The organism is Thermodesulfovibrio aggregans (genome assembly GCF_001514535.1).
In the GTDB taxonomy this organism is placed as follows: domain Bacteria; phylum Nitrospirota; class Thermodesulfovibrionia; order Thermodesulfovibrionales; family Thermodesulfovibrionaceae; genus Thermodesulfovibrio; species Thermodesulfovibrio aggregans.
The window spans coordinates 691,141-748,811 of record NZ_BCNO01000001.1 but is presented as its reverse complement, the minus strand read 5'-3'; the positions used below and the strand labels follow the sequence as shown (position 1 = coordinate 748,811).

61 protein-coding genes and 1 pseudogene (2 of these 62 only partly in view) are annotated in these 57,671 nt (G+C 33.2%); 13 read left to right on the top strand and 49 right to left on the bottom strand.

The genetic code is table 11. The features are described 5' to 3' along the window. Both TAGGR_RS03770 and TAGGR_RS03765 read left to right on the top strand, forming a co-directional pair. A protein-coding gene (locus TAGGR_RS03770) for a 2-oxoacid:acceptor oxidoreductase family protein (protein ID WP_059176016.1) crosses the window boundary here: on the top strand, window positions 1–346 show its 3' portion. The gene continues 128 nt to the left of window position 1, outside the view; 346 of the gene's 474 nt are visible here — the last part of the coding sequence; the start codon falls outside the window, past its left edge; it ends in the stop codon at window positions 344–346. Next, window positions 303–1,580, top strand: coding sequence for a phenylacetate--CoA ligase (locus TAGGR_RS03765; protein WP_059176015.1), 1,278 nt, complete (start codon window positions 303–305; stop codon window positions 1,578–1,580). Before TAGGR_RS03770 ends, TAGGR_RS03765 begins: the two co-directional genes overlap by 44 nt. An 80-nt stretch (window positions 1,581–1,660) precedes the next feature. On the opposite strand, the gene TAGGR_RS03760 is transcribed toward TAGGR_RS03765, so the two are convergent. Together TAGGR_RS03760 and TAGGR_RS03755 are read right to left on the bottom strand one after the other, a co-directional pair. Then, a complete protein-coding gene (locus TAGGR_RS03760) occupies window positions 1,661–3,031 on the bottom strand; it encodes a sigma-54-dependent transcriptional regulator (protein ID WP_059176014.1) in 1,371 nt (456 codons plus the stop codon). Continuing rightward, the gene (locus tag TAGGR_RS03755) at window positions 3,028–4,962 is read right to left on the bottom strand and encodes a c-type heme family protein (protein ID WP_059176013.1); all 1,935 of its coding nucleotides are present in this window, start codon (window positions 4,960–4,962) and stop codon (window positions 3,028–3,030) included. The genes TAGGR_RS03760 and TAGGR_RS03755 overlap by 4 nt, the downstream gene beginning before the upstream one ends. A gap of 104 nt (window positions 4,963–5,066) precedes the next feature. On the opposite strand from TAGGR_RS03755, the gene TAGGR_RS03750 reads away from it, so the two are divergent. Next, the gene (locus TAGGR_RS03750) at window positions 5,067–6,935 is read left to right on the top strand and encodes a sensor histidine kinase (protein ID WP_059176012.1); all 1,869 of its coding nucleotides are present in this window, start codon (window positions 5,067–5,069) and stop codon (window positions 6,933–6,935) included. A gap of 78 nt (window positions 6,936–7,013) precedes the next feature. On the opposite strand, the gene TAGGR_RS03745 is transcribed toward TAGGR_RS03750, so the two are convergent. From TAGGR_RS03745 to TAGGR_RS03720, 6 genes are all read right to left on the bottom strand, one after another. Next, window positions 7,014–7,586, bottom strand: a complete 573-nt coding sequence (locus TAGGR_RS03745) for a hypothetical protein (RefSeq protein WP_059176011.1) — start codon at window positions 7,584–7,586, stop codon at window positions 7,014–7,016. A 10-nt stretch (window positions 7,587–7,596) separates the two neighbouring features. After that, entirely contained in the window at window positions 7,597–8,013 is a 417-nt protein-coding gene (locus TAGGR_RS03740; RefSeq protein ID WP_059176010.1) for a hypothetical protein, read from the bottom strand. A gap of 21 nt (window positions 8,014–8,034) precedes the next feature. Next, window positions 8,035–8,535, bottom strand: a complete 501-nt coding sequence (locus TAGGR_RS03735) for a hypothetical protein (protein WP_059176009.1) — start codon at window positions 8,533–8,535, stop codon at window positions 8,035–8,037. Between the two features lie 172 nt (window positions 8,536–8,707). Continuing rightward, window positions 8,708–9,160: a TIGR00725 family protein gene (locus TAGGR_RS03730; protein ID WP_059176008.1), complete on the bottom strand. Its 453-nt coding sequence runs from the start codon at window positions 9,158–9,160 to the stop codon at window positions 8,708–8,710. Next, window positions 9,157–11,499 (bottom strand): endonuclease MutS2, encoded by a 2,343-nt coding sequence (locus tag TAGGR_RS03725; protein WP_059176007.1) that lies wholly within the window; start codon window positions 11,497–11,499, stop codon window positions 9,157–9,159. Before TAGGR_RS03725 ends, TAGGR_RS03730 begins: the two co-directional genes overlap by 4 nt. Then, window positions 11,496–11,831, bottom strand: coding sequence for a YtxH domain-containing protein (locus TAGGR_RS03720; protein ID WP_059176006.1), 336 nt, complete (start codon window positions 11,829–11,831; stop codon window positions 11,496–11,498). Before TAGGR_RS03720 ends, TAGGR_RS03725 begins: the two co-directional genes overlap by 4 nt. Before the next feature lie 97 nt (window positions 11,832–11,928). Between TAGGR_RS03720 and TAGGR_RS03715 the strand changes: the two genes are divergently transcribed. Continuing rightward, window positions 11,929–12,222, top strand: a complete 294-nt coding sequence (locus tag TAGGR_RS03715; RefSeq protein WP_059176005.1) for a ferritin family protein — start codon at window positions 11,929–11,931, stop codon at window positions 12,220–12,222. Here the strand turns inward: TAGGR_RS03715 and TAGGR_RS03710 are convergent, their stop codons facing one another. Next, the gene (locus tag TAGGR_RS03710; protein WP_059176004.1) at window positions 12,223–13,230 is read right to left on the bottom strand and encodes a sodium:calcium antiporter; all 1,008 of its coding nucleotides are present in this window, start codon (window positions 13,228–13,230) and stop codon (window positions 12,223–12,225) included. A gap of 59 nt (window positions 13,231–13,289) precedes the next feature. Between TAGGR_RS03710 and TAGGR_RS03705 the strand changes: the two genes are divergently transcribed. The 4 genes from TAGGR_RS03705 to rlmN are packed head-to-tail and all read left to right on the top strand — an operon-like array spanning window position 13,290 to window position 17,606. Next, a complete protein-coding gene (locus TAGGR_RS03705) occupies window positions 13,290–15,521 on the top strand; it encodes a vitamin B12-dependent ribonucleotide reductase (protein WP_059176003.1) in 2,232 nt (743 codons plus the stop codon). Window positions 15,522–15,540: 19 nt separating this feature from the next. Beyond that, window positions 15,541–15,930: a co-chaperone GroES gene (locus TAGGR_RS03700; protein WP_059176002.1), complete on the top strand. Its 390-nt coding sequence runs from the start codon at window positions 15,541–15,543 to the stop codon at window positions 15,928–15,930. Then, window positions 15,914–16,591: an LOG family protein gene (locus TAGGR_RS03695; RefSeq protein WP_082673542.1), complete on the top strand. Its 678-nt coding sequence runs from the start codon at window positions 15,914–15,916 to the stop codon at window positions 16,589–16,591. Before TAGGR_RS03700 ends, TAGGR_RS03695 begins: the two co-directional genes overlap by 17 nt. Further along, window positions 16,584–17,606 (top strand): dual-specificity RNA methyltransferase RlmN, encoded by a 1,023-nt coding sequence (gene rlmN, locus TAGGR_RS03690; protein WP_059176000.1) that lies wholly within the window; start codon window positions 16,584–16,586, stop codon window positions 17,604–17,606. The genes TAGGR_RS03695 and rlmN overlap by 8 nt, the downstream gene beginning before the upstream one ends. A 35-nt stretch (window positions 17,607–17,641) precedes the next feature. On the opposite strand, the gene TAGGR_RS03685 is transcribed toward rlmN, so the two are convergent. The 10 genes and pseudogenes from TAGGR_RS03685 to rpsL form a co-directional block, all read right to left on the bottom strand. Next, window positions 17,642–18,406 carry a YkgJ family cysteine cluster protein gene (locus TAGGR_RS03685; protein ID WP_059175999.1) on the bottom strand — a complete coding sequence of 255 codons (765 nt, stop codon included), beginning with the start codon at window positions 18,404–18,406 and terminating at the stop codon, window positions 17,642–17,644. Further along, complete coding sequence (locus TAGGR_RS03680) at window positions 18,407–18,808, bottom strand: secondary thiamine-phosphate synthase enzyme YjbQ (protein WP_059175998.1); 402 nt, start codon at window positions 18,806–18,808, stop codon at window positions 18,407–18,409. Continuing rightward, the gene (locus TAGGR_RS03675; RefSeq protein ID WP_059175997.1) at window positions 18,805–19,968 is read right to left on the bottom strand and encodes an LL-diaminopimelate aminotransferase; all 1,164 of its coding nucleotides are present in this window, start codon (window positions 19,966–19,968) and stop codon (window positions 18,805–18,807) included. The genes TAGGR_RS03680 and TAGGR_RS03675 overlap by 4 nt, the downstream gene beginning before the upstream one ends. An 85-nt stretch (window positions 19,969–20,053) precedes the next feature. Further along, on the bottom strand, window positions 20,054–20,659 hold the full coding sequence (locus tag TAGGR_RS03670) for an energy transducer TonB (protein WP_161936168.1): 606 nt from the start codon (window positions 20,657–20,659) through the stop codon (window positions 20,054–20,056). 230 nt (window positions 20,660–20,889) lie between these two features. Continuing rightward, window positions 20,890–21,057: a hypothetical protein gene (locus tag TAGGR_RS10250; protein WP_082673541.1), complete on the bottom strand. Its 168-nt coding sequence runs from the start codon at window positions 21,055–21,057 to the stop codon at window positions 20,890–20,892. Between the two features lie 96 nt (window positions 21,058–21,153). Continuing rightward, a complete protein-coding gene (locus tag TAGGR_RS03665; protein WP_439950934.1) occupies window positions 21,154–22,695 on the bottom strand; it encodes an IS1634 family transposase in 1,542 nt (513 codons plus the stop codon). Between the two features lie 155 nt (window positions 22,696–22,850). Beyond that, window positions 22,851–22,967: pseudogene (locus tag TAGGR_RS10245) on the bottom strand (GTP-binding protein); the annotation flags it as partial. 28 nt (window positions 22,968–22,995) lie between these two features. Continuing rightward, entirely contained in the window at window positions 22,996–25,080 is a 2,085-nt protein-coding gene (gene fusA, locus TAGGR_RS03660) for an elongation factor G (RefSeq protein ID WP_059175994.1), read from the bottom strand. Window positions 25,081–25,097: 17 nt separating this feature from the next. Further along, window positions 25,098–25,568, bottom strand: a complete 471-nt coding sequence (rpsG, locus tag TAGGR_RS03655; RefSeq protein ID WP_059175993.1) for a 30S ribosomal protein S7 — start codon at window positions 25,566–25,568, stop codon at window positions 25,098–25,100. 13 nt (window positions 25,569–25,581) lie between these two features. Next, window positions 25,582–25,953 (bottom strand): 30S ribosomal protein S12, encoded by a 372-nt coding sequence (rpsL, locus tag TAGGR_RS03650; protein ID WP_012545079.1) that lies wholly within the window; start codon window positions 25,951–25,953, stop codon window positions 25,582–25,584. 50 nt (window positions 25,954–26,003) lie between these two features. Between rpsL and TAGGR_RS10425 the strand changes: the two genes are divergently transcribed. Further along, the gene (locus TAGGR_RS10425) at window positions 26,004–26,213 is read left to right on the top strand and encodes a hypothetical protein (RefSeq protein ID WP_153000435.1); all 210 of its coding nucleotides are present in this window, start codon (window positions 26,004–26,006) and stop codon (window positions 26,211–26,213) included. Between the two features lie 156 nt (window positions 26,214–26,369). Here TAGGR_RS10425 and acs read toward each other — a convergent pair whose 3' ends face one another. From acs to rfbA, 13 genes are all read right to left on the bottom strand, one after another. Next, window positions 26,370–28,352, bottom strand: coding sequence for an acetate--CoA ligase (gene acs, locus TAGGR_RS03645; protein ID WP_059175992.1), 1,983 nt, complete (start codon window positions 28,350–28,352; stop codon window positions 26,370–26,372). A 298-nt stretch (window positions 28,353–28,650) separates the two neighbouring features. Then, the gene (locus TAGGR_RS10610) at window positions 28,651–28,788 is read right to left on the bottom strand and encodes a hypothetical protein (RefSeq protein WP_161936167.1); all 138 of its coding nucleotides are present in this window, start codon (window positions 28,786–28,788) and stop codon (window positions 28,651–28,653) included. A 597-nt stretch (window positions 28,789–29,385) separates the two neighbouring features. Then, on the bottom strand, window positions 29,386–29,628 hold the full coding sequence (locus TAGGR_RS03640) for a sugar nucleotide-binding protein (RefSeq protein WP_059175991.1): 243 nt from the start codon (window positions 29,626–29,628) through the stop codon (window positions 29,386–29,388). 101 nt (window positions 29,629–29,729) lie between these two features. Continuing rightward, on the bottom strand, window positions 29,730–29,897 hold the full coding sequence (locus TAGGR_RS10605) for a nucleotidyltransferase domain-containing protein (protein ID WP_161936166.1): 168 nt from the start codon (window positions 29,895–29,897) through the stop codon (window positions 29,730–29,732). An 87-nt stretch (window positions 29,898–29,984) separates the two neighbouring features. After that, entirely contained in the window at window positions 29,985–30,413 is a 429-nt protein-coding gene (locus TAGGR_RS03635) for a coiled-coil domain-containing protein (protein WP_059175990.1), read from the bottom strand. Between the two features lie 133 nt (window positions 30,414–30,546). Further along, the gene (gene rfbD / locus TAGGR_RS03630; RefSeq protein ID WP_059175989.1) at window positions 30,547–31,392 is read right to left on the bottom strand and encodes a dTDP-4-dehydrorhamnose reductase; all 846 of its coding nucleotides are present in this window, start codon (window positions 31,390–31,392) and stop codon (window positions 30,547–30,549) included. A 101-nt stretch (window positions 31,393–31,493) separates the two neighbouring features. Continuing rightward, window positions 31,494–31,661 (bottom strand): nucleotidyltransferase domain-containing protein, encoded by a 168-nt coding sequence (locus tag TAGGR_RS10600; RefSeq protein ID WP_161936166.1) that lies wholly within the window; start codon window positions 31,659–31,661, stop codon window positions 31,494–31,496. A gap of 416 nt (window positions 31,662–32,077) precedes the next feature. Further along, complete coding sequence (locus TAGGR_RS03625) at window positions 32,078–32,458, bottom strand: nucleotidyltransferase domain-containing protein (protein WP_059175988.1); 381 nt, start codon at window positions 32,456–32,458, stop codon at window positions 32,078–32,080. Between the two features lie 19 nt (window positions 32,459–32,477). Further along, complete coding sequence (rfbB, locus tag TAGGR_RS03620; protein WP_059175987.1) at window positions 32,478–33,470, bottom strand: dTDP-glucose 4,6-dehydratase; 993 nt, start codon at window positions 33,468–33,470, stop codon at window positions 32,478–32,480. After that, window positions 33,467–34,039 (bottom strand): dTDP-4-dehydrorhamnose 3,5-epimerase, encoded by a 573-nt coding sequence (gene rfbC, locus TAGGR_RS03615; RefSeq protein ID WP_059175986.1) that lies wholly within the window; start codon window positions 34,037–34,039, stop codon window positions 33,467–33,469. The genes rfbB and rfbC overlap by 4 nt, the downstream gene beginning before the upstream one ends. Before the next feature lie 5 nt (window positions 34,040–34,044). Continuing rightward, complete coding sequence (locus TAGGR_RS03610; protein WP_201783812.1) at window positions 34,045–34,452, bottom strand: type II toxin-antitoxin system VapC family toxin; 408 nt, start codon at window positions 34,450–34,452, stop codon at window positions 34,045–34,047. Next, window positions 34,449–34,670, bottom strand: a complete 222-nt coding sequence (locus tag TAGGR_RS03605) for a DUF2281 domain-containing protein (protein WP_059175985.1) — start codon at window positions 34,668–34,670, stop codon at window positions 34,449–34,451. The genes TAGGR_RS03610 and TAGGR_RS03605 overlap by 4 nt, the downstream gene beginning before the upstream one ends. Before the next feature lie 61 nt (window positions 34,671–34,731). Beyond that, window positions 34,732–35,607, bottom strand: a complete 876-nt coding sequence (rfbA, locus tag TAGGR_RS03600; protein WP_059176550.1) for a glucose-1-phosphate thymidylyltransferase RfbA — start codon at window positions 35,605–35,607, stop codon at window positions 34,732–34,734. 51 nt (window positions 35,608–35,658) lie between these two features. Here rfbA and TAGGR_RS03595 point away from each other — a divergent pair, with 51 nt between their 5' ends. Continuing rightward, window positions 35,659–36,780 carry an MraY family glycosyltransferase gene (locus TAGGR_RS03595; RefSeq protein ID WP_236698894.1) on the top strand — a complete coding sequence of 374 codons (1,122 nt, stop codon included), beginning with the start codon at window positions 35,659–35,661 and terminating at the stop codon, window positions 36,778–36,780. Between the two features lie 50 nt (window positions 36,781–36,830). Here the strand turns inward: TAGGR_RS03595 and TAGGR_RS03590 are convergent, their stop codons facing one another. The 17 genes from TAGGR_RS03590 to TAGGR_RS03515 all read right to left on the bottom strand — a co-directional run bounded on the left by TAGGR_RS03590 (window position 36,831) and on the right by TAGGR_RS03515 (window position 55,107). Continuing rightward, window positions 36,831–37,040, bottom strand: a complete 210-nt coding sequence (locus TAGGR_RS03590; protein ID WP_153000434.1) for a hypothetical protein — start codon at window positions 37,038–37,040, stop codon at window positions 36,831–36,833. Between the two features lie 43 nt (window positions 37,041–37,083). Continuing rightward, on the bottom strand, window positions 37,084–38,136 hold the full coding sequence (locus TAGGR_RS03585) for a glycosyltransferase family 4 protein (RefSeq protein WP_236698893.1): 1,053 nt from the start codon (window positions 38,134–38,136) through the stop codon (window positions 37,084–37,086). Window positions 38,137–38,279: 143 nt separating this feature from the next. Next, window positions 38,280–40,208 carry an asparagine synthase (glutamine-hydrolyzing) gene (gene asnB, locus TAGGR_RS03580; protein ID WP_059175981.1) on the bottom strand — a complete coding sequence of 643 codons (1,929 nt, stop codon included), beginning with the start codon at window positions 40,206–40,208 and terminating at the stop codon, window positions 38,280–38,282. Continuing rightward, window positions 40,201–41,394 carry an O-antigen ligase family protein gene (locus tag TAGGR_RS03575; RefSeq protein WP_059175980.1) on the bottom strand — a complete coding sequence of 398 codons (1,194 nt, stop codon included), beginning with the start codon at window positions 41,392–41,394 and terminating at the stop codon, window positions 40,201–40,203. The genes asnB (TAGGR_RS03580) and TAGGR_RS03575 overlap by 8 nt, the downstream gene beginning before the upstream one ends. Continuing rightward, window positions 41,384–42,706, bottom strand: a complete 1,323-nt coding sequence (locus tag TAGGR_RS03570; RefSeq protein WP_059175979.1) for a glycosyltransferase family protein — start codon at window positions 42,704–42,706, stop codon at window positions 41,384–41,386. The genes TAGGR_RS03575 and TAGGR_RS03570 overlap by 11 nt, the downstream gene beginning before the upstream one ends. Before the next feature lie 15 nt (window positions 42,707–42,721). Continuing rightward, a complete protein-coding gene (gene wecB / locus TAGGR_RS03565) occupies window positions 42,722–43,813 on the bottom strand; it encodes a non-hydrolyzing UDP-N-acetylglucosamine 2-epimerase (RefSeq protein WP_059175978.1) in 1,092 nt (363 codons plus the stop codon). Window positions 43,814–43,998: 185 nt separating this feature from the next. Next, window positions 43,999–45,819 carry an asparagine synthase (glutamine-hydrolyzing) gene (gene asnB, locus TAGGR_RS03560; RefSeq protein ID WP_059175977.1) on the bottom strand — a complete coding sequence of 607 codons (1,821 nt, stop codon included), beginning with the start codon at window positions 45,817–45,819 and terminating at the stop codon, window positions 43,999–44,001. A gap of 21 nt (window positions 45,820–45,840) precedes the next feature. Next, on the bottom strand, window positions 45,841–47,109 hold the full coding sequence (locus TAGGR_RS03555; protein ID WP_059175976.1) for an oligosaccharide flippase family protein: 1,269 nt from the start codon (window positions 47,107–47,109) through the stop codon (window positions 45,841–45,843). A gap of 22 nt (window positions 47,110–47,131) precedes the next feature. Continuing rightward, a complete protein-coding gene (locus TAGGR_RS03550) occupies window positions 47,132–48,328 on the bottom strand; it encodes a glycosyltransferase (RefSeq protein WP_059175975.1) in 1,197 nt (398 codons plus the stop codon). A 6-nt stretch (window positions 48,329–48,334) separates the two neighbouring features. Beyond that, entirely contained in the window at window positions 48,335–49,912 is a 1,578-nt protein-coding gene (locus TAGGR_RS03545) for a DegT/DnrJ/EryC1/StrS family aminotransferase (protein ID WP_059175974.1), read from the bottom strand. Continuing rightward, entirely contained in the window at window positions 49,909–50,169 is a 261-nt protein-coding gene (locus tag TAGGR_RS03540) for a hypothetical protein (RefSeq protein WP_059175973.1), read from the bottom strand. Before TAGGR_RS03540 ends, TAGGR_RS03545 begins: the two co-directional genes overlap by 4 nt. After that, a complete protein-coding gene (locus TAGGR_RS11070; RefSeq protein WP_059175972.1) occupies window positions 50,153–51,739 on the bottom strand; it encodes a Gfo/Idh/MocA family oxidoreductase in 1,587 nt (528 codons plus the stop codon). The genes TAGGR_RS03540 and TAGGR_RS11070 overlap by 17 nt, the downstream gene beginning before the upstream one ends. Before the next feature lie 14 nt (window positions 51,740–51,753). Beyond that, window positions 51,754–53,052, bottom strand: a complete 1,299-nt coding sequence (locus TAGGR_RS03530) for a nucleotide sugar dehydrogenase (RefSeq protein ID WP_059176549.1) — start codon at window positions 53,050–53,052, stop codon at window positions 51,754–51,756. After that, window positions 53,036–53,176: a hypothetical protein gene (locus tag TAGGR_RS10595; RefSeq protein WP_161936165.1), complete on the bottom strand. Its 141-nt coding sequence runs from the start codon at window positions 53,174–53,176 to the stop codon at window positions 53,036–53,038. The genes TAGGR_RS03530 and TAGGR_RS10595 overlap by 17 nt, the downstream gene beginning before the upstream one ends. A 240-nt stretch (window positions 53,177–53,416) precedes the next feature. Beyond that, entirely contained in the window at window positions 53,417–53,926 is a 510-nt protein-coding gene (locus TAGGR_RS03525) for a UpxY family transcription antiterminator (RefSeq protein WP_059175971.1), read from the bottom strand. Next, a complete protein-coding gene (locus TAGGR_RS03520) occupies window positions 53,914–54,495 on the bottom strand; it encodes a winged helix-turn-helix transcriptional regulator (protein WP_059175970.1) in 582 nt (193 codons plus the stop codon). The genes TAGGR_RS03525 and TAGGR_RS03520 overlap by 13 nt, the downstream gene beginning before the upstream one ends. Before the next feature lie 240 nt (window positions 54,496–54,735). Next, window positions 54,736–55,107, bottom strand: coding sequence for a hypothetical protein (locus TAGGR_RS03515; RefSeq protein ID WP_059175969.1), 372 nt, complete (start codon window positions 55,105–55,107; stop codon window positions 54,736–54,738). Window positions 55,108–55,478: 371 nt separating this feature from the next. Here TAGGR_RS03515 and TAGGR_RS03510 point away from each other — a divergent pair, with 371 nt between their 5' ends. The 3 genes from TAGGR_RS03510 to TAGGR_RS03500 all read left to right on the top strand — a co-directional run. Continuing rightward, window positions 55,479–55,667, top strand: a complete 189-nt coding sequence (locus TAGGR_RS03510; RefSeq protein WP_059175968.1) for a hypothetical protein — start codon at window positions 55,479–55,481, stop codon at window positions 55,665–55,667. Between the two features lie 242 nt (window positions 55,668–55,909). Beyond that, window positions 55,910–56,158 (top strand): hypothetical protein, encoded by a 249-nt coding sequence (locus tag TAGGR_RS03505; protein WP_059175967.1) that lies wholly within the window; start codon window positions 55,910–55,912, stop codon window positions 56,156–56,158. A 482-nt stretch (window positions 56,159–56,640) separates the two neighbouring features. Further along, window positions 56,641–57,671: the 5' portion of a ParM/StbA family protein gene (locus TAGGR_RS03500; protein ID WP_059175966.1), read on the top strand. It continues 211 nt past the right edge of the window; 1,031 of the gene's 1,242 nt are visible here — the first part of the coding sequence; its start codon is at window positions 56,641–56,643; its stop codon lies off the right edge, out of view.

The following is a 57,671-nucleotide window of genomic DNA, read 5'->3' as shown; positions in this document are numbered from 1 at the left end:
TGGAACAGTAGAGATTCAGATGAAGATTGGAGAAGGTCTCAGTGGTCTTGTTCGCAGAGGCACTGCTGACATGGTTATTCTTCTAAGTGAAGATTTGATAGATTATGCAAAAACCTTTGGTAGCAATATTTTTATGTTTACAAAAGAAGAAATAGAAAAAGCACTTTCTTCTGTGCCAATGCGTTATGTGAATACTTTTTTACTCGGAATTTTCGTAAAAAAAACAAAGATATTTGATTGTGATGATGTTTCAAAAATCCTCGATGAAGAAAATAAAAAATCTTTTTTAATGGGGTGTAATTATGTTCAATTCAGTCCAGGAAACTCTTCCGAGAGAGGAAATTGAAAAAATTCAGATTGCAGGGCTGAGAAAAACATTAAAGTATTTAAAAAATTCAAATTCATGCCTTAAAGAAAAATATAAACACATTGAACCTGAAGACATAAAGAGCCTTGATGACCTGAAACTTCTTCCATTTACAACAAAAGATGAATTAAGAGATTGTTATCCCTTCAAACATATAGCCTGTGATATTTCAGATTGTGCAAGGATGCATATGAGTTCTGGCACAACTGGTGTTCCTGTAATAAATGCAATGACAAGAGGCGATATAGCTCAATGGGGAGAGATAATGGCAAGATGCCTTTCCTGTGCAGGTCTTACAGAAAAAGATAGAATTCAGATAATGCCTTCTTTTGGACTTTTTAATGGCGGCTTTGGTTTTCACTATGGTGCAGAACGCCTCGGTTGCTTTATTGTCCCAGCAGGTGCAGGAAGGTCTCTGATGCAACTTAAACTTATCAAAGAACTTGAAGTCACAGCAATTGGAGCAATTGCTTCATATCCTGCAAGACTGATAGAGGTTGCCCGTGAAAGCGGATTTGATTTCAGAGAAACCAAACTTAGAGTTGCCATACTCGGAGCTGAAACATGGTCAGATGAATACAGAAAAAGAATTGAAGAGGAGATGAATGTTAAAACCTTTGACATAATCGGACTTACTGAAACAGGTGGTGTAGGACTTGGGATTGACTGTCCTGCAAGAGCAGGTATCCATATCTGGGAAGACCACTATATTGTTGAAATCATTGATTCTGAGACAGGACAACCTTTGCCAGAAGGCAAGGAAGGTGAAATGGTTATTACTACTCTTACCCGCGAAGGTTTACCGCTTATACGATATAGAACAAGGGACATATCAAGCATTCTGTCATATGAAAAATGCGAATGTGGAAGAACCCATGTTCGCGTAAGCAGAATCCGTGGAAGAACAGATGACATGCTCAAAGTTAAAGGAGTTAACTTCTATCCATCACAGGTTGAGCAAATTCTTCTTAAATATAAAGGACTTTCTCCATATTATCAGCTTGTTATAGAAACTGTGAAAGGCAAAGATGAGATGACAATCATTGTTGAAAAGGCTGACAATGGAATTACCCAAAAAGAACTCGAGCATCTTGATCTTGAACTATATGACTTTTTAGGTTTTCACAGTAAAATTCAAGTTGTTCCGGAAGGAACAATTCAGAGAGTCCCCGGTAAAGCAGTAAGAATCGTTGACAAAAGAAAGAAAATTTAATTTTTTAGAGATGTTCCACGTGGAACATCTCTAAATCATCTATTATTGCGAATGCAGATTTATCACTGAATTCTATCAAGTTATAAATCAGGCCCTTTAATTCGGTAAAGTTTTATTTTTTCCCACAAAGCTTTTCTGCTTATTCCAAGTTTTTTTGCTGCCTCTGACTTTTTCCATCCGCATTCCTGAAGAGCCCTTAGTATGATACTCTTTTCAAAGTTTTCAAGACATTCTTTAAGAGATAAATTACCAGAAAAACATTGCTTTTGAAATGACTCCACCTTATAAAACTCTTCAGGAAGATGTTTAATATCAATCACGCCATCTTTTGAAAGAAGAACAGCCCTCTCTATTACATGCTTTAGCTCTCTAACATTTCCAGGATAATCGTAACGCAATAAAACTTCATAGGCTGAAGAGGACATGGTAATATTTTTTTTACCGTACTTTTCAGAAAAATTTTTCAAAAAATGATCAATCAATGGAGGTATGTCATCTTTCCTTTCTCTTAGAGGGGGTATTACAATAGGAATGACATTTATTCTGTAAAAAAGATCTTCCCTGAACTTTTCATTTTTTATAAGTTCTTTAAGATTTTTGCTTGTTGCATATATGCATCTTACATCAATCTTTACTGGTTCTTTTCCACCAAGAGGATAAACACTGCCTTCTTCAATTACTCTTAAAAGTTTTGCCTGAAGGCTTACTGGCATGTCACCAATTTCATCAAAAAATAATGTACCTCCATTTGCAAGCTCAAATTTACCCTTTTTCTTTTCACTGGCTCCTGTAAAAGCTCCTTTTTCATAACCAAAAAGCTCTGATTCAAAAAGAGTCTCTGGAATAGCAGCGCAGTTTATTTTAATATAAGGTTTATCTTTTCTTAAACTTCGTCTTTGAATTTCGTTTGCTATAAGTTCTTTACCTGTTCCACTTTCTCCTTGAATTAAAACAGGTACATCTGTTTTTGCAACTACATCAATTTTGTCAAGAATTTCCTTCATTGCAGGACTGCTACAAATTATCTCTTCAAATCCCTCTTTTTTCTTAACAAGCTCAGTAAGGTATCTTACTTCCTTTTCAAGGCTTCTAAATTTTGAAAATCTTTGTATTACTAAAAAAAGTTCCTCATTTGTAAATGGTTTTGCAATGTAATCAAAGGCACCATCTTTTATTGCTTGAACTGCAGTCTTTACCTCAGCAAAAGCAGTTATGATTATTACTCCTGTTTGTGGAGACTTACTCTTTATGTGTTTAAGAAGAGTAAGTCCATCAACTCCAGGAAGTTTTAGGTCAATTATAGCAATATCAAATTTGTCTGATTCAATTATCTCAAGAGCTTTTGTACCGTCCTCACAGGATTTTACTTCATATCCTGAGGAACGAAGAAAATGATACATCCCGAGATTCATCGCAGGATCATCTTCAACTATGAGAATTCTCTCTTTCATTTTAGTGGTAACTCCACTATAAAAGTAGTTCCATTTCTGGAAGTTTCAACAGTAATTCTACCATTGTGTTGCTCAACAATAGATTTACTTACTGAAAGTCCAAGTCCTGTGCCCTGTCCAACTGGTTTTGTTGTGAAAAATGGATCAAAAATTTTTGGAAGAATGTTTTCAGGAATACCAGGCCCGGTATCGGTGAAGGAAATACAACAAAAATCATCTTTTAGATAAGTTTGAATGGTTAAAGTTCCTTCTTTACCATCCATTGCTTGAATAGCATTAAGAACGATATTTAAAAAAACCTGTTCTATTTTATTTGAATCAATCATGATTTTTGGTATATCCGGTGAGAGTTTTTTAACAACTTTAATTCCCTTTTTTGATATCAAATAGTCAGTTAATTTTAAAACATTCTCTACAAGAGTATTTACAGAAACCAAAGATACAATAAGCTCGCTTTGTTTTGAAAAATCAAGAAGTTGTTTTATTATTTCCTGAATCTTCATCAATCCCTGATTTATCACTTCAATGTGTCTTTTTTTCGTTTCTTCATCCATCTCAGTTGCTATTAAATTATTAAAACAAAGTCTGATTCCGCCAAGAGGATTATTAATTTCATGTGCTAATCCAGCTGAAAGCTGTCCAATTGCTGCAAGTTTTTCAGTAATTCTCATCTGTTCTTCAATTTTTCTCTTTTCAGTAATATCCTTAACATAGTGAACAACTTTTATAACATCTCCTTTCTCGTTAAAAATTGGATAAAGATGAATAAAGTAATGTTTTTGATCCTCTCCTTCCCAGTATTCTGAAAAAGGTTTTTTTGTATCAATTACTTTTTTAAGAAAATGAACTGGACAAAATTTATCCGGATCAATTTTTTCAGGATCACATTTTTCATTGAATACCGCAGCTCTGCCCTCTAAAATCCATTTTCTGTAAGCATGGTTTGTCATCTCTACTGTGCAATCAGGATTTACAAGAGCAAGCGGGTCAGTGATACCTTCAAAAATTGTCTGAAGAGTTTCAGCATATTTTTTAGTAGCCTCCTGAGCTTCAAATAAGTACTTTGACATTTGGTTAAAAGAAAAGATTAATTCACCAATTTCATCCTTTGTTTTTACCTCAATTGTTTGATTAAGAGGTTCTGTTCCATTGACAATTCCTCTGAATAGTAAACTCAATCTTTTTAAGGGCTTAATCACAAAACTCCAAAAAGCACCCTGAAGTCCAACAAAAAGGAAAATTAGAGAAATCAAACCAAACAAAAAAGTAGAGATTGCAATACCTTTTATCTCTCCTAAAGTAGAAGCAATTGGAAGAGATACTGACTCTACTCCCATTATTTCTCCCTCTTTCCATGTAAAATCCCTGTTACGAGGAAACATCTTAAGTAAAGCCTTTGGGGCATCCTTAACCTTTCCATGACAGATCAAACACTCCTTTTCAGCAATGATAGGCTTTGCTATTATGAGAAACTCTTGTCCTTCTATTTTCACTATTCCACTCCATGATTCGCTATTGGAATTATTTTGGAAATAATCAATCAGTCTCATATCTAATGAATTTGCCTGATGTTCAGGATTTATAGGTTGTAAAGAAACTCTTTTGTAAATATAATTTCCTATTTTATTATTGAATCTTCGCATCACATTAAGTCTTACATGAGTTGTTGACATTCCCTCAACAATAAACTCATCTTTTTTACCTGTCTCATGAAGAAGTTTAAAAATAGCTGGTCTCAGTTCTTCTTTAACATACTTACCAAGTGCATCCATTTGAGTAATAATGATTCTTGTTTTTTCATGTGCATCTTCTATTACTTTTTGCTTGAGATGATAATAAATAAGAAAAGAAAAGAGCACACAAAAGGCAAAAATTATTAAAATAATTGAAAGAGTAAACTTCGTATTCAATGAGAGATTTTTAAGATTCATTACTTTAAATTTAAAAGAGTTTAGACAATATTTGCAAATTTATTAATTTCGATAGTCATCAAAAGTGGGCAAAAATTTTTAAAAAGAGTATAATTTAATCAGAGATGGCAAAGTTTAATTTGAATATTAAATGGCTTTTTGTGTTGACAATGATAATTTTGTTCACAGGAATTACTTTAACCAACTATTTCTTCTCCTTACATCTTGCTGAAAAAAATCTTAACCACCACACAGAGACTGTTGCTCTTTTATTTAAATCAGAAACTGAGAGATTAATTAATCCTGTTGAAAATTTTCTATATAATGTACAGGCTCTTGTTTGTTGCAAAATTTTAAACTTCAATGATATTGTGAAAACCAATAAATTTTTTATGGATTTCATTAAAAAATATCCTTATGTAACTTCAATAAACTATGGGGATGGTAAAGGAAATGGATATCTTATTTTAAATGACAGAGGGAAGTGGCTTAATAGGATTAAAAAAGCAGAATATCGGCAATATGTTTTATGGCATACTCTAAATAGTGATGGAGAAATAATAGAAAAGAAAATAGTAAAAGACAACTATGATCCAAGAAATACAATATGGTATAAACAGGCGCTCCAGAGCAATGATATTTACTGGAGCAAAGAATACACATTCAGAACAACAAAAGACCCGGGTATAACAGCTTCTCTATTGTTATGCAGTGATTTAAAGGAAGTTGTTGGAATTGATGTAATGATAAAAAATTTATCACTTTTTTTAAGTAAAGCCAAGCAAAAGCTTCATCCAGAGGCAAAACTTTATCTTATTTCAGAAAATGAGGATTTAATAGCTTTTTCAAATGAAATTACTCCTGAGCCAGGGAAAATTTATAAACTTGATAAAAATATTTTTCCTTTACTTTATCATGCCATAGAATCAGAAAAAAATGAGAGTTTTTATAAAATTAGTTTCAACAATCAAAAATGGTTTGTAAAGATAGAGAACTTTAATATTAGAAATAGAAATCTCTCGCTCGTAACACTGTTACCTCAAACAGTTATTACGAAATCCTTATATTTGCATCTTTTTTATCAAATTTTTGCTTCACTCATTCTTACATTTATTGTCCTTATTTATATTACGAATAGATACATAAACCCTTTGATAGAAATTGCAAGGGAAACATCAAATCTTGGATTTAAGGAAATATATTTTGATAAATTTGTTCGAAGAAAAGATGAAATAGGACATTTAAGCAAAGCAATTTCAGATGCTTCAGTAAAAATCCTTGAAGCAAGAGTAATGGAAAGACAATTAGAAGAACTTCATTATTTTGAATCTATAAAGCGTTCTCTTGGTGAAGCAGTGCACAGATTTAAGGATCTTATAAATATTATTCAAGGATTTGCCACCCTTGCTCAGCCAAAGGTATCAAATGAGTTTGCAAAAAATGCACTAGACCAGATAATTAATGCTTCCAAAAGAGCAATATATCTTTCAAAAGAAATATTGAGTGTTACCGGTGAGAGAAAATACGAAATGAAAGTTGTCGATCTAAACTCAATTCTTCTCTCGATGAAATCAAAATTAGAAACCTCTGCATCAAAATCTATACAAATAGTTTATGAAATATTAGATTCCTCACTTCCTGTTAAACTTGACATTGAAGCTTTTGATGAAGTTTTAATGAATTTAATAACAAATGCCCATGATGCGATGCCAGAGGGAGGGAAATTGACTATAAAGACAAAAATTGCTTCATTTTTAAATAAAAAATTTGCTGTTTTGTATGTTTCAGATACCGGGATTGGCATGGATGAAGAAACAAAAAAGAGAATATTCGAACCCTTCTTTACAACAAAAGGAGCTAAAGGAACAGGATTAGGACTTTCTATTGTTTACAGGATAATAAAAGACCACGAAGGTTTTATAGAAGTTGAAAGCGAAATAGGAAAGGGCACAACATTTAAAATCTATCTACCCATTTCAGAAGGAAATTCATGACAGATACTTTTTTGAAGTTTTAATGTGTTTATTTTTACTCCCTGCAGAAAGTTTATTTCTTCCTGCAGGGATATTCTCTTACTTGAAAAGTCTGTTTATATCTGCTCCGCTTCTTTCTTTTTCATTGTTGTTGAGATTGCAGTCATCATTCTTTGGATTGCCATCCATTCTTATATCCGGATCATATACTATGACTACCCTGTAAGAGGATGGAAACTCTCCTTCTGAAGTAGATGCCGCATCCCAGTTGCGTTCATAGGTAACTGTTATCTGCTGACCGGGATTTAAATTTTGAAAATTCTTTTTCGCTACAAGTCTTGGGCTGCCACCGGGTATAAATTCATAAAGATGAACTGCCTGCTGATTTGGTCCTGAAATATAGGGTTCTGAACCAGCGTTCTTAACAACTCCTGTAATTCTCACTTTTCCTGAAAACTTTCCAGTCCTTGAAACAATTGTAAACTCAATTTTTTCTGCTACTAAATCAGGGCATTTGGGTACTGGAATTGGTTTAATTTGCTTTAATTTTTCACTATCAACAGGAGATTTAAGCTGGTCTTTTGGTTGAGGTGGTGTTTCCGAATAAGTTGCGGTTAAAAGAAACAAACCTAAAACTAATCCCAAAGAAACTGTGTAAATTAATCTTTTCATTTATATCCTCCTATTTATTTTTAATCTTTAAATCATAACCAGGTGCATTGATTAATTTTATCTTGTCTAACAATATTGGCGGTTTATTGAAGTTTTCTCTACACTCTGGTTTTGTCGTATCTATAAAGAATATAAGGTGATATTCTCCTGTATTTGGATCTATGGGTGAGAAAGATTCAGTACTCAAAAGGCAGTGTCTGGGCATAACTTGACCAATTACTTCACTTGATTTGGCTGTTACCCTTGCATCTGCAGGAAAACGAATAATAGTGCCGTCTGGAGCAGTTATTTTTCCATATATATCAAAATGACCAAGATATGGAAACTCTGTTTGTGAAGGCGGATGAGCAGAGGCAGAGTTGCCAAAAATTAATAAAATAGCAATTGCAAAAGATAGTTTTAAAGACATCTTTAATATTTTTCTCATTTTTCCTCCATTTGATTTTCATTATTTTCTCTCTAAATCAAGAATTTTTACCCCTATAAAGTCAATGTTCCTGAATTCTCTGCTCCGTGCGTGTGGCTCTGCTATAAAGTCAATATCTCTTAACTCTCTACTTCTTGCATGAAGTTCGGCTATAAAGTCAATATCTCGAAATTCTCTACTCCGTGCGTGTGGTTCGGCTATAAAGTCAATGTTCCTGAACTCTCTACTTCGTGCGTGTGGCTCGGCTATAAAGTCAATGTTTCGAAATTCTCTACTTCTTACTGTAGGTTGTGGTTGTTGTTTTGGGATGTTTTCATTAAGCTTTGGTGGCTGTGGTATCTGTTGCTGTTGCGGTTTTGGAATATTTTGGTTGGGTTTTTGTGGTTGCTGAGTTTGCTGTTGTTGTTTTTGAATATTTTCGTTAACTTTTGGCGGATTTAAATTCAACTGTCCGATGCTATCCTGAGCAATGAAAGTAAAACAAAGAAAAAAAACGATGATAATAAATGTCGCTCTTTTCAATCTTCACCTCCTTCTTTTTTATTTCTAACCATAGTATACTCCAAACTAAAAATTATTCAAAATTTTTTTTAAATTTCGGGGGGATAAATACTTCTACAGGTTATGAAGATTCTGCGAGATAACAAATTTGTTTTTTCAGTAAATGCAAATGATAAATGTTTAATCAAGAATCTTACGATTTTGATTTTATATTTAGGGCTTTTTTTACAGCTTCCTCTGCTGATTTAGCCTCAATTACTCCCCTGATATCCCATGTTTTTATTCCAATGACATTTTTCCCTGTTTTTAAAGCAAGGGCTATCTCACTCAATGTTCCATACTCACCACCTATTGCAATCAATACATCAGAGGCTCTTACAATTAAAGCATTTCTCATCTCTCCAATACCAGTAGGAATGGGAATTTTTACGTAAGGATTGGCATCCTCCTTTTTAAGTGTTGGCAGTATTCCTACTGTAATACCTCCTTCAAGAAAAGCACCTCTGCTTACTGCCTCCATAACTCCACCTAACCCACCTGTGATAACTGTAACTCCCTCTTTTGCAAGAAGACGTCCTACTTCTTCTGCTATTTGTAGAAGCTCTTCATCAGCTCTGCCTGCTCCAATAACACCTACAGTTTTCATTTTAGTTCCACCACTGTTACAGCATCTCCTCCTTCATCTGGGTTTCCTTTAGTGAAAGCTTTTACAAGAGGATGCTCTTTTAGATATTCTCTTATAGAGTCTCTCAAAACTCCCTTTCCAATGCCGTGAATTATTAAACCCCTTGATAAATCTTTAAGTGAAAGTTCATTTAAATATCTCTCAACAATAGATAGAGCTTCATCAACTCTCATCCCGCGAATATCAAGCTTTTCGGGTAAAAATTCCCCATACTTTGGAGAACTTCCTTCACTGGTAAGAACAAATTGCCCTAAACTTTTAGTCTTCTCATGCATATTCGGAGACAGCACTTTCTCAAGTTCACTTATTTCGGTCTCAATCTGTATAGAGTCTGTTTGAATCTTTGCCCTTCCATCTTCGATTGTCAATACTTTTCCTGAAAGATTAAGATTTTTGATCTTAACAAAATCTCCAGGATCTATCTTTTCCTGATGTTCTGATTTTTCAGAACTAAACTGTTTTGAAAGTTCAGATATTTTCCTTGATATTTCTCTAAGTCTTTTTCTGTCTGCTTTTTTAGCCTCTTCATAGAGAAAATTAATCTCTTTTTTCAGTTTTATCAACATCTCTTGGGCCTCTTTTTTTGCCTGTTCAATAATTTTTTTCTTATTTTCAGAAGCTGCGATTATCTCTCTTTCTAATTTATCCTTCTCAGCAAGGATTTTATTTTTAATTTTTTCAACTTCCTCAAGTCTTTCATTATATTCTTTTTTAACTCTTTCAAGTTCTTTCATAAGTTCATATATTTCTCTATCCTGAGTTCCTTTCAATTCAAGAGCCCTTCTAATAACATTTTCAGGGAATCCATATCTTTTAGCAACTTCAAGAGCATATGAAGGAGTAAGACTCCCAATGCTTAATTTATAGAGTGGAGTCATTGTTGCCTCATCAAAAAGCATTGAGGCTATTTCTATATCCTCTTGTGTTGCAGCAAAAATCTTTACCTTACTTAAATGAGTTGTTGCAAAGGTAAGAGAGCCTCTATTTTTGAGTTCTTCAAGAATTGCACAGGCTAAAGCTGAACCTTCCTCTGGATCTGTATTTGTTCCTATTTCATCAAGAAGAACAAGACTTTCTGAGTCAGCACCTTCAAGTATGGTTTTAAGAGTCACTATGTGCGATGCAAAGCTTGAAAGATGCTCTTCAATTGAGCCTTCATGATAGAGATCAACATATATATTTCTTACAAAAGGAATTACAGATGAAGAACTTGCAGGAATAGGAAGCCCTGAAAGAGCCATTGCAGTTAAAAGTCCTACAGTTTTTATTGTTACAGTTTTCCCTCCTGCATTTGGACCTGTGATCACTAAAACTTTCTTATTCTTAAGCTCTAACTGAAGAGGGACAACCTCTGTGGTTAGCATCAAAAGAGGATGTCTTGCATTAATTAGATTTATTGTAATTTCTTTAGTTAGTTGAGGAACTGAAGCATTAAATTTCTTAGAAAATCTGTAGATTGAAAGCATCTTGTCAAGATAGACAAGCAAATTAAACTGTCTTTTTAGAGATTCACTGATTTGATGTACTTCAAATGAGACTTCCTTTAAAATTCTTATCTCTTCAACTCTTTGTTCAATCAAAAGTTCTTCCCTTTTTTTAGAAAGAGGAATTATTTCTTCTGGTTCAATAAAGGCTGTTTCACCTGAACGAGACACATCATGGACAACTCCCCTAACCTGTCCCTTTGAGTCCATCCTAACAGGAATAACCCATCTGTTATTTCTTTGAGTTATGAATCGGTCCTGAAGAAAAATCTGTATATCTGCTCTATTAAGCATCTCTTCAAGTTTTTGTTTTATTCTTTCTTCAGTGTTTTTTATCTGCTTTCTAATATATTTAAGATAGGAAGAGGCTGAATCAAGGATATTGCCTTCTTCATCAACGGTATTTTCAAGTATCTCAAGGAGTTTTGGATTGCCTATAGATAAGTTAGTGCCAAGAATAGTTTTTATTCTTTGACTTAAAAAGGAAAAGTTCAATAACTCCTCAACAGAGGATGATATATTTTCCAAAACTTCTAAAACCTTTAAAAATTGAGTCAACTCAGCAGGTTCAAAAATTACTCCTTCTTTCTTTGACCTTTCGATTAATTCAGAAATATCAGGGAAAGAAAGAATATTTAGAGACCTGCCTTCTTGCATCTCCTCAAATTCTTTAAGAGTTCTGCTAGCTTCTTCAAACTCATCAAAAGGAGAAATAGCTTCAATAGCTTTCTTTGTAGCTGAGGAACTGGTAAAATCTTTTATTAAACTTAATGTTTTATAAAAATCTAACTCTAAAAGAATCTTTTTATCAATCACTCAAGCTTCTCCAGAAGCCTCCTCTTTTTGTCTTCAATAACCTTTACGAGTTTTTCTATCTGACTTAGAATTTCCTTTTTTGCATCTGAGCTTAATTCCTGACCACGCTCCTTAATTTCTTTAACCTTGTCTTTAAGCATCTCTGAGAGATCTTCAATCTCTTCATAGAGGTCTTCAGCTGCTCTTACAGTTTTTTTCTTCAACTCCTTAGCTTTCTTTTTAATTTCTTTTCTTGTTTCCTCTCCAGACTTGGGAGCATATAAAAGAGCAAGCCCTGCACCTATAAGTCCCCCAATTAAAAAGGCTGCTAAAATTTTTCCTTCTTCCCTCATTTTTGCCTCCTTAGATGTTTATTTAATTTTAACACTTTTTGTTGATATTTAGCCTGGCAAATAGGATATAATTAATAAAAATTTATGGAGGTGTTTTATGCTTTCAAAAATTCCCTTTAGTATGGAAAACCTTACTGATGAAGACATTGACAGGCAGATACTAAGAATTGGTCTTATTGCTGAGCTTGATGCTATCAATCTCTATGAACAGCTTGCCTCATTAACAAAGGATGAGAAAATTAAGGCAATTTTTCTTGACATTGCAAGAGAAGAAAAAACTCATGTAGGAGAATTTCTTACCCTTTTACTTATGAATGACGAAGAACAGGAAGATGAACTTGAAGAAGGAAAGGAAGAGGTTGAAGAGTTACTTGAAGAGGAAGAGGAGTAATTAGAAGGATTTTATTACCAAAAAAGCATAGACAAGATAAAAAGAGCCTGAAAAGATTAAAGTGAAAGGGGAAATTCGCCTCTTCAAGTGAATTTCCCCTAAAAGTATTAGAGACGCAAAAATTGCCAGACAGACACTCACCAATGCATAGCCTGTTATGTTCCAATCTGTAAAGATAATTCCAACTGAAACAGGAAAAGTTGACTGAAAAACCATTGCTCCTGTCACATTGCCCATTGCAAGAGTATCTCTTCCTTTAAATGTCCATGTTACAGAGTTAAACTTTTCAGGAAGTTCTGTGGCAATTGGTGCTACCAAAAGAGAAAATAAGAGAGGATCAAATCCAATTTGATGAGAAATATGTTGAAGGGCAGAGACAAATCCATGAGCACCTTTTATCATTATAAAAAGAGCAATTAAAGCCTGCAGTAATGAGAAAAATGTTTCAAATCTCCCTACTGGCAGGATTTTCCCTAAAATCTTGTTCAAATATAGCTTTTCTTCATGTAAAATTCCGCTACTTTCACTTTTAAAGGTAATATAGAGATATGCTATATATCCAAATATGAGTAAAAAAGCAACTATTACATGTAGTTTTAAAAGCATTGGTAAAAAAACACCTACCGAATACATAACAAGAAAAAAAATTAAATCCCTTTTAACTGTGGGAATTTCTGCCTCAAAAATAAAACTTCTTCTCTTTGAAATATATCCAGCAAAAACAGTAAGTCCTATCATTAAAAATGCCAGTGTGGCAAGCATGAATGGAGCTCCTAATATAGCACCAATACCTATGCTGTGTGCTGCCTCTCCTTTGTGCATAAAGATAGCTACCATTGGAAGAATTGTTTCAGGAAGAGCTGTTCCTACTGCGGCAAGTATGCTTCCTGTAACTGCTTGACTTAAGGAGAGTCTCCTTCCAAAGACTTCAACTCCATTGGTGAATATCTCTGCACTAAGTAAAATCAACATAAGATTAAAAAGGAGTAGAAAAATATCGACAGTCATGCTTAAAATTATAATCTAAAGTTTCATTTCTTAACAACCCATAAAAAGGAGGATTAAGAATGGCAAAGATAAAGGTAAAGCTTGAACTGACAAACAATGCAATAGAAGTTTTAAAGAGAAGATATCTCAAAAAAAATGAAGAAGGTAAAATTGTAGAGACACCAGAAGAGTTATTTGATCGGGTAGCCACAGCAATTGCTCAAATAGATGCAATGTATGGGAAATCTGAAAAAGAAATCAGTAAAACAAAAGAAGAGTTTTATGAGCTTATGACTTCACTGAAATTCCTTCCAAACTCTCCAACTTTAATGAATGCAGGAACTCCTCTTGGGCAACTCAGTGCATGCTTTGTACTACCCGTTGAGGACTCTATGGAGGGAATCTTTGATGCCGTAAAATATGCTGCAATAATACATAAATCAGGTGGAGGAACCGGATTTAGCTTTTCTCGTCTGAGACCAAAAGGAGATGTGGTAGGTTCAACAAAAGGAATAAGTTCAGGTCCTGTATCATTCATGAGTGTTTTTGATTCTGCAACAGAAGCTGTAAAGCAGGGAGGACGAAGAAGAGGAGCTAATATGGGAGTTTTAAGAGTTGATCATCCTGACATTATTGAGTTTATAACCTGCAAAGATGATCTTACAAAATTCACAAACTTTAATATTTCTGTTGGGCTTACAGAAGAGTTTATGAAAGCAGTTATAAATGACGAAGAGTATGATTTAATAAATCCAAGAACTGGACAGACTGTGAAGAGATTAAAAGCAAAAGAAGTATTTGATTTAATTGTCCATCAGGCATGGAAAAACGGTGAACCTGGAATTATTTTTCTTGACAGAATAAATGCTGCAAATCCTACCCCTCTTCTTGGTGAGATTGAGGCAACAAATCCCTGCGGAGAACAGCCTCTTTTGCCTTATGAGTCCTGTAATCTCGGCTCAATAAATCTCGCAAAAATGGTAAAAGGAGACTCTATTGATTGGGAACTTCTAAGAGAAGTTGTATGGAAAGCTGTTCACTTTCTTGATAATGTAATTGATGCAAATAAATATCCTTTACCTCTAATAGAAAAAAATACAAAAGCAAACAGAAAAATAGGGCTTGGTGTTATGGGCTGGGCTGATATGCTTGTTCAGCTAAAAATTCCCTATAACTCAAAGGAAGCTCTTAGCCTTGCAGAGGAGGTAATGAAGTTCATCCTGCAAGAAGGAAGACTATCTTCTCAGAGTCTTGCAAAAGAAAGGGGTACATTTCCAAACTATCCAAAAAGCATCTACTACGATAAAATGCCTTTAAGAAATGCAACAATAACTACAATAGCGCCAACAGGAACATTGAGTATAATTGCAGGATGCTCCTCTGGAATTGAACCTCTTTTTGCCATATGTTTTGTAAGAAATGTAATGGATGGAACCCGTCTTATAGAAGTTAATCCCCATTTCAAAAAAGAAATGGAGAAGTTAGGACTCTGGTCTGATGCTTTAGCAGAAAAAATAGCTGAAAAGGGTTCAATTCAGGAAATTGAAGAAATTCCAGAACAAATTAAGAGAATATTTGTTACTGCCCATGAAATATCTCCTTCCGATCATATTCGCATGCAGGCAGCATTTCAAAGATATGTTGACAACGCAGTCAGTAAAACAGTAAATCTTCCAAATCATGCAACAGAGGATGATGTAAGAGAGGTTTATCTTCTTGCCTATCGTCTTGGATGTAAAGGTGTTACAGTTTATAGAGACGGCTCAAGACAGGGACAGGTCATACAAAAGGGAAAAACAGAAACACAGCCTTTACAGATAAGTTTAAAACCAAGGAAAAGACCTGAAGTACTTAAAGGTGTTACAAGACTAATGAAAACAGGATGTGGTAATCTCTATGTGACAATTAACAAAGATCAGGAGGAAAAACTCTTTGAAGTCTTTACAAATATTGGAAAAGCAGGTGGTTGTGCAGCATCTCAAGCAGAAGCAATAGGAAGGCTCATATCTCTTGCCTTAAGAAGTGGAATTGAACCAGAAGAAATAGTAAAACAACTTAAAGGTATTTCATGTCATGCTCCTGTTTGGTCAGGAAATGGAAAGATTACAAGCTGTTCAGATGCTATAGCAAAGGCAATTGAAGCTGAAATAAGAAGAAGTTCTTATAATTTGCAGAAAAAAGATGCACCACAGATTGATTCAAAATCCGATGAAGTAGCTCACTATGGAGCTTGCCCTGAGTGTGGAAGTTTTCTATCCTATGAAGAGGGTTGTGTTATCTGTCATAGTTGTGGATTTACCAGATGTAGCTAAGATAAAATAGATTTTAGAGATGAAAACACTTAGAAAATTAATAATAGTTGGAGATAGAGTTCTAATAGAACCAGATGAAAGAATGGAAACAAGAGCAGGTCTTTTTTTGCCTCCAACAGTTAAAGAAAAAGATAAAGTTCTTGGTGGAAGAGTTATAAAAGTAGGACCTGGTTACCCTGTTAATGATCCTTCTGCTGTTCTTGAAGAACCATGGAAACAATCACAGGTTGAACCAATAAGATATATACCGCTACAGGCTCAGGAAGGTGATTATGCTCTTTTTCTTAAAGATGCAGGGATTGAGATAGAGTTTGAAGAAAAAAAATATCTAATTGTCCCTCACTCTGCCATTCTTGCACTTATAAGAACAACGATTTTGGAGGATGATGAGGATGATAGAGGATTTTAAATCATCCGATACATGGCGAGTATTTAGAATTCAGTCAGAGCTTGTTGAAGGATTTGAAACTCTTCATGGCATTGGTCCTGCAGTCTCCATTTTTGGAAGTTCACGACTACCTGAAGATAGCTTTTATTATCAGGAAGCATTTAAAGTAGCAAAACTTTTAAGTGAAGAAGGCTTTTCAATTATTACAGGAGGCGGTCCAGGGATAATGGAAGCTGCTAACAAAGGTGCAAAACTTGGTAAAGGAAAATCAATTGGACTTAATATTGAAATACCCCAAGAACAATATCCCAATAAGTATCTTGATATTTCATTAAATTTCAGATACTTTTTTGTTAGAAAACTGATGTTTATAAAATATTCAATTGGATTTGTTATTTTCCCTGGTGGTTTTGGAACTCTTGATGAACTCTTTGAAGCACTGACTCTTGTTCAAACAGGTAAAATTCTATCCTTTCCAATAATTCTCTATAGTTCTGACTATTGGAAAGGACTTCTTGAATGGTTTAAAAACGCACCTAAAAATATTGGTGCCATAAGTATTAATGACTTTAAATATTTTGAAGTCATTGACAATCCTGAGGCTGTCTGCAGTTATCTTAAAAATTACCTTACAAAGCTTGAAGTTCCTATTCCACCTCTTCATCGTGTAAATAATGTTTAAAAATCTTAAATATTACAGCCAAAAAGATATAGAAGAAATCATAAAATACGAAAATCTCCCTTTATACAGAGCAAAGCAATTAATTCATTGGATTTATAAAAAACATGCCAGTTCAGTTGAGGAAATTACTGAGTGGCCTAAAATTCTCAGAGAGAATTTTTCTAAAAAATACTACATCGGTAACATTAGCCTTAATGAAAGAAAAATAAGTAAGGACGGCACAGAAAAATTTTTATGGGAATTAGAAGATAAAGAAAAAATTGAAAGTGTTCTGATTTCAGATAAAAACAGACTAACCCTCTGTATATCAAGTCAAGTTGGATGCCCTCTTAAGTGCAGGTTCTGTCTTACAGGTAAAATAGGATTTAAAAGAAATCTTTATACATGGGAAATAGTTGATCAGTTTATTCAAGTAAGTAAATTGATAAAAGCAGAAAACAAAAAAATTACGAACATTGTCTTTATGGGGATGGGTGAGCCTCTGCTGAATTTTGAAAATGTTATTGAATCATTATGGCGATTTAAATATTTGCTTGAATTTTCTCCAAGAAGAATTACTATTTCAACTGCTGGAATTATTCCTGCAATTAAAGAATTACCCAATAAAGCTCCTTCAGTAAAACTTGCGATATCTCTTAATGCCGCCGATGAAAAAACAAGAGATTATCTTATGCCAATAAATAAAAGATATCCACTCCATGAACTTTTAAAAACCTTGAGACAATATCCTTTAAAACCCAGAGAAAGAATTACCTTTGAGTATGTTATGCTTAAAGGGATTAACTCCTCTGAAACAGATGCTTTGAGGCTTGCAGAGATACTCAAAGGAATAAAATCAAAAATAAACCTTATCCCCTTTAATCCATGGGAAGGTTGTGAGTTTGAAAAACCAGAGGATTGGGAAATAATCAAATTTCAGGAAATACTGGTATCAAAGGGTTATTCTGTGTTTATCAGGAAAAGTAAAGGAAAAGATATACTCGCAGCATGTGGACAGCTGAGAGCTCTCTATTGATGAAGTCTAAATAACTTTTTTACTGATGATATTAACTATTTTTTTAACTTCAATGTCTCCTTCATCATCAGGATAAATTTTACATAGTCAAATCCAAAATTCATAAGTTCCGTTTCAACTTTGCTTATTTTTTCAACTCTTTCCGCTGGTACATCAAAAACCTCAAGAAATCTACTTTCGAAAACAAAGCTTTTAAATGCATCAATATCATAACAAGCCATATAAAATGCTTTAGCCTTTCTTTCGTCAAGTTTTTCAACTTTAAGACTTCTCTTAAAGAAAAGCTCTTTCCATCCTCTGTTCATATCATCATAAAGGTCAACTCCCTGGTCAGCTCTCCATTCAGCTACTGTCCACTCCTTTTCTTCATTAAAACCTTTACAATGTGGTTCTCTAACAAAAAAGAAAAACTCTTCGGTTATTCCATCTGCCAATATATCAAACTTTTTTAGAGAAGCCACTCCAATTGGATAATACCTGCATGTAGCAGGTCTGTCCTCATATACAGAACATCCTGCCTCATATAAAAATGGACATGTTTTTTCTTCATCATCATTTTTATTCAAAAAAACAAATGGATATCCACTTTTTGGATCAATGAATACATTGGTATAGTTAAGTAAAAACTCAGTTGAACTCATCTTAAATCTATTTTTCAATCTAATTATGTCGTAGGGAGTTAGCATAATATCAATATTTTTGCAACAGCTTTTGTAGCAGGAAATTCCTGGATAGCAGCGAAAATTAAATCTTGACTCATCTGTTAACTGGTCTGGAGCTATGGCATTAATGTTTAACATTTATTCCTCCTTTATTATCTTTAAATAAACTTTTCTTGTTCTTGGTCCATCAAACTCACAGAAAAATATACTCTGCCACTGGCCTAAAACAAGGGTTCCATTTTCGATAAAAACAATAGCTGAAGAACCTACAATTGTTGTCTTAATATGGCTGTCTGCATTTCCTTCCATATGAAGATATCCTGCAGCATATGGAGCAATCTTTTTCAGAGCATTAATAATATCCTTTTTAACTGAAGGATCAGCTCCTTCATTAATTGTTATTCCTGCTGTTGTATGAGGAACATAGAGGTAACAAACTCCGTTTTTAATTTCTCTGTCTCTTACAGCCCTTTCAACCTCGTCAGTAATATCAACGAATTCTTCTCTTGAAGAAGTCTTAACTGTTAATGTCTTAATCACAGCTTAAGCCTCCTGATTCTTTCTACAGCCTCTTTTATTCTTTCTTTAGATTGCGTAAGAGCAAACCTTATATATCCCTCTCCGTATTCACCAAATCCAACTCCAGGTGTGCATAAAACTTCCGCCTCTTTTAAAAGCTTGGCAACAAAATCTATAGAGTTTGTCTCTTTTGGAACTTTAACCCATAGATAAAAAGTTGCCATAGGTTTTTTAACTTCAAATCCTGCATCTCTAAGTCCTTCGTACAAAACATCTCTTCTTTCTTTATAAATATCTCTTATTTCTTTTAAAATTTTATCATCTGTTTCAAGTGCTACAATGCTCGCTTCCTGAATGGCCTGAAAAACACCGGAGTCAAGATTTGTTTTAACTTTTCCGAGTCCTGATAGAACTTCTTTGTTTCCTACAGCAAATCCTATTCTCCATCCAGTCATATTATAGGTTTTTGAAAGAGAATGAAACTCCATTCCAACCTCTTTAGCTCCATCTATTTGCATGAAACTGATAGGTTTTTCTTCATAGTAAACCTCTGAGTAAGCTGCATCATGACAAACAATGATATTATATTTTTTAGCAAACTCTATGACTTTTTCATAGAATTTCTTATCAGCAACAGCACTCGTTGGATTATTAGGATAGTTTATAAACATGAGTTTTGCTTTTTTGCAGACATCTTCTGGAATAGAATCAAGGTCTGGCAAGAAATCATTCTCTTCTTTGAGAGGCATGAAATAGGGAATACCGCCGGCAAATTTTGTTCCAACAGGATAAACAGGATATCCAGGAGAGGGAACAAGGACAATATCTCCTGGATCAACAAAAGCAAGAGGAATATGCCCAATTCCTTCCTTTGAACCAATTAGACTTAAAACTTCTCCTTCAGGATCAAGCTCTACATTGAATCTTCTTTTATACCAATCTGAAACAGCCTTTCTAAATGACAGCATCCCTTCATAACTTGGATATCTGTGATGCTCTGGTTTTTCAACAGCCTTTTTCATTGCCTCAACAATATGGGAAGGAGTAGGAATATCAGGATCACCTATACTTAAATCAATAAGATCCGCTCCTTTTAAGAGAGCTTCTTTTTTCATCTGATCAATAGCTGCAAAAAGATATGGTGGCAGAGTTCTTATTCTTTCTGCATACTCTATCTGCATGTGCCCTCCTTAATTATTGTTCGTTTCTTTAGTTTACAAAAAAACTTACAATATTTTAAAGAATTAGTTTATGTTGTCTGCTCTATTATTTCAAAATAAACCTTATAGGAAGAACTACTCGGCAAGCTACTGGTTTACCATCTTTGGTGGCAGGAGAAAACTTTGATTTTTTTACTGCTTCAACAGCAGATTCTGTAAAACCATAGGGAGCTCCTTCTATGACTTCTATATTTACAAGTTCTCCCTTTTCATTAAGGGTTAATCTCAAAACAACTCTACCTTCTTTCCCGAGTCTTCTTGCAATTTGAGGATATACAGGAATTTCTCTGTGAATAAACTTGGGTCCTCTGCTACTTCCAAATTCTGCGTCAATTATGTCAGTTTTCTCTGTAGTTGAAGAATTTGATACAAAACTCTGTGATGATGCTTTCCCTGTAGATTCAGAAATATTGGATGGAAAATCCAAAATAGATTCTGTCTTTTCTTCTCTAATTTTTATATCATCGTTAGACTTAAAATAAGATTTTTTTCTTTCTATCTGAGTATTTTTCGCTGAAACCACAGGAACTCTCTGTAAACTCTTGTAAGGAGTAGAAGCGTCATTTATTATAAAAATCTCAATTTCCTCATTATTTTTATTTAGTTTTGCAAAACTTGAAAATGCTACAAAAAGCACAAAATGTAAAATCATAGAAACTAAAATGAAATGCTCAAATTTATTTATATAAAGCGTTTTCATATTCAAATAAAAATATTCAAATAAAAAAGCCATGAAAGCTTTCTTGCCTTCATGGCTTAACTTATCCTTCAGGATAAGCTTTGAAATTCTAATACATTTTTTCTTTCTCAGTCAACATTTAGAAGTGTCTCAAAGCATCGAGCACCTAACAGTGACACTCTTTAGTATACTTACAAGCCAGCTCAGGAAATTTTCAGCTCTTTTATCTTTTGACTGGGGTTATCACTTAAAACTATCGATGTTCCAACCAAAATAGCATCTATACCGTTTTTAAAAAGAAGTTCAACATGAGCTTTTTCAGAAATTCCACTTTCACTTACTGTAACTTTATCATCTCCTGAGTTTATCAATTAAATTTTATAACTCATTGAAAATATTGAATTTTATTTTTAAAAATAGCAATTTTTTGTACAACAAAAATCGTAGTCTTTTGATTTTTAGACAGTTTATATTTTGAAATCTTCTCTAGCTGTTATATTGGCTGGCTCTTTTATTTTTAATGCTCTGAATAGAGACTTAGCTACTCTGTCAATCTTGTTCTTTAAGTAATATATCTGTCCATCAAGACTAAACTCTGTCAATATGACACTCCTTAAGGCTTCCTTTATTCTTTCAGATGTGGCTGCTCTGTCTGTTGCATCCTCCAGCATCCTCATGAATAAAAAAGCTAGAAAACATACTACCAGATGCCCCCTTATTCTTCTCTCTGTCCAGTGATATACAGGTCTTACCTCTATGCTGTGTTTCATTATCCTGAAAGACTCCTCTATCTTCCACAGGCTGTGATAGGCTTTGAGAACTTGCTGTGCTGTCAGGTTTTCCTCTGTGCTCTGAACACAGTAGTATCCATCAAAAAGGCTGTCTTGCTCTATCAGAGCCTCATCAAGACTGTATCCTCTTTTCCCTTCCGCTTTTATGTATTTCTTGCCACCTCTTTTGTTTAATCCTTCTATGACAGAGGGACTCTCAAGCAGTCTTAAGGCTTTCTGTATCAGCCTGGCTCTCTCTGCCCTGTCTTTTTCTGCTCTCTTTTCTGAATAGCTTATTACTACTGTGTCTGTTATCTGTCCTGTTCTGCCTCGTTCATCCTTAACTTTAAATGTATGCTTGATCTGTTTGTATTTGAACAATCCCGCCTCTGTCTGTATTTCTACAAATCCCTCTGGATTAAATACTTCTTTTAAAAGCTCTCCATCTGCACTCTTAAGTCTTAATCCCACTATGTAGCCAAATCCAAGCTCTCTTAGCTTAAGTAAGTTGAGCCTGCTGTTTATACCCCTGTCTGCTACTATTATTATCCTGTTTAGTGAAAATCTCTTCTTTATTTTCTCTAAAAAGGGTATCAATGTCTTTGCATCAAAGGTGTTTCCAGGAAATATTTCATATCCTATTGGAAATCCTTCCATGTCTATGAGTAATCCAAGCACTATCTGAACACTGCCAATTTTACCATCTTTGCTGAATCCATACTTCCTTAACACATCCTCTTGCTGACTCTCAAAATATATGGTCGTTACATCATAAAACACAACATCCACTGATGAGTTAAAAAGATTATATCTCATATTGAATAGATGCTTCTCAAGACTGTCTTTAAAATCTGCTAAAACATCAAGTGCCCTGTACAGATGATTTATCCCAATACTTTCAAATCCAAGATACTCTTGCTTTGTCTCATACATTCCAAGTTTACTGTCTGATGAGATCATATGCCTTGTTGTCATGTAAAATACTGCCTTTGCAATATCAGCCCTTTTGTTTTCTGTCACAGAGTTGAAAAATTCATCAAGACTCAATCTATCCCAGAGTTTCTTTATCAGACAATGTCCATAGTTGAGTATTCTTCCCTCTGAGATTTTTCTAAGTTCAAGCTTTTGTTCTTCCTGCCCTAATGCTCTCTTTGCAAGTTTTTTAAATGACTCTGTGTTCAGGAAATCTTCAAGCCTGCCAAGACTGAATAGATACCTGTGCCTTGTTTTTCCAGAAATGAAAATAAAAAATAGGATTAAGTAAAATCAAGGGTTTACGAGGCTAAAATGTCAATTTTCGGGGTCTAATTGATAAANGAATAGATGCTTCTCAAGACTGTCTTTAAAATCTGCTAAAACATCAAGTGCCCTGTACAGATGATTTATCCCAATACTTTCAAATCCAAATACTTCGTTATCGCTGCTGTCAATGTGGTCTTACCATGATCAATATGCCCTATCGTGCCTACATTTACATGCGGCTTCTTCCTCTCAAATTTTGCCTTAGCCATCGTCTCCTCCTTAAAATCTTTAAAACTTTTATTTATTATTACCCTTTATCTTAGCAATTATCTGCTCTGTAAGATTCTTTGGAACCTCGTCATAATGGGAAAACTGCATTGTATAGGTACCTCTACCCTGTGTTTTTGACCTTAAATCAGTTGCATATCCAAACATTTCTGACAAAGGAACCATTGCTCTTATAACCTGCGCTTTTCCTCTTTTTTCCATTGATTGAATTTTTCCACGTCTCGAGTTCAAATCTCCTATTACTTCACCCATATATTCTTCAGGTACTACTACTTCAACATCCATAATAGGTTCTAATAGAACAAGCTCAGCTTTTTTACAGGCATCCTTGAATGCCATTGAAGCAGCAATCTTAAATGCAAGTTCTGAAGAGTCAACCTCATGATAGGAACCATCAAAAAGCGTTACTTTTACATCCACAACAGGATATCCAGCAAGCACTCCTCCTTCCATTGCCTCAATAATACCTTTCTCAACAGCTGGTATATACTCCCTTGGAATAGTTCCTCCGACAATCTTGTTAACAAACTCAAAACCTTTTCCTCTCTCTAAAGGTTCTACTTCAATCCATACATGTCCGTATTGACCACGTCCACCAGTCTGTCTGATAAACTTTCCTTCAGCCTTTGCAGGTAGTTTAATTGTTTCTTTATATGCAACCTGTGGTTTACCAACATTTGCTCCAACTTTAAATTCTCTTGTAAGCCTGTCAACAATTATCTCAAGATGAAGTTCTCCCATTCCTGAGATAATTGTCTGCCCTGTTTCTTCATTAAAGCTTACTCTGAAAGAAGGGTCTTCCTGAGATATTTTCTGTAGTGAAAGAGAAAGCTTTTCCTGATCAGCCTTTGTTTTTGGCTCTATGGCAACAGAGATAACAGGTTCTGGAAACTCTATAGATTCAAGAATAATTGGATTGTTCTCATCACAAAGGGTATCCCCTGTTAAGGTATTTTTTAAGCCTACAACAGCAGCGATATCACCTGCACAGATTTCTTTTATCTCTTCTCTTCTATTTGAATGCATTCTGAAGATTCTTGCCACTCTTTCTTTTATATTTCTCGTAGAATTGTATACATAACTTCCAGAAGTTAAAATTCCTGAATAGACTCTTACATAAGTAAGGCTACCCATGTAGGGATCAGCCATGATCTTGAATGCAATAGCTGTTAATGGCTCATCTATACTTGGTTTTCTCTGTATTTCTGTTCCATCTAAAGGATTTACTCCTTTTACTGGAGGAATATCAAGAGGAGATGGCAGATAATAAACAATGGCATCAAGAAGCATCTGAACTCCCTTATTTTTAAAGGCAGAGCCACATAGAACAGGAGTAATCTTCATCTGTATTGTTCCTTTTCTCAGAGCAGCTCTTATTTCCTCTGGAGTAATTTCCTCACCTGAGAGGTATTTTTCCATAATACTGTCATCTATATCACAAAGAGCTTCTATCATTTTTTCTCTATATTTCTTTGCCTCATCAATATACTCAGGAGGAATTTCAGCCTCTACAAATTTTGCACCAAGAGTCTCATCGTCAAAGTAATAAGCTTTCATTTCAATTAGATCTATGGGACCTCTGAATGTATCTTCTTTGCCAATTGGGATCTGAACGGCAACAGGATTCGCACCAAGTTTTTCTATCATGCTTTCAATTGACATGAAAAAATCAGCCCCCAATTTGTCCATCTTGTTCATAAAAGCAATTCTTGGTACCCTGTACTTGTCAGCCTGTCTCCAGACAGTTTCACTTTGGGGCTCAACTCCTGCTGAAGCATCAAATACAGCGATAGCTCCATCAAGAACTCTTAAAGATCTCTCAACCTCAATTGTGAAGTCAACATGACCTGGAGTGTCTATTATATTAATTTTATGTTCTTTCCACATACAGCTTGTGGAAGCTGCGGTTATTGTTATTCCACGCTCTTGCTCCTGCGGCATCCAGTCCATTACCGCAGTGCCTTCATGAACCTCTCCTATTTTATAGGTAACGCCAGTATAGTAGAGAATTCGCTCGGTAGTAGTTGTTTTACCGGCGTCAATATGAGCCATAATACCAATATTTCTTGTTTTTTCAAGTGGAAATCTTTCCATATCACTCCTCTAATAAACTACCACCTATAATGGGCAAATGCCCTGTTGGCTTCTGCCATTTTGTGGGTTTCTTCTTTTTTCTTTATTGAAGCACCTACATTGTTGTAGGCATCTAATATTTCAGCAGCGAGTCTTTCTTTCATTGTTTTTTCTTTACGTTGTCTGGCATATGTTGTAAGCCACCTTAAAGCAAGGCTTAATCTTCTATTAGGTCTTACCTCCATTGGAACCTGATAAGTAGCACCTCCGACTCTACGAGGCCTTACTTCAAGAACTGGCTTAATATTTTCAATTGCCTGCTTGAAGACTTTTAATGGATCCTGACCTGTTTTTTCTCTTATTATTTCAAAAGCGCCATAGCATATTTTTTCACTGACTGATTTTTTACCATCTTTCATAATAACATTTATCAATTTTGATACAAGCTTACTCTGATATTTTGGATCAGGCAAAACCTCTCTTTTTGGAACATAACCTCTTCTTGGCATATTATACTCCTACTTATTTTGGCCTTTTAGTACCATATTTTGAACGACTCTGTCTTCTATTGTTAACACCTGCACAGTCCAGAGTTCCTCTCACAATGTGATATCTAACACCAGGCAAATCCTTAACTCTTCCACCTCTTACAAGAACTATTGAGTGCTCCTGTAAATTGTGTCCCTCTCCAGGTATGTAAGCTATTACCTCAACTCCGTTAGTGAGCCTTACTTTTGCTACCTTTCTTAATGCTGAATTAGGCTTTTTCGGAGTTGTAGTATAAACCCTTACACATACTCCTCTCTTCTGAGGACATGATTGCAAAGCAGGTGATTTAGTCTTCTTCTCAACTTTTTCCCTGCCTTTTTTTACTAATTGTGAAATCGTTGGCACTTTTTCACCTCATATAAAATACTTTAATAAATTAACTTTAACTTAACATTATGCAGTCAAGACTTTTTAGTTTATCAAAAAATAAAAACTCTGTCAAGAACTTCCCTCTTCACGGTAGTGTCACATTGACAGAGTTTAGTCTTGATAGACAGATATATTACTTAAAGAACAAGATTGACAGAGTAGCTAAGTCTCTATTCAGAGCATTAAAAGTAAAAGAGCCAGCCAATATAACAGCCAGAGAAGATTTCAAAATATAAACCTGCCTAAAAATCAAAAGACTGCGAGTTTTGTTGTAGAAAAATTTGCTATTTTTAAAAATAAAATTGAATATTTTCAATGAGTTATAAAATTTAATTGATAAATTCAGGAAAGAACCCTCATAGAAGGCTTAACTCCTTAGATGAATAAACTGATTACTTACCAAAGATCTCCTTTCTTCCCTGTATGATCTTCTCAACCACATCTGGATTAGCTAAGGTTGACTTATCTCCAAGATCATCATAAACTCCAGCTGCTACTTTTCTCAGAATTCTCCTCATAATTTTTCCTGAACGGGTCTTGGGAAGATCGTTCACAAATTGAATCACTTCTGGAATGACAAGAGGCCCTATTTCTTTAGTGATGTGTTGAATTAGATTTTTCTTTAGCTCCTCAGAGGGCTGGAATCCGTCCTTGAGAACGATATAGGCATAAATAACTTCTCCTTTAATCTCATGGGGCATTCCCACAACTGCAGCTTCAGCCACAGCTGAATGGGCAACAAAGACTGATTCAAGCTCACTAGTTCTGATGAGATATCCTGAGACACTGATGACATCATCAAGTCTACCCATAATCCAGAAATATCCATCCTCATCCACTCGGGCTTGATCTCCTGTGAAATAATACCCAGGAAAACGACTAAAGTATATCTCTTTGAATTTTTCAGAATCTCCCCATAATCCTCGTGCTATACCAGGCCAAGCCCCTTTTATACAGAGATGTCCACTCTCATTAATATCTGCTGAAGTTCCATCATCTCTAAAAATTACAGGTTCAATCCCAGGTAAAGGTAAGGTAACAGAGCCTGGTTTTTGAGGGATGGTATAGGGAAGAGGTGAAATTAAGTGCCCTCCGGTCTCTGTCTGCCACCATGTATCTACTACCGGAATTCTACCCTTGCCCACATTTTTGTGATACCAGATCCAGACCTCAGGATTGATGGGTTCACCCACTGTTCCAAGGATTCTCAATGTTGAAAGGTCATACTTAGCTGGCCAATCCTCTCTCTCTTTCATAAAGGCACGGATATTTGTAGGGGTCAAATATAAGATAGTCACCTTAAAACGATCCACAAGCTCCCACCATCTCCCTGGATTAGGATAGTCAGGAAGACCATCATATATAAAGACTGTTGCCCCAAGGGCTAAGGGACTATAAACAACGTAGGTGTGAAATGTAATCCAACCAACGGCACCCGGGCGCCAAATGATATCTTCAGGTCTGAGGTCAAAGACCCACTGAGTGGTATGGGCAGCATAAACAAGATATCCACCTGTTGTGTGATAGATCCCTTTAGGCTTTCCTGTGGATCCTGAGGTATAGAGAATAAAAAGGATATCCTCAGCGTCCATTTCCTCACAGGGACAGTATTTTTCAAACTCCTTGTTTTTGATAAGTTCATCAAAAAGAAGCCCCCTCTTGTCAGAAAGGGTTATCTCTTCTCCAAATCGATTGATAACTATGTATTTTTCTATGCATTCACACTGTGCAATAGCTGTTTCGGCATTATTAAGGAGATTAATTCTTCTTCCTCCGCTATAGGTTCCATCGGCAGTAATGAGAATCTTAGCTCCAGCATCAAGGATTCTTGATTTTAAAGCCTCGGCGGATAAACCTCCATAGACAACTACATGAATAGCTCCAATGCGAGCACAGGCAAGCATAGCTGCTATAACCTCAGGCATCGTGGGCATGTAAATGACAACCCTATCTCCTTTTTTAACTCCAAGAGATTTCAAGATGTTGGCAAATCTGCAGACCTCATCATGGAGCATCTGATAGGTATACACTCTTAAATCCCGATCATGCTCCCCCTGCCAGATAATAGCAGCCTTGTTTTTGACATGAGGATTTAAAAGGTGTCTGTCAAGACAATTATAGGAGGCATTAAGTTTTCCACCTTCAAAAAATCTGATCTCAGCTTTGTTAAAGTCCCAGTAGCAGGTTCTATCCCAGTATCTGAACCAGGTAATAAGCTCCTTGGCCCTCTCAGTCCAGAAACCATCAGGATCCTTGAGGGAATAATCGTAAATCTTATCATACTGATAACGACTTTTAATGTAAGCCAGATCTTTTCCCTCCTGGGGAGGGTAAAAAATTCGCTCATCTTTAAGCAAAGACTCAATTTTTGTCATAAGTCACCCTCGACAAACAATCTTTTCCATAAATTTTATGTGTATAATTTTACCCATATAAAATGGTAATTTCAACAATAATTTGAAAGTGCATGGGCAGGTGTATTCTCTCACTTTTAATTTAAAGGGATTATCGCTGCAAAAATTAGTCTTTCAGTACTTTCAACATTATTAAAACAACTAATAGTTGTTGTTCCTCGTCTTACTTCCTTGAATGTTCTCTATTATGCTTGTTGTTATAAACTTCTTTCATAATACTGAAAAATTGAAATTTCATCTGATGGCTTGGTTTTTTCTTTCATATTAAGGATAAAAAATCAGCTTTAAGAGCTTTCTTTACAGTATCTCTTGATACCCCCAGAAGCTTAGCATTTGCTCTTGTGCCAAGCTCTGGATTTTTCTTCTTAAGATTCCTTATTTTTACCCAATCTTCCATGCTTATCACCCTTTCCCTTCCCCCTGTTTTAGGGGTTATTTTAATAGAAGGGTGGGGCAATTTTCATGAGAAAAGTGGGGCAATTTTCAGTGAGAATTTTCGGAAAAAAAAGAGGTTTATGCAAGGACAGCTGCAGAGAGAGTAATCAGATATTGAGAGCCTTAGGAGTAAAAATCCCGCCAATAATCCTCAAGGAAATTGTAGTGGAGTAAACAGGACAGGTGCGCTCTAACATATTGAAAATAAAGGATTTTAAATTTTTAACTGTCAAAGTCGGGAAAAAATTCATCAATTCTTAGAAGATAAACCTTGATATTTAATGAAACTATATCAGGGGGATGATAAGAATCTATTGAAATCTGGTAAAACTCTTGATTTTATTGGCGGGGTGGACGGGACTTGAACCCGCGGCCTCTTGCGTGACAGGCAGACATTGAATTAAAAAATGGCTTGCATACTTGATTTGTCAGAGTGAATTTTTTAGATTTTTTTATAAATTACTACAATTTTACTACACTAAATTGTAGTAAAACTAATACAGTCAATACTTCAGGTTAGTTTTTTTATTTCTGGCTTTTTATATAAATCATATCAAGTTCATTCAGTTTTGTCTTTGCAGGCTAAATAAGGCTCTCTTTCAGCTCCATCCACATTGTTGTAGGCTGAGCAGTTTATTATTATCTCTGGTTTTATCTCTTTTATCAGGCTGTAGACTTTGTTAAAATCTCTTATATCAAGGTCTTCCCTGCTAAAGGCATTGACAATTATTCCATTTTTCTCAAAATACTCTATGAATTCTGTTGCAAGCTGCCCTTTGCCACCTGTTATGAGAATTTTCATCGTCCTATTTTTTTAAAAAATTGAGTATTTCCTTTTTGAATAACTCAAAATCTTTGAGATTTTTTCTTAAAATTGTAACAACAATTTCAGGTTCTATGGTTTCATAACACATATATAGCTATATCAACATCTGAGAATGGAGAAGGTTTTTCTTTAGTAAGACCGCCAAAAAGATAGGCAAATATTACTTCAGGATATCTCAGGAAAAAATCTTTAAGTCTTTCAATGCGTTCTCTAATATCATCAGGCAGTTTTTTAAATCTAATCATAACTTTATTATATCAATTTCAACTTTTTCAGGTATGAGTATCTATCCGAATGTCCTTTGGCAATAGATTCAAAAAAGATTTTGCATTTTATGCAGCAGTCAATACTCTGTCTTCAAGCCGCTGAACCCTTGTTATTAGATCATCAATTACCTCTTTTTGTGAGAGAGCTTTATTGAGGTCTCCTCTTATGTTAGCTACTTCAATGAATAAATCATCAATACGTTTGTTAGTATCATCAATTCGCTGGGTGTTTTGCATTATCTCAGTTTTAAGTTCAACCCTGAGCTCATCAATTCGTTTGTTTGTCTCATAAATTGCCCGTCTTATATCTCTGAGTTCAGATTCAATGTTTGACTGTCTTGACTCTATTGATTCCATTCTTGCATTAATTGATTGAATAGCTAGTGCAAATCCTGAAGGTTGTCCAGATACAGTTGCCTTAAAATCTCTCAACTCTTCCCTTATCTCTCCTAAAATTAAATCTCTTATCTTATCAACTACCTTTTCCCATTCCATAAACTCCTCCTGAAATCTTTTAAAAATTTTAACACAAATCGCTCAACCCTTATAAACTCTTTCCCGGTATACAAGTGTAGTTTTCCCCACACAAGGAAGTCCTATTAACCAGATACAAAATCCTTTATTGTTTTTAAATTCTACATTCATCAATTATGCTCCTTAGTTCCTCTTTCCATTCTTTAATCTCTATATTCAACTCCTTACTTATCCTCTCGTTACTCATTACTGACCACTTTGGTCTTTTTGCTGGAAGATTAAAATCTGATTGATAAGCCGGATAGATAAGCTTACTTATACCTTTTAGCCTTAAATACTCCTTTGCCCACTCGTAGCGCGAAGCATAACCTGAATTGGTAAGATGATAAAGCCCTGTTAAACCTGCATCAATCGCCTTCATTGTTACTTCAACTATGGTTTTCGTTGAAGTTGGAACGGAAAACTCGTCAACCGCAATTTTCAGGACTTCTTGGGTTTTCGCCCATTCATTAAGTTTATAAAGAAAATTTTGTTTCCCCTTCCCATAAACCCAGCTTGTGCGAAAAATTAAATAGTTTTCAAGAGTTTCCTTAATAAAAAGCTCTCCAAATAGCTTGCTTTTTCCGTATTCGTTTATCGGATTTGGCTTGTCTTCTTCTGTATAAAACCCGAGCTTTTCCCCATCAAATACATAGTCTGTAGAGTAATGAATTAGTTTTGCATTTACTTTGCCTGAGGCTAGGGCAAGATTGTAAACTCCGAATGCATTCACCTTGCAGGCTAAATAAGGCTCTCTTTCAGCTCCATCCACATTGTTGTAGGCTGAGCAGTTTATTATTATCTCTGGTTTTATCTCTTTTATCAGGCTGTAGACTTTGTTAAAATCTGTTATATCAAGGTCTTCCCTGCTAAAGGCATTGAACTCTATTCCATTTTTCTCAAAATACTCTATGAATTCTGTTGCAAGCTGACCTTTGCCACCTGTTATGAGAATTTTCATCGTCCTATTTTTTTAAAAAATTGAGTATTTCCTTTTTGAATAACTCAAAATCTTTGAGATTTTTTCTTAAAATTGTAACAACAATTTCAGGTTCTATGGTTTCATAACACATATATAGCTATATCAACATCTGAGAATGGAGAAGGTTTTTCTTTAGTAAGACCGCCAAAAAGATAGGCAAATATTACTTCAGGATATCTCAGGAAAAAATCTTTAAGTCTTTCAATGCGTTCTCTAATATCATCAGGCAGTTTTTTAAATCTAATCATAACTTTATTATATCAATTTCAACTTTTTCAGGTATGAATATTTATCCAATGGTCTACTTTTTAGTCATTCCGAGGGGCTCAATGCCCTGAGGAATCTCTAATCCCCCTACAATGCACCTTTTTAGTCACTGCGAGGGACTCAGTGTCCCGAAGCAGTCTCTGACTTCCTGCAATAATGAAAAGGCGAGATTGCTTCGCCTTCGGTTCGCAATGACGGACTGTGGAGATTGCTTCGTCGCTGACGCTCCTCGCAATGACATAGAAAAAAAGGCTCTCGCAATGAAGAAGAAGTCGGAATTTTGAAAATTCTCAATGAAAATTGACCCACTTTTCTCATGAAAATTGTCGGAATTGGTGGATCTGAAGATTGATTTCTCCTTGCTTTGTTCGGGGTCACAATTTCGAATTGTTTTAAACTAGGCTAGCGATTTTAGTTCCTCAAAAAGATGTACATATTTTATGCGAGCATCATAGAGAGTTTCTTCATCGTTTATTATGATTGGAATTCCATCTGTTGCTTCAAGAAAAATTTCAGGGTCTATATCATCACTGTCAAGATAACATATATCTACTTTATATGGTTCCAGGGTATCCATGATTTCAAATCTAACAGAATTTTTAACTTCGTCTGATAAATTTTCAGCAAAGTATATTCCAATATCTATATCTGAGTATTCATCCGAATGTCCTTTGGCAACAGAACCAAAAAGATAGGCAAACTTTATTGAATTTCCATATTTTATCAGTATGTCTCTGATTTTTGATAATATTTTCTCTTTTTCAATTAATTCCTTCATTTCAGGTTCTTGTTCATTTTTAATTTTTATAAACCTTTCCCCAGTATTCTCTCAGATAATCAATCTTTCTTTCAACCCACTCGATGTTTTCAACATACCACTTAACTGTCTTTTTTAGTCCTGTCTCAAAATCTGTTTTTGCCTTCCAGTTGAGCTCCCTCTCAATCTTTGTCACATCCATTGAGTATCTGTAGTCATGCCCCGGTCTGTCTTTTACAAACTCAATCAATGTGTGAGGTTTACCAAGCAAGTCAAGTATGCTTTTTACAACTTCAATGTTTCTCTTTTCAATTCCGCTTGCCACATTGTAAACTTCTCCGTCTCTGCCTTTCTCCATTATCTCTATCACCGCCTCTGCACAGTCTGATACATAAAGCCATTCCCTGATGTTCAATCCCTGTCCATATACTGGAATTGGCTCATCTTTCAATGCTTTGACAATTACCACAGGAATAAGCTTTTCAGGATACTGCCACTGTCCATAGTTATTGCTCGGTCTTACTGTGATTACAGGTAGTCCATAGGTTCGTGAGTATGCCCTTGCAAGCATGTCCTGTGCTGCCTTGCTTACAGAATATGGTGAGTTCGGACATAGGGGTGAGTCTTCTTTAAATTTCCCTACCTCGCCAAGTTCACCATACACTTCATCAGTTGAGATATTGATAAATCTCTGAACTTTATATTGCCTTGAAAGCTCAAGCAGATTAAGCGTGCCTTCAATATTTGTTTTTATGAATGAATGGGGGTCAAGTATGCTTCTGTCAACATGGCTCTCAGCTGCAAAGTGAACTACTATGGCAGGCTTTTCTCTTTCAAATACCTCTTTCAGTGAGTCAGCATCTGTTATGTCAACCTGATAGAAATTTATACTATCCTTTACTTCCTTAAGTCTTTCAATGTCTCCAGCATAGGTGAGACTGTCAACAACAACAGTATTATATCCTTTTGTTACAGTCTGACGCACAAATTCACTTCCTATAAATCCTGCTCCACCTGTAACGAGTATTTTCATATATTTTCTCCATATACAAAGTTTATTTCTGCATCTTTCAATAAAGGTGCCTGCTGGTCTTTTGGTGACAGAATTGGCTCACCATCTATAGGCCATTTTATGTTTATCTCAGGGTCATTCCATCTTATAGCTCTGTCATGCTCTGGTGAGTATTCTGAGCCTGAGACTTTGTATATTACCTCTGCTTCCTCTGAAAGTGTTAAAAATCCATGGGCAAATCCTTTTGGTATCCAGAGCATTAAATGGTTTTCTTCAGAAAGCTCTACAGCAATGTATTTACCAAATGTAGGACTTCCTCTTCTTATATCAACAGCTACATCAAATATTTTCCCTCTTATGCATCTTACAAGCTTTCCCTGAGCTCTGGGATTAATCTGATAATGCAGTCCTCTTAAAATTCCCTTTTTTGATTTAGAGTGATTGTCCTGAACAAAGTCTGTATCTATTCCTACTTTCTCAAAATCTGACTTTTTATAGCTTTCCATAAAAAATCCACGTTCATCGCCAAACACTTTTGGCTTTATTAAAATTACTTCTGATAAGTCTGTTCTTATAAATTCAAAAGGCATAAAATTCAATCTTTTATAATTAGTTCTTCTGGTGTTTTCCTATAAATATCTGTTTTATCAAAATCTTTGTCAAAGCTTACTAGTGTTAAATTATATTTTTTAATAAGAAAATACTGATAGGCATCATCGAAGTCTAAATTATACTGCTTTATAGTGTTAATTAATTCTTTTATATCATTAGGAACAATAGATAAAATCATAACATTGGAATTTATTAAATCTTCCAAAAATAAATTTGCTTCATTAAATTTTTTAAACTTGGTAAGTATTAGTAAAATAGAATGTAAGGAAAAATCTGAAATAGCAATTAAATTTGAATCTACAATTTTTAAAAATTTTGAAGCTTCTTCGCATTTTTCTTGGTCAAGTAAAATTTCTAGCCATATATTAGTGTCAACTAAGTATTTAATCAAAGATATGTTCTCCACTCTAAAGCTTTTTTTTGAAGTTCAATGGAAGTATATTTATCCTTATACTCAGATAATCCACCTTTCCAATTTAAACTTAATTTTCGTTCTTTTTTAGAAGATTTATATAATAAGTACTCTACAAAATCTTTAACCTCTCTTTTCATATTATCTGGTAAGCTCTCTATTAATTTTAACAATTCTTCATCTCGGACAGTTTCCATTATTTAACTCCAATTTTTGGTTTTTATTAATAGTAATATAATTTATTCTACTCTTGTGATTCTACTCTCGTACTATTTCTAACAGGTATTTGCCGTACTCTGTTTTTTTGAGTGGTTTGGCAAGTTCTAAAAGTTGTTCTTTTGTTATCCAGCCGTTTCTGTATGCTATCTCTTCTATACAGCCAATCATAAGACCTGTTTTCCTCTCTATGGTTGCTACGAATTCTCCTGCTTCAAGGAAACTGTCGTGTGTCCCTGCATCAAACCATGCAAAGCCTCTTCCAAGAAGCTTTACTTTTAGTCTTTTTCTCTTTAAATATTCCTCATTTACAGAGGTTATCTCTAATTCTCCTCTATGAGATGGCTTTACTTTCTTTGCTATGTTTACTGCCTCTTTATCATAAAAGTATATTCCTACAACTGCATAGTTTGATTTTGGGTGCTTTGGTTTTTCTTCTAAAGAAATGACATTTCCATTTTCATCAAACTCTACAACTCCAAATCTTTCTGGGTCCTTTACATAATACCCAAAAACATAGGCCCCACCTTCTTTCTCTATTTCTTCTTTTGCCTGTTTCATGATTTTAATTATATCATGCCCAAAAAAGATGTTATCACCAAGCACATAGCATACTGAATGGTCTTTTATATAATCCTCTGCAAGAATCAGTCCTTCTGCTAGTCCATTTGGCTTTTGCTGAACAACATAGTTTATATTCATTCCAAGCTTTGAGCCATCTCCAAAGTGGTTTTTAAAACTTTCCAAATCCTGAGGATTGACTACAAATATGACATCTCTGATGCCTAAAAGCATTACTATAGATAAAGGGTAGTAAATCATAGGCTTGTTATAAACAGGTAAAAAGTGTTTATTCACGACTTGCGTAACAGGATAAAGTCTTGTCCCACTACCACCTGCTAAGACTATGGCTTTCATTGTTTGTTTTACCTGAGACATTTTATTACATTCCCAGCAAATGAATAATATATGATATCACAAATTTATGGTATTATAGAAAAATCAGGCGATTTCGGAGGAATTATGCCATATCTTCTTATTGCCTTTATTTCATCATTCCTTTTATGTTTATTTCTCGTAAAACTAAAACACAAAAGCCATCTTGACAGTCTTAGCGGAGTTCAGAAGTTTCATAGCTGGCATGCTCCAAGAACAGGTGGACTTGCAATATTTCTATCTCTTATTTTTGCTGGTATCGCATTTTTTATTGCAGGTAAAGATTTTTCTGATAAATTTATTCTCGTAATTATCTCATGTGTGCCTGTGTTTTCAGGAGGATTTATTGAGGATATAACAAAAAAAGTGAGTTCAAAAATCAGGCTTTTATCTGCATTCTTATCTGGCATTTTAGCATGTTTTCTGCTTGATGCAAATCTATTAAGAGTTGATATCCCTTATTTTGATGATGTCCTCAAGTCGTCTTTCATATTTTCACTGCTTTTTACATCCTTTGCACTGGCAGGAGTTTCAAATGCAATAAACATAATAGACGGATTCAATGGTCTTGCATCAGGCGTAAGCATTATTGTTTTTTTATCATACGCATATGTATCTTTTTTAGTTGGTGATAGTTTCCTTCTCTATCTTAATCTCTGTATTTTTGCCTCTTTGATGGGATTTTTTCTGTGGAACTATCCTTTTGGCAAAATATTTCTGGGTGATGGAGGAGCTTATACACTGGGATTTCTTGCAGGCTTAAATGGCATTTTACTTGTTAAATATCATACACAGGTCTCAGCATGGTTTCCATTTTTATTGCTTATATATCCTATATGGGAAACCGTCTTTTCAATATGGAGAAAAAAATATGCTCGAGGGTTAAGCCCCTTTAAGCCAGATTCTATTCATCTACATATGCTGATATATAAGAGAATTGTAAGACCAAAATTCAGAAAAATAAAAAAAAGGCTCAGGAATTCACTGACCTCGCCTTATTTGTGGATAGTTCAGATATTGTGTACGATTCCTGCAGTTTTGTTCTGGAGAAATACAACAGTTCTTATAGGATTCTGCATTGCCTTTGCATTGTTTTATGTATGGTTGTACTTCAAAATTGTAAAATTTAAAACACCGAAAATTTTAAGATTTTGATAAATCCTGAGTTTATCAATTAAGAATAAATCATCAATTCGTTTGTTCGTCTAATCAATTGCCCGTGTTATATCTCTGAGTTCAGACTCAATGTTTGACTGTCTTGACTCTATTGATTCCATCCTTGCATTAATTGATTGAATAGCAAGTGCAAATCCTGAAAGCTGTCCAGATATAGTTGCCTTAAAATCTCTCAACTCTTCCTTTATTTCTCTTAAAATCAAATCTCTTATCTTATCAACTACTTTTTCCCATTCCATATGAAACTTTTGATCTCCTGAGTGAAGTATTATATTTTTCAAATCAAATTATGTTTTTAATTATAGTTAAATATTTCTCTATAACAACGCTTTCGGAAAAATTTTTTAAAACCGTCTCTCTTCCAAACTTACCCATTCTATTTCTTTCTTCTATGCTTAGATTAAACATTTTTTTCATGGCTTGATAAAGAGATTCAACATTTTTTGGTTGTACTAAAAAACCATTTAAACCATCAACACAAACATCCCTACATCCTGCTGCATTTGTAGTGATAATTGGCTTTTCCATAGAAAGAGCTTCAAGTAAAGTTCTTGGAACACCTTCTCTATAAGATGGTAATACAATACAATCAGCCATACAGATAAAAGGTCTTACATCATCGGTAACTTCAAGATATTCAATAACTCCTTCGTTACACCATTTTTTTATATAATTTTCTGGAACTGATGAAGGGTTTCCTTCATCAAAAGCTCCAAGAAGTAAGAGCTTTACCTGTGGATGATCTTCCTTAAGCTTCCTACCTGCCTCAATATACTCTTTAACACCTTTATCCCAAAGCAATCTTCCTATCATCAAAAAAGCAAAAGAATCATCTTTTCTATTTTCTCTACAAAAATCTGGGTTAAACTTTTCAGTATCAACTCCAGAACCGTATATAATTACCGCTTTATCATCCGAAACAACATTATATTTTACAAAAACGTCTTTATCGCTTTGATTTTGAAAAATAACTTTTTTATTAAATTTGAAAGCTGCTTTATACAAAAAGTTTGTAATCTGTTTTAAAATTCCTTCCTTTACATATACATATCCTAAGCCTGTCACAACACTTATACACGGAATTTTAAGAATACCACAAGCTATTGAACTGTAAATGTTAGGTTTTATCGTGTAATTTAAAACTAAGTCTGGTTTAAGTTGTCTATAAAGTTTTAGATATTCTGAAGTAAGTTTTACATCTTTATAAGGATTTTTTCCTTTTCTATCTAAGTTTTTTAACTCAACGTATTCAAACTCTTTACTGATATATTCTGAATATTTATCTTTAGGTGCTATAGCTATAACTTTGTATCCTTTATTTTTTAATGCCCTCATTAATCCTAATCTAAAATTCCATATAGACCAAGAGGTATTTGATGTTAGAACAGTTTTTCTCATATTGTTTTATTGCATTTTAATAATGACTTATCCAATCCTCTTCGATTAATAAACCTTTATCCATATTTTCATCAATGTTATCATAGCCATTTCTCCTTCCACAACTGAAATATAAACAATAACCAAAGTTTATTATGATTTACTCCACGGTTATTTAGATAATCGTTTAAAAGTATTTCAACTTCTTTTTCATCAAAAAGTCCTTCCTTTTTTATTTTTCCCGGGGTTAAGTATTCTTTGTAAAGTTCTTTTAAATCTGCTTTAAACCATTCATAGATTGGTACACCAAAACCTTGTTTTGGTCTATCAATCAATTCTTTTGTTACGTATTTGTATAAGATTTTCCTAAGTATGTATTTGCTTGTACTGTTTTTATATTTAAACTCTACAGGTAGCATACTTGTCCACTCTAATATTTTATGGTCTAAGAATGGTTCTCTTCCTTCAAGAGCTACAGACATTGTAGCTCTATCTACTTTCACTAAAATATCATCAGGAAGGTATGTTTTAAGGTCATACAACATCATGTATTCCATAGCATTTAAATCTATGTTATTAATAAATTCAGTATTTGATGGGATATGTACAATATTTCCCAGCAATTGCTTTAAGTCGTCTGTTAAAAATATCTTATTTGATATATCATACTGAGCTTTAAAATCTTTTGCCTCTTTTAAGACATTCCTAAGTTTTATGTACTTATCTCTAAAGTTAGTCCATTTTGGAAGGATAGGTCTAAATAAAGTATATATTTTAAAAGCAACATCAGGGTTTATTAAGTTTAAAAAATTTCCTATAAGAGATAAAAAAGGTAAAGATGTGTATCTTTTTATTTTATCTCCCACAATCCAGTATCTTGTATATCCGCAAAACTGCTCGTCACCACCATCTGCAGATAGGGATACTTTTACATGGTTTTTTGCAAGTTGAGATACAAGGTAGGTAGGAATAGAAGAAGAGTCTCCGAAAGGTTCATCGTAAATATCTGGAAGTTTAGGAATTATATCGAAAGCTTCTTTTGGGGTACAGTATAGTTCAGTATGGTCAGTTCCTAAAAATTTAGAAACTTTTTTAGCATACTCTGCTTCATTGTAATTTTCTTCATAAAACCCAATTGTAAATGTTTTTAGCTTTATGCCTTCTTTAGAAAGCAGAGCGCATACCGTAGAAGAGTCAACTCCCCCACTTAAAAACATTCCAACAGGAACATCAGAAACAAGTCTAAGTTTAAAACTTTCAGTTAAAAGTGTTTCAAGTTCTACAGTTAGATCATCTTCAGACTTTTTGATCCATCTATCCTTTTCTTCTAATCCTTTTAGAAAATAATCTTTTACATCCCAGTATTTTATTTTTTCAATATTTCTATTTTGATCTAAAACCAGAAAATGTCCTGGCTCAAGTTTAAAGGCATCTTTAAAGATACAGTAATGTCCAGGAATGTATCCGTACTGTAAGTATAAAGCAAGGGCAAGTTCGTTTATTTCCTTTTTAAATCTAGGATGTTTGTGGAAAGCTTTAAGTTCTGAAGCAAAAATAAAAAGACCATCTCTAAAATACCAGTAAAGAGGTTTTACTCCAGCTCTATCTCTACAAAGATAGATTTTTTCTTGAGTTTTATCCCATATGGCAAAGGCAAACATACCTCTAAACCTGTGTACAGAATTAACTCCCCATCGATGAAAAGCCTTTAATATTACCTCAGTGTCAGAATTTGAAAAAAATCTATACCCTTTTTTTTCAAGGTATTCTCTTATCTCTCTGAAATTGTATACTTCTCCATTATATATAATAACGAGGTTTTCAAATTCCATAGGTTGATGGCCCGATGGTGAGAGATCAATGATTGAAAGTCTTCTGTGTGTAAGAGCTAATCCATTCTTAGGTTCTAAATAAAGCCCTGCATAATCTGGACCACCATGGGAGAGAGAGTCTCTCATTGATAAAGCAACTTCTTCTAAATTATATTGCCAATTAAAATTAAAATCCCAGAACCCTACTATTCTACACATTAATGTTGTCCTTTTTTAAATAATTTGCTGTTTCCTTTTCATAGAAAGCTCTAAAATAAAAAATCCCTATAAATAACCAAAACACAAAATGTCTACTAAAGTTATGAAATAAATTCATTGTTAAAAAAAATATTATCATGGAGGCGTTTAAGTAATTATTTTTTTCTATTTCTTTCTTAAGAGATAAAAAAAATACTGTGATTATAGACAAAAGAGATACTATTCCATACTGTGATGCAAAGTCTAAAAAACTATTGTGAATTTCCATACCTTCGAATGGTGAAGATATGCCTGAGTAACTACCAGGTCCTAATCCTGTAAATGGATAATATAATATAGACTTAATACCATTAACAAGTAGAGCTACTCTTAGTCCATCTTTATCGATTTTATAAAGTATAAGTTTAAAAATTTCTAATTGACAGCAGATAATATAAAATGAAAATGAAAAAATAAGAAATGTTAGAGAAATTACTAATAGAAGCCCAAATTTAAATTTTTTAATTAAATATAGCAAACCAAAAAATAAAGAAGATATTATCAAGCTTATTACGAAGGCATCGCTTCCGCTCAAAAAACCTATATAAATAATTGGAAGTATTAAAAAAATTTTATGTACAATAGTTAAACTATTTACAAACATAAAGATAAAAATTATCATTACTGAAGAATAAAATGCCATTTGGTTAGGATTTTTTGAAAAACCCTTGAGTCTCTGTTCCACATATATACTCTCTCCACCATACAGACTTATGTCGTAGAAAAATATAAAAGCAATAAAATTTAATAAAATAAAAATTATCGATGAAATCATTACAATCTTTTCCATATTTACTTTATTTTTTACAAGTAAATTATATATGCCAAACATAATAATCCAGCCCATCATAAACGAAATTAAATATTTTGGTTCAGATTTTTGCATATGTAAAGCAAAGAAGTTTAAAAATGTTATGAAAGGTGAAATAAAAAAAATATTTAAAAATAAAATAACTTTTATTAATCCTTTTATTGAGTTAATTTTAAATGAGAATAATGTCTTTCCGTAGTTTAAAATTAAATAGATAACAATTAATAATAATAAAAACTCAGATAAACCTATAACATCATATATTCTTAAATTGGTTAAAGAAGCAGTCCCTATAGCTATTCCTAGAACTATACTTAATAGGATTTCAGTTTTCATGATAACTTTTTAAGAGGTCTATGTATTTTTGTGTTAAGTTTTGAAAATCATATTTGCTGACTTTTTCACTTTCTTCAATTATCTTCTTATTATTAATAATTTTTTCATGATACAAAAATAAAATATAATTTTTAAAATCATTAATGTTAGAATAATCGTTATAAAAAGTAAAACCAAAATTTAAATCTTTAAGTATATTTTCAATTTCTGCATTTTTTTCACCAGTAACTAAAGCCAGAATAGGTTTTTTAAACATCATATATTCAAATAGTTTTCCTGTTAAAACACCCTTCTCTTTGTTTGTATTCCAAGTAGCCAAAACTAAAACATCAGATCCTGACTGTAAAGCTAATGCTTTTTTCCGTGGTATAAAACCATAGCTTTTTACTATACTTTCAATGTTATCACTTTTAGCTGTATTTAAAAATATATTTTCATCTTTTCCAGCATAATATACGGAGATTTTATCTTCTTGAATCTTTCCTTCATCTATTAATTCTTTTAAAGCTAAAAATAACTTTGAAATATCTCGCCTGCCTTCATATAGATTTCCTGTATAACAGAAAGTTAATTTATTTTCACTATCTATCTTTACTTCCCTAAGAAATTCCGTATCAATAAAAAACAAATCTTCTAAATCGTAACCATTTGTAATAATGCTAATATCTTTTTCAAAATTTTTATTGATTAGATACTCTTTTAAACCCTCGGAGACTACAACTGCATGATCTAATAAATCGAATGTATTTTTTTCAATTTTTTTCAAAAAAAATTTCAAAATTTTATAATTTATATATTCAGGGATTACAGGATCTCTTAAATCTAATATATAAAATAATTTAGGGTTTTTCTTTTTATAGGAATTTGCTAATAGTAAAGAACCAATAGGACCAAATGAAGATATTATAGAGTCATATTGATTTATGTCTATTTTTAACTTTTTTGCATTTAAGTAAAAAAAGTAGGAATTTAAGATTTCTGCAAAAATATATTTTTCCAATCCAAATATTTTAACTACAATTTTATCAAATACTCTAAAAACAATATTTTTCCAACTTTTTGTTTGAGATTTTTCTGACGTTTCTCTCTTATATTTTCTCAATCTTTCAATAAACCTGAAACCTTCTATATAAAATATATTTTTTTTGTTTTTTATGTCATTTTTTAATATATCATCTACAACTGGAAAATTGCCGCATATAACATCAACAGTAAATCCATTTTTTTCTAAATATTTTACTATCTTTGTGGTTCTTACAGCAGCTACAGCATTTGCTGGAGCAAAGTAATATGATATAAATAATATTCTCATTATACTTACAAAATTTTATTTTTGAGGGTGAATTATATAAAACACAATCTTGTCAGATGCATCACCTTTTCCATAAAAATGTTCAATTAAATTATACTGCTTTTCACCATTTAAAATTTCTAACGAACACTTTATAATTTCTTCTGACTTATTACCAGCAAGCTTATTAAATCCTATTTCTACCAATTCAATCCACTCTGTCTCATTCCTTGGAATTACACAAGGAGTTCCCCAGAAATATCCTTCTTTTTGAACACCACCTGAATCTGTTATTATTAGTTTAGCATTCTTTTCAAGGGCTAACATCTCAAAATAAGAAACAGGTTCTGTTAATAATAGATTCTCATTTCTAAAGTTAATATCAATTCCAACTTCATTTAAAGCTTTTTTTGTTCTTGGATGAATTGGAAATATAATCTTATCCCCATAAGATGCAATCTCGTTTAAAGCATTCCATATATTTATAAGATTCTCTCTAACGTCTGTGTTCTCTGCCCTGTGTATTGTAGCTAAAATAAACTCTTTTGGCTTTAATCCATATTTAACTAAAACTTTTTCCTCATCAACCATCTTAATACTCTCCAAGGCAACATCAAACATTACATCTCCCACTTGGTAAACACCTTTAGAAATACCTTCTTTGTGTAAATTTTCAACGGCTGTCTTAGTAGGTGCAAATAGAAATGTAGATATATGGTCTGTCAGAACTCTATTTATTTCCTCTGGCATATCTTTATTATAACTTCTCAAGCCAGCTTCTACATGGGCAACAGGTATATGAAGTTTTGCAGCTGTCAATGCTCCTGCCAACGTAGAGTTTGTATCTCCATAAACTATTACAATATCCGGCTTTTCTTTAAGTAAAACTTTCTCTATTTCTATAAGCATTTTTCCAGTTTGCTCCCCATGATTTCCCGACCCAATACCAAGGTAGTAATCCGGCTCCAGAAGCCCAAGCTCTCTGAAAAAGACATCGGACATATTAAAGTCATAGTGCTGTCCAGTATGTACTAAAATTTCTTTAATCCCTTTTTCTCTCAACTTTTTAGAAACCAACGCAGCTTTTATAAATTGTGGCCTTGCCCCTACGATGGAAACTATTTCCATTTTTATGCCGTTCTAAACATTAGATTATGCCACATCGCTAAATTTACGAAACGCCAGAGTGTAAAACCATGCTTAAAAATAATATCATTATCCAAATCTTTCAGTAATTTTTGAACATTACAGACTTCTTTTAATATCTCGGAGTTAAACAAAATTTCCCTTAAAAAACCTTTGTTTGCTTTGAGTCATTTAACCTCTGGTGTAGCAAAACCCACTTTATCTACTCTCTTCCTAATTTGTTCAGGTAAAATTCCATCCATTGCCTGCCTTAAAATATACTTTGAAAATCCATTATGAATTTTATAAACCGAAGGAATTTGAAAACAATACTCTATAAGGTTAATATTGTCAGCAAAAGGAGTTCTTGATTCTATGCTAAATCTCATTGAATTTCTATCTTCATACCTTAGTAATGTTTTTAAATTAAATCCAGTTATTAACTGATAAAGCTGCTGGTTAAAGCTATTGGGGATTTTCTCTTGTCTATCTTTAATCCTGTATGAAAATTCTTTATAAAATTCTGGATTAAGTAAAGATATTGGATAAGATGTTTTTTTAATCAAAAAGTCTCTTATTTGGGGAAATGTTAAATACTTTCCCAATTCTGATTTTATAGCCATTTTTATTATTGATTTAATATCTATAGGAGAGTTATTTACATTTTTTATTTCATTTATTAAATCAGTAAAATCAAAATTCTTTATAAGTTCTCTGTAGTAGGTAGGAAAATATCCTGTATAACCTGTAAATAACTCATCTCCTCCTTGACCATCCAATAGAACTTTTACACCACTTTCATATGCAGCTTTCATTACCCTATACTGTGCATATATACTTGTAGATCCGAAAGGAATGTCTTGAGTGTATATAAGGTCTTCTAAATCTTCTATTAGTTCCTTTTCTGTAGGAAAAGTTCTTATCCATTGAGATTTAGTACTTTCTACAACTATCTTTGCCCAATTACTTTCGTCTACCTTGTCATCTTTATAAGAAGCTGTAAAACATTTTATATAGTCTCCTACTTGAGATAAATGTTGATTTTTAATTATTTCATTCATCACACAAACAATGGTTGAGCTGTCAAGCCCACCACTTAAACATGATCCAACACTTGCATCAGACCTAAGTCTTAATCTAATCGCCTCAAATATAAGTTCTCTAATCTCGGATATATACTTTTTCTCTTTCTCCGGATTATATTTTTCAAATTTATCATAGTATAAAAGCTCATAATACTTATGGAGTTTAAATTCAAAGTTATTCAAATTTAAAACTATATTGTAAGAAGGTTTTAATTCTCTTATTCCTTTGAAAAAACTCTCTTCTCCCTGTTCTTCCAGACCCAAGGCAATGTAGTCAAAAACAGCTTCGTAATTAACTTCTTTTTTTATAAAAGGAAGTCTAAGTAAAGCTTTTATCTCAGAAGCAAAAGCAAAGTAATTATCATCTTTGTAGTAGTATAACGGCTTTACTCCAAATCTATCTCTTGATAAAAATAAGATATTTTTTCTTAAATCAAGTATTGCAAAAGCCCACATACCGTTGAACTTGCTTACACAATCAAACCCCCATTCTATATAAGATTTTAATAGAACTTCAGTATCTGTATTTGTAATAAAAGTATAACCTTTTTGTTTTAACTCTTCTCTCAACTCTAAATAGTTATATATCTCTCCATTAAAAACAATCCAAACTTTTTGAGCTTCATCACACATAGGTTGATGTCCGGCCGGAGAAAGATCTAATATAGATAATCTTCTATGTCCTAAAGCAACCTTAATTTTTTTTCCTTCAAGGGAATTAATATGATTTTTCGGGGAATACAGGAAGTTAGAATCCCATACCTTATCTGGTGTATCATTTCCACCTGCAACAATTATATTATTGTCAAACATAAAGATAAACCCTTCATCATCCGGTCCACGGTGTTTTATAGTATTTGCCATGTCTCTTATTAAAGTTGAGTTTATATTTTCATTACAAACCAAACCAACTATACCGCACATGTTTCAAAATCCCTCTTTATCCTATATTTTAAGTTTATTAACTGCAAATTTTAAATCATCAACTGATGGCAATAATTTTGTAGGAGGTATACCTGTATCTCTAATAAAGGAATAAATTAAAAAGAAGGCTGTGGCTATATATGATAAGCTTGCTGAGATTGCAGCTCCAGAATAACCATATAACGGAACAAGAGTTAAATTAAAAATTAATGTAACAATTAAACCAATAAATGATGCTTTTGTATTAATAACATACTTGCCTATACCTGCAAAGTAATGACTTATTATTACAGAATAACCAAAAATAGTTATTCCAGGAGATAAAAGGATTATAATCTGTTTAACAGAGCTAAAGTCCTTTCCTAGTATTATAGAAAATAAACTTTCTGGAATTAGTATTAATAAGCAAACAGCTATAAAAGTGGCTAAAAAAGATAACTTTGCAAGCATTAGTGTTATTCTTTGGGAGTAAGATATATCATTAGAGTTTGCTATTTTTGAATATTGAACTAAGGATATGCTTCCGCAAATAGTCCATATCGCTTCTGATATTACAACTCCTACTGAATATATTCCAACAGCAGAAACACCTGAAAAATAATTTAATACAAAAAAACTAAATCTATAATTAAGATACTGAATTACATTACTAAGTTGTGCAAAGAATCCGTATTTTAATATTTCCTTTAAGGAAGATTTCAAAGAAAGATTTTCAACTTTAGATGGCAGGTTCTTGATAATAGGAATAATACTCATAAGTAATGAAGCTATATACCCTGAATACAACGAAACTATAAAAGAATTTAATTCAACTTTATGAAATACAAGCAATAAAATAGCAAACAATATGAAATTTACTAAAAGTTGTAAAAGATTAACTAAGTTTTGAAAAATTATTTTTTCAAAAGCAAGAAGGATTACAGTATGAATTGAAAGGATAGATAACAAAAAACCAATTAAAAAAACATGAAAAATAATACTTTTATCAACTGAATGAGTTAAAAACAAAAAAGCAGTTATAACGATACTAACAAAAAAAGCCCAGAAATAAGACAAGATTGCAGACTGAATAACAAAATTTCTACTCTTATTTCTTGGTATTAGATATACCAGTGCTGCACCTCCTATAAATCCGCTAAAAAGATTTATTAAACCAGCAGATGCAGTTAAAAGTGATATATAACCTCTTCCTTCAGCACCAAGGTAATTGGTAGTTAAAATAAGTGTAGCAAATGAAATTATTAGAGAAAATACACGTGTAGTAAAAGTAGAAAAGATACTTTTAATCATATTTTATCCTTTTATTGTCTACTTATTTTAGTACTTCAATTTTAGCTATTGATTTGTATATCTCTTGAAACTGCTTACCAACTACTTCATAACTAAATTTGCTTTTTGCATATTGAGATATTTTTTCTCTATCGTATTTATGGGAATTATCAAGCATATACAATATCGCTTGAAGCAACTGTTCACGATTTCTGGGTTCTATTAGTATTCCGCAATCTTCAGTAACAAAACCCTCAGGACCTCCGCATCTTGTAGCTATTACTGGAACACCACAAGCCAAAGCTTCCGCAGTTGCAACAGAAAATGTTTCATAATTACTGTTTGTAATTAGGAAATCTGCGTCTTCTAAAAATTTATATACTTCTTCTGGTTTTTTTAATCCGTGAAAAAACACATATTTATTAAGAAGCCCAAGTTCTATTGCTTGGTTTTGAAGCTTTTCTCTATCAACGCCATCACCAAGGATATGAAATTCAAAATCATCTCTGTTTTTTTCATAAACAATTTTATTCAAGACTAAAAGAATATCACTTATATTTTTTACTCTATCGTATAACAAAGAAATATGTAGAATTTTTTTCTTTTTATTATTAGTTTTTGATCTAACTTGATTAATATTGATATCAATAACATTAGGAACAAGAAAATATTCATTTTCTAAACCTTGTTTAATCATTGCTCCCCGAAGTTTTTTAGATACCGTAGTTACTCTTTCTGCATTCTTTATAATAATACTTGTTAAAAATTTTTTAAAAACCCCTTTATAGGTGCTATCTTCAGGAAGAAAAGAAGAACTATGTTCAGTCACTATATATCGAAATCCCTTTAAAAATCTCAAAGCCAGAGCGACCAACCCTGCTGGTAAAGTTACATTTGCATGGACTAAATCTGGTTTACCAAAATTTTCCTTAATAACTTTTAATCCTAAATAGCTTGCTTTAAGATATCTGTAAAGATTTATAAATTTTGATACACCTTTTATTTTTGAAAAATGTTTGTAATAAACTCTAACAGTTGGTATATTATTTTCAATGGAATATTCTATATCATAAATTTTATCTTTTAGAGATTTATCGGCTGTTACAAATAAAACAGCAACATCAGAATATAAAGATACTGCTTCAGCATGCCTTTTAATAAAAATACCAGCTATAGGATGAATACGGCTTGGATACCATGAAGTAAGAAAAAGAACCTTAAATCTTGTATTGGCCTCCATAGATTTTCAATCTTCCTTTATTTGTTTTATAGTTTCTACAATTATATCAACTTCTCTTTCCTCCATCAATGGCTCAATAGGTAGGCTTAAAACACTTTTAGATGCAAGCTCACTATTTTCTAAACTTTCAAAAATCTCCATACCATTGTTTATAAAAACTTTCATCTTGTGTAGTGGCACAGGATAGTACACCATAGAGTCTATACCGTTTTCTTTTAAATATCTCTGGAGCTGATTTCTATCTTTTCCTGTTAACCTGATTGTATACTGATGGTACACATGGTAAGCCTTTGGATGTTCATATGGTGTTTTTAGCCAGTTTAAGTCTTTCAATTCTTCGTTATAAATACTTGCTATTTTTCTTCTTCTTTCCGTAAATTCATCTATATACTGCATTTTAGCCAATAAAACTGCAGCTTGAATAGTATCAAGTCTTGCATTATAACCAATATGGTCTACATTGTACTTATCTTTTCCACCGTGTTTTAATAGCATACGAATAACTTCAGCAACTTCTTCATTATTTGTTGTTATCATTCCACCATCACCAAATCCACCTAAATTCTTAGATGGAAAAAAGCTAAAACATCCCACATCACCAAAAGAACCTGTCATCTTACCATCCCACTTTGTACTAAAACTCTGAGCACAATCTTCTACTACAAAAAGATTGTACTCTCTGGCAATATCCATAATTTCATCCATATTACAAGGATGACCGTATAGATGAACAGGAACTATCCCTTTTACTTTGCTTCCATACTTATCTAAGACCTTCTTTATCAATTCTGGATTAATTGTATAACTTTCCAATTCTATATCAACAAATAGAGGAGTAGCACCACTTCTAAGTATGGCATCTCCTGTTGCTGTAAAAGTAAAAGGAGTAGTTATCACAAAGTCATCTCTATCCCAGTATTCCTGATTTTTTCCTTGAATTGCTAATGCTCTCAAAGATAAAACTAATGCATCTGTACCAGAAGACACCCCAATTGCATATTTCGTCCCTATATATTCAGCAATCTTCTTTTCAAGTAAAGTGACCTCCTCTCCAAGGATGAAGTTTGATTTCTGTATAACTTTATCAATTGAGGATTCTATCTGTTCATAAATAGAAAAGGTTTGTAAAGTTAAATCAAGCATCGGTATAGAAGGTTTTTTGTCTACTTCTTTTAGAAATTTGTCTGGACTTATAGAGAAATCACCGTATTTTCTCAAGATACCTTCATCTCTCGTAATAACCTTCCCACCAATTGCCTTTGCAGTAGCAATTATTTGTGCATCCTCTATATCACCATCTTCAATATTTACATAGGAGGGAGTTTTTATAATCTTAAAGTTAGTCGCTAAATCTTTTAACATATGTCTTACAATCATCTCTGCATCTGTTTTTGTATATCCTTTTTCTAAAATAAGGTCCCGAATTTTTAAAAATTTAATATTGTCAAGTGAAGCAGATGAGATACATCCCAGTCCCCTTGTTTTTAAATAATTGTATACCTCAACAGAAGCTGGATATTTATTCCTTCTTAGAGTATCAAAGTTGTCCAGAATTATATTGACATCAAGGACATAAAATTTCATCTGCTTTTCCTTTCCATATAATCTGTTGCTCTTTCTATATAGTATTCAGCACTTTTATAAAATTCAGAAGTGTCTGTATTTGTTAAAATGAGTTCTCTCCAGTGCTCAGCGATAAAATCATCAGAAAACCTTCTTTCCCCGGCATCAATAACACCGGGTGAAAATTTTATTTCAATTTCTATCTCTTCAAGGTCTCCAAATTCTTTAATGTTTGGAATTAAATAGCCATCCTTAACCTTTTTAGCTTTTACTTTCATTACTTCCACCCTCCTTTAGAAGTTCGATTTTGCCTTCTTTCAATATATATTCATTACCGCAGTAGTTACAAGTTGCTCTCTGATTATTAAATTTCAAAGTAACTCCACATTTACATGCCCATCCAATCTGCTTTGCTGGAACACCCGCTACAATTGCATGGTCAGGGACATCTTTTTTTACCACTGCTCCAGCACCAATCATTGCATATTTGCCTATCGTAACTCCACAGACAATTGTGGCATTTGCTCCTATTGTTGCTCCCTTTTTTACTATTGTTGGTAGAAATTCATTTTTTCTTTCTATAAATGCTCTTGGATTATAAACATTTGTAAATACACAGGATGGACCACAGAATACTTCATCCTCAAGTGTAACACCTTTATAGATGGAGACGTTGTTCTGGATTTTACAGCGGTTTCCAATTGTAACATCAGGACCTATCATTACATTTTGTCCAATTATGCAGTTTTTTCCTATTTTTGAACCTTTGAGTATATGGGAAAAATGCCATATTTTTGTCCCTTCACCAATCTCAACTCCTTCATCTATAACCGCAGTTTCATGGGCATAGTAATTTTTATCTCTTGAGATTTCCTCACCTGAACTACCTCTTAAAGATTTTTCTGCCAGTTCAAGGATTTTAAGAACTCTTAATCCTTCATAACCATCTGTTAACGGTGTTTGTCTATTGTTTATACATTCAGTAAAGTGAATAAGTTCAAGTTTAAGAGGTTCACCATCTTCAAATGGAATAACTTCATACTGGGCTTTGTGGGCAACAGGAATTTTGCCTTCTTTCCATTCTATTTTATGTGGATACAGAAATAATTTTTCTTTACTTACATCATCAAAAACAGCCATAGCTTTTGAACCAACCACTATCAATTTTTGTTCTTTGTAAGGATGAAGCCAGCTTACGAATATGTGGGCTTTTATATTATTAGGAAATTCAAGAGTTGTAAGTGTTATATCGTATATCCCTTTATTTAAATAGTCTCCGCCAAAGGCACTTACTTTAATAGGTTCCTCGTCTAAAAGCATCAGTATTACCGATATATCATGGGGTGCAAAACTCCAGAGTATGTTTTCCTCTGTGCGAAGTTTACCAATATTGAGACGATTTGAATAAATGTATTGAATTTTTCCTAAGGTTCCAGATGATATAATTTCTTTGAGCTTGATAACTGCAGGATGATATCTCAGGATATGACCTACCATGAGTATTTTTTTATTGTCTTCAGCAATTTTAATTAATTCTTTAGCTTCAGTAGTTTTTAGGGCAAGTGGCTTTTCTACAAAGACATCTTTGTCAGCAAGCAAGGCTTTTTTAACAAATTCATAGTGAGTAGCTGCAGGCGTTGCTATGGTTACGGCTTTTAGTTCAGGATTTCTAAGGATTTCGTTATAATCCATAGTAAAGTTTACATCACGGAATTTTTTCCTGTATTCATTGAGCACTTCTTCTGAAACATCGCAGGCAGTATGCAATACTTCAAGTTCATAGAGATTTCTAAAGATGTTTTTTCCCCAATATCCAAGTCCTATGTGTCCGATAAATCTTTTCTTCATGTTTTCTCCTTATTCTATGCCTTTAAAACATTTTGATAGGTTTTTGATTTTATAAGATTACGAGTATCTATTATTAGCTTTGAATTTTTAGCAATGAAATCAGGGTCGTACAGACTGTGATCAGTAGTTATCACAACGCAATCATATAATGATAAATTATCTGGCGTAAGTTCCACTGATTTCTTTTTTTTCTTATACTTCCTTGTTTCAGGAAGTTCAGGTATGTAAGGGTCATTGTAATCCACCAGAGCACCTCTCTTTTCAAGAAGATCCATAAGCTTAAGAGCAGGGGATTCTCTCATATCATCTACATCTTTTTTATAAGCAACTCCTAATATTAGGATTCTTGCTCCTTTTATGGATGTTTTATTCTCATTTAAAGCTTGAATTATTTTCTCTAAGACATAATACGTTACTTGGGTATTTATTTCGCCAGCAAGCTCTATAAATCGTGTATGAAAGTCATACTCACGGGCTTTCCATGTTAGGTAAAATGGGTCTATAGGAATACAATGGCCACCAAGTCCAGGGCCCGGATAAAATGCCTGAAATCCAAAAGGTTTTGTTTTAGCTGCTTCTATGACTTCCCAGACATCTATTCCCATACGGTCAAAGAGTATTTTTAATTCATTTACAAGAGCTATATTCACAGCCCGATATATATTTTCAAGAAGTTTAACTGATTCAGCAACCTTTGTACTTGATACTGGAACTGTTCTGACAACTATCTGATCATAGAGAGCTTTTGCTACTTCAAGACATGAAGAACTAAATCCACCTACAACCTTTGGTATTTTTGATGTGCTGAACTCTTTGTTCCCGGGGTCTTCTCTTTCTGGTGAATAGGCAAGATAAAAATCTACTCCTGCTTTCAGTCCTGATTTTTCAAGAATTTTTCTAAGGTCTTCATCTGTTGTTCCTGGATATGTGGTGGACTCAAGCACAATGAGTTGTCCTTTCTTCATATATTTTGCGATGACTTCACCTGTGTTGAAGACATAGCTTAAATCAGGTTCTCTATATTTATTTAACGGAGTAGGAACACATATTATCACACAATCCACCTCAGAAATTCTTGAAAAATCAGTAGTAGGAGTAAAATTAGGAAGTATTTCAGAAATTGATGAATTATTAATATGCTTAATGTAGCTTTTACCCTCTAAAAGAAGATTTATTTTTCTCTCGTCTATATCAAACCCATAAACTTGAAAACCTGCCTTGCAGAACTCTATTACAAGAGGTAAACCCACATATCCAAGACCAATTATGCCGATTTTTGCCTGTTTTGTTTTAATTTTATTGATAAGCTTCATAAGGATTCTTCTCCTTTCCTGAGATATGATATAGACCATCATGTCCTGCAATGCCTGTTATTAGTGATTTTTTCATATTGTGCTCTGTTTTTATTTCAAGTGTTTTATTGTGGAAGAATTTCATAAAACATTAATATAGTTTGGAAACTTTAACCGTAAAGGCACAATAAATTGTCTTATTTTATTCTCGCTTTGTTTCCTCTTAGTCTTTTCTTTCAACTCCGCTTATCAATTTATTTCAAAAGATATGCTTCTTATAAAAGAGTTTTTGCAGATATTATCAATAATTTTCAGGCTTTTTTCAATGCTCCGCCTCCTCAGTTACATTGGCAAAAATGCAAATGTAACCGAGCAGGGCAAAAAATTAAACCAGTTCTACTTCAGAGGCATCTATTCTAACACTTACTGACCTCTGAAGTATATCTATCGCTAAAATAAGATAATGCTTTTTCTCTTTGCTCTTGAGTATCCCTGTTACTCCCTGTAGAGCTCCACTCTTTATTCTTACTTTCTGCCCTTCCTTTAAGTATGGATATGGGTCTATTTCCACTTTGTTTTCTATTGCTTTTTTCAACGGTATTATCTGCTCCTCAGGAACAGGTTCAGGCTCTCCAAGGGCATTCTTTATGAAACATACAACCCCTGGTGTCTTTAACACCCTGAGTATTAATTCATAGCTTTTTTCAATGTTAACAAAGAGATATCCAGGAAAAAGCGGGAATTTGACAAGCTTTTTTCTGTCCTTCCATTTTCTAAGCTTTTCAACAGCAGGTAAAAAGACCTCTATCCCCAATTTTGAAAGCCTCTCAGATACCTTAAACTCATGCCTTGACTTTACATATATACAGTACCAGCTTAATGTCAGCTCTGCCATAGATAGTAAACCTTTTTATCGATGTCTTTTAATTGAGCAATCTCGCGTTCATCAAAGGTTGCTACAAGAACTGCATCAAATTCTATGTTTTTTATTTCATCCTTTGTATAGACTGTGTAGTTGAAAATCTTTTTCCTGTCTTCGTTAAATCCGACTATTCCAGAAATGGTGATAGGAAGTCCCTTTAATGAAACTATGCAGACTTCGGCAAGCTCTCCATCACCCCATAGAACGATTTTGTTTATTCCTGATTCAATCATAGCGTTGTATGTCTGGTCTATTTTTTGTTTAATTTCTCTGAAATAGTTAAATGACCTTGCCATGTAATTACAGGTAAGACGTGCCTTTTCAACAAATCCCTTTGGTGTGAGGATATATTTTAATCTTTTCCCATCGAGATTCTTAATCTTTATACAGCCTTTTTTGTAAAGTCGTTTTATGTATGAGTTTGTAAGTCCAAGAGCTATGCCAAGCTTTGATGCAAGGTCTCTTTGAGTAATTGTTGGGTTTTCATGAATATGTTCAAGAATACGCATTGATATTTCATCTGAAAAATCTATTTTGTTCATATTTAAAACAATAACATTAGAAATAATTGATTGTCAAGCATTCTTTGATTATGTGGTGTGGCTACAACCCGTTGATTTTTCTTTACTGATAGAGTAAAGTATTGTCCACAAGAAATTTACAAAAGGAAATAAATATCTCCTTCTTCTTAAGTTCATTCGACACCTGTACTGCACCCCAATTTTGAGAAAAATTCTTACCCCTTTAATTTGTAAAAGTGGGTCAATTTTCAGTGAGAATTTTCACTTTTCTAACTTCTTGAGTTCTTTTATAATAAGTTGCTTTTCCTTTTTCAGCCTTTTTATCTCATTATCATAAAACTTAAGCCTATCCCAATGTTGCATTTCATTCCCTTTTAACATGCTCTTCTTTAATGATGAACCAATGTATTTAAACATAAACTTGCGTGTACGAGTATTAAAGAATGCTCTATACCAATAAGGACCATGAGGACAATAAGGACATTTCTTATTTGCACAATTAGCAAGTTTAAGCACTAACTTGTTATTCTTTAATCCATCACCTCCAAATTCAGCTCTAAACAAGTTACAGAGTTGTTCCATCTGATGCTTAATAGCCTCAAGTTCAGTAGTAAGAATTCTAAAATTTTTCATTTTTTTTCATCCTCCATTTCATTTTATTATCTACTATATGCAAAATGAATATGCTCATTTTGCATATAAAAAATATTATACAAACCTTTGAAAATACGAAATGTTGAATTTCATTTTGCAATACTATATGTAAAATGACAATTTCATTTTGCATACTGCGAATAAAAAATTTTTTTGCAAAAAAGTGCCAAAAAATACTTTTCAGAAAAATAATATTTATATTTACCCTTTTAACAAAAAATGATAAAAAAATATTCCTTATCCGGCATATCAGGATACAGTTAATCGGGAAAAAAATAAAAGACAATGAGGTTATACTAATTTATAGGAATTTGCCTTAGGCAAATTAATCAACAAAAAAGGAGGAATGGATGAGTAAAAACAACATGGGGAATATTGATGATGAGTTAGCCGATTTCCTGTTAGCTTGGGACCCTGATAATCCTGATATAGAGATTGTAGATGAGAATGGAGAATTAATTACAGGAGAAAGAAGAAAAAAGATAATGGAATTCATAAAAGACCAAGTGTTGAATAGCAGATTAAGATATGATGCGTAGAAGATAAAAAAAACCTTCTAACAAGGGAAACTCTAAACAGGGAATCCTTTGTTAGAAGGTTTGTTGGTATTAAATACTAATTTAATCACTTTTTTAAAGGGTTTTTGAAGTTTCGTAAAAAAGGTTAATTTTAATTGAGAAAAAAATTAAAAACCTATTTTTTATACTAAAACTAATATATTTGATCTTTGACAAGAAGAAAAAAGGCAATAAAATAAACAATACAAAAGAAGGAGGTTGCAATGAGGGCAAAAACTAATAAAAATAATTTACAGGGACATGACCTTGCAGAACTTTTGAATATATGGTCTGATACCGATGAATCTGAGCTATATGCAGGAGATGGCAGAAAAATAGAGGGTGATGAGAAAAAAGAAATAATGAGCATAGTAAGAAAGATGATTTTAACATCTCCAATTAACTATACATGTAGCATAATAGATATAGAAAGATATAGAAAAATAAAGAAAGAGAGGACTTATGAACAATGATAGGAAAAGATAGATTGAAGAAATTATAAAGAAAATAACGGAAATTTTAATCCAGCAGATGAGAGAGACTGGCGAATATTTCATGAAAAAAGCATTAGAGGAAGCTTAAAAAAGGCTAAAGAAACTTTAATAATGATTTAGGATGTTAAGAAAACAATGAAATAATAAATTAAAAAAGAGAAAGGGAGATTTTCTCCCTTTCTCTTTTTAGACATAGTTAAGTTGTTGAGTCAAAAACTAAATCTCTTATTTTTTTTAATCAACTGCCTTTTTGTAAAGTTTACAGAGCCTATAAATGTCTTAAAACCTCATTTAGGGATATGAAAAAACTTTGATTAAGATTTTTCATTTCCTAGCCTACTTTGTAGTAGAAAATTAATTTAAATATTACAAACATTATGAGCGCAAATTTTAGCACTTGACGATAAATTACCAAGGTTTAATTTTAATATTTATTATAAAGACATAAAGGAGGAATTAACATGAGAAAATTATATTTTTTTATTCTGAATTCAGAAATGCACAACGATGTAATTGAAATTTTAGATTTAATTCCCCAAACATTGCGAGGTAAATTTATAGTAGATGTTATAAGAAGTCATTATGCTTATGAAGAAATTATAAGTAAAGATGAAAACTTAAGAAAGACAATAAAAAGTCGAATCTCAACAGAGCTAATAAATAGTCAAAGTTCACCAGAAAAAAATTTAAATCTCAATGATAAAAGGTTTCTTAATACTTCAGAAGCTTTAGAAATCAAAGAAGAAAAACAAGATAATCTTAACGATAAAGAGGGAGAATATGTGGGTATTGACATAGGTTCTCTTTATACCAAAATTTCTCTAAATGATAAGGATTTTTGTTTTAAGACTTTGGTTGAGCCTTATATTCATACTGAAAAAGTCTTTAATGATCGTTTTTCTGTTATTAGTGTTAATGGCAATAATTATTTAGTAGGTCCTGATGCTTCACCGAGAAGAAAATTGACTGAAGATTTTGTAGGGACAGAACCTTACTTCGCAATTATAGGATATTGTATCAATAAGTTAGTCAAACAAGGGATAGCAATAAAAGGAATAGGATTAGGGTTACCACCTTCTGTGTATGATTCTAAAAAAATATCTCTTTTAAAGTATCAGTTGAAGACATTGGAAATAAAAACAAATGGAAATAAAATTGAAATCCCTGAAAAAATTGAATTTTTGCCTCAAGGATTAGGAGCATATATTGATTTTGCATGGAAATACAGTGATATAGCCAGAAAAGATACAATTGTTATTGATATTGGCTACTATACTCTTGATATGGTTTACATTAAAGATGGTGTATATATTTCTAAAATGTCTAGAAGTTATCCAGCAGGAATGGAAATTTTATATAACAAAATAATTGATGAGTTCACAGTTAAATATAGCGATTTTATTAATGATGTTTATGTAGATTTGCTTTTAAAAGATGGTAAATTTACATATTTTGGAAAAGAATATAAGTTTGATGTTCAAGAATATATTAG

Bases quoted from the DNA above. Each gene is read 5' to 3' on its own strand.
- acs (WP_059175992.1), bottom strand. From the start codon at position 28,352: ATGACAAAAATTGAGTCTTTGCTTAAAGATGAGCGAATTTTTTACCCT.
- TAGGR_RS03700 (WP_059176002.1), top strand. From the start codon at position 15,541: ATGAAAACACTTAGAAAATTAATAATAGTTGGAGATAGAGTTCTAATA.
- asnB (WP_059175977.1), bottom strand. From the start codon at position 45,819: ATGTGCGGTATAGTTGGTTTGGTTTGTAATGAAAATATAAACTCAACT.
- TAGGR_RS03525 (WP_059175971.1), bottom strand. From the start codon at position 53,926: ATGGCAGAGCTGACATTAAGCTGGTACTGTATATATGTAAAGTCAAGG.
- TAGGR_RS03590 (WP_153000434.1), bottom strand. From the start codon at position 37,040: ATGGAATGGGAAAAAGTAGTTGATAAGATAAGAGATTTGATTTTAAGA.
- TAGGR_RS03570 (WP_059175979.1), bottom strand. From the start codon at position 42,706: ATGAGAATATTATTTATATCATATTACTTTGCTCCAGCAAATGCTGTA.
- TAGGR_RS10605 (WP_161936166.1), bottom strand. From the start codon at position 29,897: ATGATTAGATTTAAAAAACTGCCTGATGATATTAGAGAACGCATTGAA.
- TAGGR_RS03515 (WP_059175969.1), bottom strand. From the start codon at position 55,107: ATGAAAAATTTTAGAATTCTTACTACTGAACTTGAGGCTATTAAGCAT.
- TAGGR_RS03685 (WP_059175999.1), bottom strand. From the start codon at position 18,406: ATGTTAAACATTAATGCCATAGCTCCAGACCAGTTAACAGATGAGTCA.
- TAGGR_RS03540 (WP_059175973.1), bottom strand. From the start codon at position 50,169: ATGAAAGTAAAAGCTAAAAAGGTTAAGGATGGCTATTTAATTCCAAAC.
- TAGGR_RS03635 (WP_059175990.1), bottom strand. From the start codon at position 30,413: ATGGAATGGGAAAAGGTAGTTGATAAGATAAGAGATTTAATTTTAGGA.
- fusA (WP_059175994.1), bottom strand. From the start codon at position 25,080: ATGGAAAGATTTCCACTTGAAAAAACAAGAAATATTGGTATTATGGCT.
- TAGGR_RS03585 (WP_236698893.1), bottom strand. From the start codon at position 38,136: ATGAGGGCATTAAAAAATAAAGGATACAAAGTTATAGCTATAGCACCT.
- TAGGR_RS03760 (WP_059176014.1), bottom strand. From the start codon at position 3,031: ATGAAAGAGAGAATTCTCATAGTTGAAGATGATCCTGCGATGAATCTC.
- TAGGR_RS03675 (WP_059175997.1), bottom strand. From the start codon at position 19,968: ATGCAGATAGAGTATGCAGAAAGAATAAGAACTCTGCCACCATATCTT.
- TAGGR_RS03750 (WP_059176012.1), top strand. From the start codon at position 5,067: ATGGCAAAGTTTAATTTGAATATTAAATGGCTTTTTGTGTTGACAATG.
- TAGGR_RS03765 (WP_059176015.1), top strand. From the start codon at position 303: ATGTTCAATTCAGTCCAGGAAACTCTTCCGAGAGAGGAAATTGAAAAA.
- TAGGR_RS03530 (WP_059176549.1), bottom strand. From the start codon at position 53,052: ATGAAGCTTATCAATAAAATTAAAACAAAACAGGCAAAAATCGGCATA.
- rlmN (WP_059176000.1), top strand. From the start codon at position 16,584: ATGTTTAAAAATCTTAAATATTACAGCCAAAAAGATATAGAAGAAATC.
- rfbA (WP_059176550.1), bottom strand. From the start codon at position 35,607: ATGAAAGCCATAGTCTTAGCAGGTGGTAGTGGGACAAGACTTTATCCT.
- wecB (WP_059175978.1), bottom strand. From the start codon at position 43,813: ATGGAAATAGTTTCCATCGTAGGGGCAAGGCCACAATTTATAAAAGCT.
- TAGGR_RS03720 (WP_059176006.1), bottom strand. From the start codon at position 11,831: ATGAGGGAAGAAGGAAAAATTTTAGCAGCCTTTTTAATTGGGGGACTT.
- TAGGR_RS03505 (WP_059175967.1), top strand. From the start codon at position 55,910: ATGAGGGCAAAAACTAATAAAAATAATTTACAGGGACATGACCTTGCA.
- TAGGR_RS03575 (WP_059175980.1), bottom strand. From the start codon at position 41,394: ATGAAAACTGAAATCCTATTAAGTATAGTTCTAGGAATAGCTATAGGG.
- TAGGR_RS03730 (WP_059176008.1), bottom strand. From the start codon at position 9,160: ATGAAAACTGTAGGTGTTATTGGAGCAGGCAGAGCTGATGAAGAGCTT.
- asnB (WP_059175981.1), bottom strand. From the start codon at position 40,208: ATGTGTAGAATAGTAGGGTTCTGGGATTTTAATTTTAATTGGCAATAT.
- TAGGR_RS03755 (WP_059176013.1), bottom strand. From the start codon at position 4,962: ATGAATCTTAAAAATCTCTCATTGAATACGAAGTTTACTCTTTCAATT.
- rpsG (WP_059175993.1), bottom strand. From the start codon at position 25,568: ATGCCAAGAAGAGGTTATGTTCCAAAAAGAGAGGTTTTGCCTGATCCA.
- TAGGR_RS03625 (WP_059175988.1), bottom strand. From the start codon at position 32,458: ATGAAGGAATTAATTGAAAAAGAGAAAATATTATCAAAAATCAGAGAC.
- TAGGR_RS10610 (WP_161936167.1), bottom strand. From the start codon at position 28,788: ATGGAAGATTGGGTAAAAATAAGGAATCTTAAGAAGAAAAATCCAGAG.
- TAGGR_RS03605 (WP_059175985.1), bottom strand. From the start codon at position 34,670: ATGGAAACTGTCCGAGATGAAGAATTGTTAAAATTAATAGAGAGCTTA.
- TAGGR_RS03705 (WP_059176003.1), top strand. From the start codon at position 13,290: ATGGCAAAGATAAAGGTAAAGCTTGAACTGACAAACAATGCAATAGAA.
- TAGGR_RS03545 (WP_059175974.1), bottom strand. From the start codon at position 49,912: ATGAAATTTTATGTCCTTGATGTCAATATAATTCTGGACAACTTTGAT.
- TAGGR_RS03520 (WP_059175970.1), bottom strand. From the start codon at position 54,495: ATGAACAAAATAGATTTTTCAGATGAAATATCAATGCGTATTCTTGAA.
- TAGGR_RS03710 (WP_059176004.1), bottom strand. From the start codon at position 13,230: ATGACTGTCGATATTTTTCTACTCCTTTTTAATCTTATGTTGATTTTA.
- TAGGR_RS03715 (WP_059176005.1), top strand. From the start codon at position 11,929: ATGCTTTCAAAAATTCCCTTTAGTATGGAAAACCTTACTGATGAAGAC.
- rfbC (WP_059175986.1), bottom strand. From the start codon at position 34,039: ATGCCTTTTGAATTTATAAGAACAGACTTATCAGAAGTAATTTTAATA.
- TAGGR_RS03555 (WP_059175976.1), bottom strand. From the start codon at position 47,109: ATGATTAAAAGTATCTTTTCTACTTTTACTACACGTGTATTTTCTCTA.
- rfbB (WP_059175987.1), bottom strand. From the start codon at position 33,470: ATGAAAATACTCGTTACAGGTGGAGCAGGATTTATAGGAAGTGAATTT.
- TAGGR_RS03740 (WP_059176010.1), bottom strand. From the start codon at position 8,013: ATGAGAAAAATATTAAAGATGTCTTTAAAACTATCTTTTGCAATTGCT.
- TAGGR_RS11070 (WP_059175972.1), bottom strand. From the start codon at position 51,739: ATGAAGAAAAGATTTATCGGACACATAGGACTTGGATATTGGGGAAAA.
- TAGGR_RS03595 (WP_236698894.1), top strand. From the start codon at position 35,659: ATGATATCACAAATTTATGGTATTATAGAAAAATCAGGCGATTTCGGA.
- TAGGR_RS03550 (WP_059175975.1), bottom strand. From the start codon at position 48,328: ATGGAGGCCAATACAAGATTTAAGGTTCTTTTTCTTACTTCATGGTAT.
- TAGGR_RS10425 (WP_153000435.1), top strand. From the start codon at position 26,004: ATGCAGTCAAGACTTTTTAGTTTATCAAAAAATAAAAACTCTGTCAAG.
- TAGGR_RS10600 (WP_161936166.1), bottom strand. From the start codon at position 31,661: ATGATTAGATTTAAAAAACTGCCTGATGATATTAGAGAACGCATTGAA.
- TAGGR_RS03745 (WP_059176011.1), bottom strand. From the start codon at position 7,586: ATGAAAAGATTAATTTACACAGTTTCTTTGGGATTAGTTTTAGGTTTG.
- rfbD (WP_059175989.1), bottom strand. From the start codon at position 31,392: ATGAAAATTCTCATAACAGGTGGCAAAGGTCAGCTTGCAACAGAATTC.
- TAGGR_RS03695 (WP_082673542.1), top strand. From the start codon at position 15,914: ATGATAGAGGATTTTAAATCATCCGATACATGGCGAGTATTTAGAATT.
- TAGGR_RS10595 (WP_161936165.1), bottom strand. From the start codon at position 53,176: ATGAAATTCTTCCACAATAAAACACTTGAAATAAAAACAGAGCACAAT.
- TAGGR_RS03510 (WP_059175968.1), top strand. From the start codon at position 55,479: ATGAGTAAAAACAACATGGGGAATATTGATGATGAGTTAGCCGATTTC.
- TAGGR_RS03640 (WP_059175991.1), bottom strand. From the start codon at position 29,628: ATGAAAATTCTCATAACAGGTGGCAAAGGGCAGCTTGCAACAGAATTC.
- TAGGR_RS03670 (WP_161936168.1), bottom strand. From the start codon at position 20,659: ATGATTTTACATTTTGTGCTTTTTGTAGCATTTTCAAGTTTTGCAAAA.